Annotated in this window: 56 protein-coding genes; 40 read left to right on the top strand and 16 right to left on the bottom strand. The window is 45.2% G+C overall.

Annotated elements, in window-relative coordinates:
• Window positions 1–105 precede the first annotated feature (105 nt).
• Window positions 106–3000 (bottom strand): ribonuclease E, encoded by a 2895-nt coding sequence (rne, locus tag A596_RS09860; protein WP_039914056.1) that lies wholly within the window; start codon window positions 2998–3000, stop codon window positions 106–108.
• 805 nt (window positions 3001–3805) lie between these two features.
• Between rne and rluC the strand changes: the two genes are divergently transcribed.
• Complete coding sequence (rluC, locus tag A596_RS09855) at window positions 3806–4807, top strand: 23S rRNA pseudouridine(955/2504/2580) synthase RluC (protein ID WP_039914055.1); 1002 nt, start codon at window positions 3806–3808, stop codon at window positions 4805–4807.
• A 14-nt stretch (window positions 4808–4821) separates the two neighbouring features.
• The gene (locus A596_RS09850; protein WP_039914054.1) at window positions 4822–5469 is read left to right on the top strand and encodes an HAD-IA family hydrolase; all 648 of its coding nucleotides are present in this window, start codon (window positions 4822–4824) and stop codon (window positions 5467–5469) included.
• Here the strand turns inward: A596_RS09850 and A596_RS09845 are convergent.
• The gene (locus A596_RS09845; protein ID WP_039914052.1) at window positions 5463–6065 is read right to left on the bottom strand and encodes a Maf family protein; all 603 of its coding nucleotides are present in this window, start codon (window positions 6063–6065) and stop codon (window positions 5463–5465) included. The two genes, A596_RS09850 and A596_RS09845, sit on opposite strands and share 7 nt — an antisense overlap.
• A gap of 200 nt (window positions 6066–6265) precedes the next feature.
• On the opposite strand from A596_RS09845, the gene A596_RS09840 reads away from it, so the two are divergent.
• From A596_RS09840 to A596_RS09780, 12 genes are all read left to right on the top strand, one after another.
• Entirely contained in the window at window positions 6266–6730 is a 465-nt protein-coding gene (locus A596_RS09840; RefSeq protein ID WP_235425682.1) for a YceD family protein, read from the top strand.
• 40 nt (window positions 6731–6770) lie between these two features.
• Complete coding sequence (gene rpmF, locus A596_RS09835) at window positions 6771–6953, top strand: 50S ribosomal protein L32 (RefSeq protein WP_039914047.1); 183 nt, start codon at window positions 6771–6773, stop codon at window positions 6951–6953.
• On the top strand, window positions 6931–7986 hold the full coding sequence (gene plsX / locus A596_RS09830) for a phosphate acyltransferase PlsX (protein WP_326979685.1): 1056 nt from the start codon (window positions 6931–6933) through the stop codon (window positions 7984–7986). The genes rpmF and plsX overlap by 23 nt, the downstream gene beginning before the upstream one ends.
• Before the next feature lie 29 nt (window positions 7987–8015).
• Window positions 8016–8954 carry an ACP S-malonyltransferase gene (fabD, locus tag A596_RS09825; RefSeq protein WP_039914044.1) on the top strand — a complete coding sequence of 313 codons (939 nt, stop codon included), beginning with the start codon at window positions 8016–8018 and terminating at the stop codon, window positions 8952–8954.
• Window positions 8955–8971: 17 nt separating this feature from the next.
• Window positions 8972–9715 carry a 3-oxoacyl-ACP reductase FabG gene (gene fabG / locus A596_RS09820; RefSeq protein WP_039914043.1) on the top strand — a complete coding sequence of 248 codons (744 nt, stop codon included), beginning with the start codon at window positions 8972–8974 and terminating at the stop codon, window positions 9713–9715.
• A gap of 191 nt (window positions 9716–9906) precedes the next feature.
• Window positions 9907–10143 carry an acyl carrier protein gene (gene acpP / locus A596_RS09815; protein WP_012487300.1) on the top strand — a complete coding sequence of 79 codons (237 nt, stop codon included), beginning with the start codon at window positions 9907–9909 and terminating at the stop codon, window positions 10141–10143.
• 185 nt (window positions 10144–10328) lie between these two features.
• Window positions 10329–11567: a beta-ketoacyl-ACP synthase II gene (fabF, locus tag A596_RS09810; protein WP_052417372.1), complete on the top strand. Its 1239-nt coding sequence runs from the start codon at window positions 10329–10331 to the stop codon at window positions 11565–11567.
• A gap of 71 nt (window positions 11568–11638) precedes the next feature.
• On the top strand, window positions 11639–12484 hold the full coding sequence (gene pabC / locus A596_RS09805; RefSeq protein ID WP_084128184.1) for an aminodeoxychorismate lyase: 846 nt from the start codon (window positions 11639–11641) through the stop codon (window positions 12482–12484).
• 40 nt (window positions 12485–12524) lie between these two features.
• The gene (mltG, locus tag A596_RS09800; protein ID WP_039914034.1) at window positions 12525–13586 is read left to right on the top strand and encodes an endolytic transglycosylase MltG; all 1062 of its coding nucleotides are present in this window, start codon (window positions 12525–12527) and stop codon (window positions 13584–13586) included.
• A gap of 164 nt (window positions 13587–13750) precedes the next feature.
• Window positions 13751–15463: a glutamine--tRNA ligase/YqeY domain fusion protein gene (locus tag A596_RS09795; RefSeq protein WP_052417371.1), complete on the top strand. Its 1713-nt coding sequence runs from the start codon at window positions 13751–13753 to the stop codon at window positions 15461–15463.
• A 1-nt stretch (window position 15464) separates the two neighbouring features.
• Window positions 15465–16862, top strand: a complete 1398-nt coding sequence (cysS, locus tag A596_RS09790) for a cysteine--tRNA ligase (protein ID WP_039914033.1) — start codon at window positions 15465–15467, stop codon at window positions 16860–16862.
• 223 nt (window positions 16863–17085) lie between these two features.
• The gene (locus A596_RS09780; RefSeq protein ID WP_160280121.1) at window positions 17086–17925 is read left to right on the top strand and encodes an HAD-IIB family hydrolase; all 840 of its coding nucleotides are present in this window, start codon (window positions 17086–17088) and stop codon (window positions 17923–17925) included.
• Window positions 17926–18161: 236 nt separating this feature from the next.
• On the opposite strand, the gene A596_RS09770 is transcribed toward A596_RS09780, so the two are convergent.
• Entirely contained in the window at window positions 18162–18962 is an 801-nt protein-coding gene (locus tag A596_RS09770) for a cytochrome C assembly family protein (protein ID WP_039914027.1), read from the bottom strand.
• 264 nt (window positions 18963–19226) lie between these two features.
• Between A596_RS09770 and ffh the strand changes: the two genes are divergently transcribed.
• The gene (gene ffh / locus A596_RS09765) at window positions 19227–20618 is read left to right on the top strand and encodes a signal recognition particle protein (protein WP_039914025.1); all 1392 of its coding nucleotides are present in this window, start codon (window positions 19227–19229) and stop codon (window positions 20616–20618) included.
• Between the two features lie 138 nt (window positions 20619–20756).
• Here the strand turns inward: ffh and A596_RS09760 are convergent, their stop codons facing one another.
• Window positions 20757–21182, bottom strand: a complete 426-nt coding sequence (locus tag A596_RS09760) for a secondary thiamine-phosphate synthase enzyme YjbQ (RefSeq protein WP_039914023.1) — start codon at window positions 21180–21182, stop codon at window positions 20757–20759.
• A gap of 15 nt (window positions 21183–21197) precedes the next feature.
• Complete coding sequence (locus A596_RS09755) at window positions 21198–21545, bottom strand: HopJ type III effector protein (RefSeq protein WP_039914021.1); 348 nt, start codon at window positions 21543–21545, stop codon at window positions 21198–21200.
• Window positions 21546–21706: 161 nt separating this feature from the next.
• Between A596_RS09755 and A596_RS09750 the strand changes: the two genes are divergently transcribed.
• From A596_RS09750 to A596_RS09720, 7 genes are all read left to right on the top strand, one after another.
• A complete protein-coding gene (locus A596_RS09750) occupies window positions 21707–23404 on the top strand; it encodes an NAD-dependent malic enzyme (RefSeq protein WP_039914020.1) in 1698 nt (565 codons plus the stop codon).
• Between the two features lie 548 nt (window positions 23405–23952).
• Window positions 23953–24315, top strand: coding sequence for an MmcQ/YjbR family DNA-binding protein (locus tag A596_RS09745; RefSeq protein WP_039914018.1), 363 nt, complete (start codon window positions 23953–23955; stop codon window positions 24313–24315).
• A gap of 70 nt (window positions 24316–24385) precedes the next feature.
• Window positions 24386–24958: a helix-turn-helix domain-containing protein gene (locus A596_RS22060; protein ID WP_052417370.1), complete on the top strand. Its 573-nt coding sequence runs from the start codon at window positions 24386–24388 to the stop codon at window positions 24956–24958.
• Between the two features lie 116 nt (window positions 24959–25074).
• The gene (fadB, locus tag A596_RS09735) at window positions 25075–27225 is read left to right on the top strand and encodes a fatty acid oxidation complex subunit alpha FadB (protein ID WP_039914594.1); all 2151 of its coding nucleotides are present in this window, start codon (window positions 25075–25077) and stop codon (window positions 27223–27225) included.
• A gap of 12 nt (window positions 27226–27237) precedes the next feature.
• Window positions 27238–28416, top strand: a complete 1179-nt coding sequence (gene fadA, locus A596_RS09730) for an acetyl-CoA C-acyltransferase FadA (RefSeq protein ID WP_039914017.1) — start codon at window positions 27238–27240, stop codon at window positions 28414–28416.
• A 156-nt stretch (window positions 28417–28572) separates the two neighbouring features.
• On the top strand, window positions 28573–29991 hold the full coding sequence (locus A596_RS09725) for a cupin domain-containing protein (protein ID WP_152600135.1): 1419 nt from the start codon (window positions 28573–28575) through the stop codon (window positions 29989–29991).
• 61 nt (window positions 29992–30052) lie between these two features.
• Window positions 30053–30319, top strand: a complete 267-nt coding sequence (locus A596_RS09720; RefSeq protein WP_039914014.1) for a hypothetical protein — start codon at window positions 30053–30055, stop codon at window positions 30317–30319.
• A gap of 28 nt (window positions 30320–30347) precedes the next feature.
• Here A596_RS09720 and A596_RS09715 read toward each other — a convergent pair whose 3' ends face one another.
• The 4 genes from A596_RS09715 to A596_RS09700 form a co-directional block, all read right to left on the bottom strand.
• Complete coding sequence (locus tag A596_RS09715; protein ID WP_039914012.1) at window positions 30348–30755, bottom strand: cell division inhibitor SulA; 408 nt, start codon at window positions 30753–30755, stop codon at window positions 30348–30350.
• Window positions 30748–31350, bottom strand: a complete 603-nt coding sequence (gene lexA, locus A596_RS09710) for a transcriptional repressor LexA (protein ID WP_039914011.1) — start codon at window positions 31348–31350, stop codon at window positions 30748–30750. Before lexA ends, A596_RS09715 begins: the two co-directional genes overlap by 8 nt.
• Window positions 31351–31435: 85 nt before the next feature.
• Complete coding sequence (locus A596_RS09705; protein ID WP_039914010.1) at window positions 31436–31798, bottom strand: DUF2845 domain-containing protein; 363 nt, start codon at window positions 31796–31798, stop codon at window positions 31436–31438.
• Window positions 31799–31857: 59 nt separating this feature from the next.
• Window positions 31858–32688 (bottom strand): SDR family oxidoreductase, encoded by an 831-nt coding sequence (locus tag A596_RS09700; protein ID WP_039914007.1) that lies wholly within the window; start codon window positions 32686–32688, stop codon window positions 31858–31860.
• A 117-nt stretch (window positions 32689–32805) separates the two neighbouring features.
• Between A596_RS09700 and fliS (A596_RS09695) the strand changes: the two genes are divergently transcribed.
• The 5 genes from fliS (A596_RS09695) to A596_RS09675 all read left to right on the top strand — a co-directional run bounded on the left by fliS (A596_RS09695) (window position 32806) and on the right by A596_RS09675 (window position 36173).
• Window positions 32806–33192, top strand: coding sequence for a flagellar export chaperone FliS (gene fliS / locus A596_RS09695; protein WP_039914006.1), 387 nt, complete (start codon window positions 32806–32808; stop codon window positions 33190–33192).
• Window positions 33193–33203: 11 nt separating this feature from the next.
• On the top strand, window positions 33204–33482 hold the full coding sequence (locus A596_RS09690; RefSeq protein ID WP_052417369.1) for a hypothetical protein: 279 nt from the start codon (window positions 33204–33206) through the stop codon (window positions 33480–33482).
• 124 nt (window positions 33483–33606) lie between these two features.
• Entirely contained in the window at window positions 33607–34014 is a 408-nt protein-coding gene (gene fliS, locus A596_RS09685) for a flagellar export chaperone FliS (protein ID WP_084128182.1), read from the top strand.
• A gap of 270 nt (window positions 34015–34284) precedes the next feature.
• Window positions 34285–35745 carry a sigma-54-dependent transcriptional regulator gene (locus A596_RS09680; RefSeq protein WP_039914005.1) on the top strand — a complete coding sequence of 487 codons (1461 nt, stop codon included), beginning with the start codon at window positions 34285–34287 and terminating at the stop codon, window positions 35743–35745.
• A 32-nt stretch (window positions 35746–35777) separates the two neighbouring features.
• Window positions 35778–36173, top strand: a complete 396-nt coding sequence (locus A596_RS09675) for an OsmC family protein (RefSeq protein WP_039914004.1) — start codon at window positions 35778–35780, stop codon at window positions 36171–36173.
• Between the two features lie 53 nt (window positions 36174–36226).
• Here the strand turns inward: A596_RS09675 and A596_RS09670 are convergent, their stop codons facing one another.
• Together A596_RS09670 and A596_RS09665 are read right to left on the bottom strand one after the other, a co-directional pair.
• On the bottom strand, window positions 36227–37345 hold the full coding sequence (locus tag A596_RS09670) for an alkene reductase (RefSeq protein ID WP_052417368.1): 1119 nt from the start codon (window positions 37343–37345) through the stop codon (window positions 36227–36229).
• A 27-nt stretch (window positions 37346–37372) separates the two neighbouring features.
• On the bottom strand, window positions 37373–38392 hold the full coding sequence (locus A596_RS09665) for a zinc-binding alcohol dehydrogenase family protein (protein ID WP_039914002.1): 1020 nt from the start codon (window positions 38390–38392) through the stop codon (window positions 37373–37375).
• Between the two features lie 112 nt (window positions 38393–38504).
• Between A596_RS09665 and A596_RS09660 the strand changes: the two genes are divergently transcribed.
• Entirely contained in the window at window positions 38505–39413 is a 909-nt protein-coding gene (locus tag A596_RS09660) for a LysR family transcriptional regulator (RefSeq protein ID WP_039914001.1), read from the top strand.
• A 51-nt stretch (window positions 39414–39464) separates the two neighbouring features.
• On the top strand, window positions 39465–40319 hold the full coding sequence (locus tag A596_RS09655) for a pirin family protein (RefSeq protein WP_039913999.1): 855 nt from the start codon (window positions 39465–39467) through the stop codon (window positions 40317–40319).
• A 71-nt stretch (window positions 40320–40390) separates the two neighbouring features.
• On the opposite strand, the gene pgm is transcribed toward A596_RS09655, so the two are convergent.
• The 3 genes from pgm to gloB form a co-directional block, all read right to left on the bottom strand.
• A complete protein-coding gene (gene pgm / locus A596_RS09650) occupies window positions 40391–42031 on the bottom strand; it encodes a phosphoglucomutase (alpha-D-glucose-1,6-bisphosphate-dependent) (RefSeq protein ID WP_039913996.1) in 1641 nt (546 codons plus the stop codon).
• Window positions 42032–42232: 201 nt separating this feature from the next.
• The gene (locus tag A596_RS09645; RefSeq protein WP_052417367.1) at window positions 42233–43786 is read right to left on the bottom strand and encodes a LysM peptidoglycan-binding domain-containing protein; all 1554 of its coding nucleotides are present in this window, start codon (window positions 43784–43786) and stop codon (window positions 42233–42235) included.
• A gap of 363 nt (window positions 43787–44149) precedes the next feature.
• On the bottom strand, window positions 44150–44929 hold the full coding sequence (gloB, locus tag A596_RS09640; RefSeq protein ID WP_039913995.1) for a hydroxyacylglutathione hydrolase: 780 nt from the start codon (window positions 44927–44929) through the stop codon (window positions 44150–44152).
• 102 nt (window positions 44930–45031) lie between these two features.
• Between gloB and A596_RS09635 the strand changes: the two genes are divergently transcribed.
• The 8 genes from A596_RS09635 to msrA all read left to right on the top strand — a co-directional run bounded on the left by A596_RS09635 (window position 45032) and on the right by msrA (window position 52339).
• Complete coding sequence (locus A596_RS09635; RefSeq protein WP_052417366.1) at window positions 45032–45895, top strand: methyltransferase domain-containing protein; 864 nt, start codon at window positions 45032–45034, stop codon at window positions 45893–45895.
• Window positions 45892–46338, top strand: a complete 447-nt coding sequence (gene rnhA, locus A596_RS09630) for a ribonuclease HI (protein WP_039913993.1) — start codon at window positions 45892–45894, stop codon at window positions 46336–46338. The genes A596_RS09635 and rnhA overlap by 4 nt, the downstream gene beginning before the upstream one ends.
• 13 nt (window positions 46339–46351) lie before the next feature.
• Complete coding sequence (gene dnaQ / locus A596_RS09625; RefSeq protein ID WP_039913992.1) at window positions 46352–47065, top strand: DNA polymerase III subunit epsilon; 714 nt, start codon at window positions 46352–46354, stop codon at window positions 47063–47065.
• 168 nt (window positions 47066–47233) lie between these two features.
• On the top strand, window positions 47234–48940 hold the full coding sequence (locus A596_RS09620; protein ID WP_039913991.1) for a FimL-related protein: 1707 nt from the start codon (window positions 47234–47236) through the stop codon (window positions 48938–48940).
• A 2-nt stretch (window positions 48941–48942) separates the two neighbouring features.
• Complete coding sequence (gene nudC / locus A596_RS09615) at window positions 48943–49818, top strand: NAD(+) diphosphatase (RefSeq protein WP_052417365.1); 876 nt, start codon at window positions 48943–48945, stop codon at window positions 49816–49818.
• A gap of 27 nt (window positions 49819–49845) precedes the next feature.
• Window positions 49846–50499: a hypothetical protein gene (locus A596_RS09610; RefSeq protein WP_052417364.1), complete on the top strand. Its 654-nt coding sequence runs from the start codon at window positions 49846–49848 to the stop codon at window positions 50497–50499.
• Between the two features lie 39 nt (window positions 50500–50538).
• A complete protein-coding gene (gene sohB, locus A596_RS09605) occupies window positions 50539–51618 on the top strand; it encodes a protease SohB (RefSeq protein WP_039913989.1) in 1080 nt (359 codons plus the stop codon).
• An 88-nt stretch (window positions 51619–51706) separates the two neighbouring features.
• Window positions 51707–52339: a peptide-methionine (S)-S-oxide reductase MsrA gene (gene msrA / locus A596_RS09600; RefSeq protein ID WP_039913987.1), complete on the top strand. Its 633-nt coding sequence runs from the start codon at window positions 51707–51709 to the stop codon at window positions 52337–52339.
• Between the two features lie 60 nt (window positions 52340–52399).
• On the opposite strand, the gene A596_RS09595 is transcribed toward msrA, so the two are convergent.
• Both A596_RS09595 and A596_RS09590 read right to left on the bottom strand, forming a co-directional pair.
• Entirely contained in the window at window positions 52400–54052 is a 1653-nt protein-coding gene (locus tag A596_RS09595) for an electron transfer flavoprotein-ubiquinone oxidoreductase (RefSeq protein ID WP_039913985.1), read from the bottom strand.
• A gap of 68 nt (window positions 54053–54120) precedes the next feature.
• A complete protein-coding gene (locus A596_RS09590) occupies window positions 54121–55047 on the bottom strand; it encodes a LysR family transcriptional regulator (protein WP_039914582.1) in 927 nt (308 codons plus the stop codon).
• Window positions 55048–55155: 108 nt separating this feature from the next.
• Between A596_RS09590 and A596_RS09585 the strand changes: the two genes are divergently transcribed.
• Genes A596_RS09585 through A596_RS09575 form a run of 3 tightly spaced genes read left to right on the top strand, consistent with a single transcriptional unit; the run spans window position 55156 to window position 57629 of the window.
• The gene (locus A596_RS09585; RefSeq protein ID WP_039913983.1) at window positions 55156–55905 is read left to right on the top strand and encodes an electron transfer flavoprotein subunit beta/FixA family protein; all 750 of its coding nucleotides are present in this window, start codon (window positions 55156–55158) and stop codon (window positions 55903–55905) included.
• Window positions 55902–56828, top strand: coding sequence for an electron transfer flavoprotein subunit alpha/FixB family protein (locus A596_RS09580; RefSeq protein ID WP_039913981.1), 927 nt, complete (start codon window positions 55902–55904; stop codon window positions 56826–56828). The genes A596_RS09585 and A596_RS09580 overlap by 4 nt, the downstream gene beginning before the upstream one ends.
• A 24-nt stretch (window positions 56829–56852) precedes the next feature.
• Window positions 56853–57629 carry a ferredoxin--NADP reductase gene (locus A596_RS09575; RefSeq protein WP_039913980.1) on the top strand — a complete coding sequence of 259 codons (777 nt, stop codon included), beginning with the start codon at window positions 56853–56855 and terminating at the stop codon, window positions 57627–57629.
• Window positions 57630–57671 lie beyond the last annotated feature (42 nt).

The raw sequence follows: 57671 nt of genomic DNA, 5'->3' as shown, positions 1-57671 counted from the left end.
CAATTTAATAAAGTGGATAAACTTTTTTGAGCATAAAAAAGCCGAATTGATTGCAATTCGGCTTTTCGAGTTTTAAACGCTTTATGTGCTCAAATATCGGTTTGGTTATTGCTCATTATTATTACGCTTGTTCAAGCGTGGGTCATTCAATGGCCTGGTGATTTGACGAGGATTGTGATCCACGCTGGGGGGCAGGCTGGTATCAAGGGCGCGCGATGCCTGGCTTTCAATAGTTTCAGTAATGATACTAATTTTTCCAATTGGCTTTGGTGAGTTGCGAGGATCATTGTTTGCTCTTGTTGGCGGTATGTCGACTTCAGTAACGGTTTTTCTTTCCGTTTTTTCAATCTTTACTTCGCTGTCAAAAGTTTGTACTTCTTGAGCTTCTGCATGTGGTTCGATTACTTGTGATGCAGCACTATTGATAGGTTGCGGTTCGGCAGGTTCTTCTGCTATTGCAGGTTGAATTGTTTCTGCTTCAGTTACAGCTGCGCTTGGGCTTTCATTTTCTATCGGTTGCACGCTGATTGGTATATTCCTTTCCTTTTCAATAGAAAAAGCAGAAGGTATTTCTGTTGCACCATTTTGCTTGGGTTGCTGTTCTGTTGTTTGCCCGGATGTTTCCGAAGTGTGCTCGGCAATTTCTATGTTTGCTTGTGTTTTATTGGCTTGGGCTTGCTGTGCGTGTTCTGCAATTGCAGCGGAAATCTGTTGGGCCAATTGAGCTGATTCACTTAATACAGCAGGTTCTTGATTGGTTACAACTTCATCTGAGCCTTCTGTTGCTGCATTTTCCCCTTCTTCTCTGCGATTGCGGCGACGTTGTTGTGAGCGAGTGCGACGTCCGGCCGGGCGCTTGGACGGGCGTTGGTCATCACTTTCTTCTGCCGTTTCCGCATCATTAAGAATGAGAGCGGTATCCTCTGGGGTCTCCTCTTTGTTGACGTGTTTGCGATTGTTATCCCGGTCATTGCCGCGTTGGTTACGGTTACGAGGTTGGCGTAGCTCATCGTCACTGGCTGCTTGTACATCTCGAGGCTGTTGATCGCGGTTGTTGCGTGACTTGCGTTCATTTTGCTCGCGATGTCCGCCATCTCGCTTTTCGAGGTCTCTGTGTGAGTCACGTTTTTCCTGGTCGCGAACAGGTTTTTGTTCCTGGGTGTTGCGATGGTCCAGGTTATCGATAATTTCGCGATCTTCTTTGCGCTCCTTGTCCCGATTGTCGCGGCGATTGCGATTGTCGCGGCGATTGCGGCTTTGGCCGCGGCGGCTGTCGCGTCTTGGTTCGCGTTTGTTCTTGCTCTCATCACCAGCTTTATCGCTGCTGAATATGCCTGCGATTGAGCCTAATAAGCGAGATAAAAGCCCGGCCTTTTTCACTGGTTCGGGGGCTGGCTGGCTTGGGCTGCTTGGTTGCACTAAAGGCTTGGGAGCAACAAAAGGCTTGGTGTTGATTTCCTCCTCTTCTTCCTTGGATTCATCGGTATGGGCAACGATTTTATAGCTGGTTTCCAGTGTTCCTTCATCGTCATCACGCAGACGCTGCACTTCAAAGTGTGGTGTCATGAGTTCTGCGCTAGGTACAATTACTACGCGTGTATTGTTGCGAGATTCAATGCTGGAAATGGTTTTGCGTTTTTCATTCAGTAGGTAGGTGGCAACGGATACCGGGCAAATTGCGCGAATTTCAGCGCTACGTTCTTTTTGTGCTTCATCTTCCACCAGGCGCAGAATGGACAGTGCCAGTGAACGTGTACTGCGGATGGTTCCTACACCGTCACAACGCGGGCAGATTTTTGAATGGGTTTCACCCAGTGATGGGCGCAGGCGTTGGCGTGACATTTCCATCAGGCCAAAGCGGGAGATGCGGCCAATTTGTACGCGCGCACGATCCATCATCAATGCATCCCGGACCCGGTTTTCTACTTCGCGCTGATTGCGTACCGGTTGCATATCAATAAAATCGATAACTATCAGGCCGCCCATATCGCGCAAGCGTAATTGCCTTGCGATTTCATCGGCTGCTTCCAGGTTTGTTTGCAGGGCGGTTTCTTCAATGTCGCCGCCTTTGGTGGCGCGAGACGAGTTGATATCAATAGCAACCAGTGCTTCGGTGACATCAATAACAATAGAGCCGCCAGATGGAAGTTTTACTTCGCGTTGAAATGCGGTTTCGATCTGGGATTCAATTTGGTAGCGATTGAATAGGGGGATGTCGTCCTGGTAAAGCTTTACCTTGCTGCGGTAATTGGGCATGACTTGCTGGATGAAGCCTGCAGCAAGATCAAAAGCTTCTTTGTTATCCACTATAACTTCGCCTACATCCTGGCGAAGGTAGTCGCGAATTGCACGGATAATTACGTTACTTTCTTGAAATAAAAACGCAGGGGCGGTTGCATTTTTTGCTGCATTGGCGATGGAATCCCAGAGTTGCAGGAGATAGTTTAAATCCCACTGCAGCTCTTCGGAGCTTCTACCCACGCCAGCAGTGCGGATAATTACACCCATGCCTGAGGGAACTTCTACTTCTCCGAGGGCATCTTTCAATTCGGCACGGTCTTCGCCTTCGATGCGGCGAGAAATCCCGCCAGCTCGAGGATTGTTGGGCATAAGAACCAGATAGCGTCCGGCTAAACTGATAAAGGTAGTGAGGGCAGCACCTTTGTTGCCACGCTCTTCCTTATCAATTTGAACAATAACCTCTGTGCCTTCTTTAAGGACATCTTTGATTTTTATACGGCCATCAATGTCGCCGGGGTTGCGAGTGAAATATTCGCGGGAGATTTCTTTAAGGGGAAGGAAGCCGTGTCGTTCGGCACCATAATCAACAAAAGCAGCTTCCAGGCTGGGCTCTACGCGAGTGATTCGACCTTTGTAGATGTTGGATTTTTTCTGTTCACGATTGCGGTTTTCGATATCGAGGTCATAAAGCCATTGGCCGTCTACCAGTGCTACGCGCAACTCTTCAGGTTGAGTTGCATTAATGAGCATTCTTTTCATGTGTTACCTAATTGTCTGTGAGGCGCTAGCCATGGCGACAATCAGCGTTAAATCAGAAGAGTGTTTTGCGCAACCTTGTAGACTATTGCGCTACCCATCTATTTTGATGGGCTCGCATTAGCGGTTGGTGGGACTGCTCCTTTATATAGTGTCAGGGCGCTACACAGCGACTAACACCAATAAGCTTTCCCATTTGGCTCTTTCATTTACCGGTTTGCTCCGGTTTCTATTTGTAGTTGGCAGATAAATAATTAACCTGCTCTTAATTGGGTTGTTTGTGTCGTCGATCATTTTGGATCGAGCCGGCAATTTTGTGAGTGAGTAACTCTCTTATTGACCGGCTTCCATTGATGGTTGTATCGGTTGATAGGGCCATGCAATGAAGTGGGGCAACCTGTTTACTGTGGATATTTTCTCTTGGCGAAAACCGACATATCCAGAATTTACAAATAGATTCTAATGAGTTCAGCAAAACAAAAATCGTATTAACAAAGAGTGCAACCAGGGTTGACGCAATTGTTAAAGTAGTTGGCTTGAATGTTATGCCGTCTACCATTGTCAGTACTTTCAAGGATTTGTTATTGCTGTCAAATGAATGACTCAAATCGCTAAATCCTTGCTGTCAGCGGTATTTCCTAGTGATGCGCCTATCATTTGCGCTATCCGGAAACCAGCCTGTATCAGTCTCTGGACTATAGCAGTAAACCCATATTGCGGCAATTAAATCAGTGATTTAGCGGTTTTATTGCGGTCGAGATGTCGGTTTTCGTGGGGTTATCGGGACGCTTCGGGTATCATTCGCGACATGAAAACTTATACTGAAAAGCAACATGAACAGGATAATGAGGCTGCAGGGGTTGGGGTAAGCTTCATTGTAATTGATGGCGATCTCGCGGGGCAGCGATTGGATAACTTTTTAATTGCGCGCCTGAAAGGGGTCCCAAGATCTAAAATTTATAATGTAATTCGCAAAGGAGAAGTGCGGGTTAACAAGGGTAGAATTAAGCCGGAATATAAATTGATGGCCGGTGATTCGGTCAGGGTGCCCCCTATTCGCACGGCAGAGGCAGGCACGGAAGCGAAGGCTAGTCATCAAATGATGAATTTGCTCAATGCTTCGATTTTGTATGAAGATGAGGGGCTTTTGGTGATTAACAAACCGCCAGGTTTGGCTGTGCATGGTGGCAGTGGCGTGACTTTGGGGTTAATTGAAACGCTTCGCCAAATGCGGCCGGAAGCTCGTCATCTTGAGTTGGTTCATCGTCTTGATCGAGATACTTCCGGTTGCATTATGGTCGCAAAGAAGCGTAGCTACCTGCGTCATTTGCAGGAGGCTCTGCGTGAAAAATCGGCAGGTGCTGGTGGTGTATTGAAGGTATATCAAGCGCTGGTATTGGGAGATTGGTCCAAACGCTGCCACCAAATTAATGCGCCCCTGATGAAATTTGAGGTTGCTGGAGGGGAGCGTATTGTCAAGGTTCATCATGATGGTAAGCCTAGCCTTACTGAGTTTGATATTTTGAATCGCTATCAGGGGTTTACCTTGATTGAGGCTCGGCCGATTACCGGTCGTACCCATCAAATTCGCGTTCATGCCCAATATGCGGGGCATAGTTTGGCGGGAGATGCAAAGTATGGGGATGATGCTATTAACGAATCCTTGCGGGATATCGGATTGCGACGTTTGTTTCTACATGCATCATCCTTGTCTTTCTATCTGCCTGAAGCTAAGGAGTTGACGCGGGTTGATGCTCCTTTGCCGCCTGATTTGGCAGAGCCCCTATCGAAATTAGTGATAAAAATCTGATTGCGGAGTTTGTAGTGTTATTTATTTTTGATTGGGATGGAACCTTGAGTGACTCGAAAGCCAAAATCACCAGGGCAATGCAGCTCGCGGCAGAGGATTTGGGGTGGGCGCCGTTGGGGGATCATGTTATTCATAATATTATTGGTCTCGGTCTGCCTGAAGCTATTTACCGTTTGTACCCTAATGTTTCAATTGAGGAAAGGCAGCGTTTGCGCGAAGCATATGCGATGCGTTTTTTAATGCTGGATGAGGCTCGTCCATCGGATTTTTTCCCGGGTGTTACTGATACTCTGCAATATTTGAAAGCGCAAGGGCATGTATTAACTATTGCGACTGGCAAGAGTCGGAAGGGGCTGGATAGGATATTTGGTGTTTTGGGGCTGGGAGATTTTTTTCATGCTACCCGCTGTGCTGATGAAACCGCTTCCAAGCCTAATCCTTTGATGTTGCAGGAGTTGCTGTCAGAGTTTGGAGTTGATGCTCGGGAGGCTGTCATGATTGGTGATACCGAATATGACATGGAGATGGCAAAAAATATTTCCATGCCCAGGATTGCGGTAAGTTACGGTGCGCATCATGTCGAAAGGTTGCATCCATATGAGCCTGTGCTTTGCCTTGATCGATTTGATGAATTGTTGGCCTGGGAGCGGATTCATCAGTGATTGCGGTGAAATGATAATGGATCAATTCCTTCATTCATAAGCATGTCAGTCAGTTCAATTAACGGTAAGCCTACGAGTGTGTTTGGGTCTTTACCCTCCATTCTTTCGAATAAACAAATCCCCATGCCTTCTGATTTGAAACTACCTGCGCAATCGTAGGGTTCTTCTTGTCTTAAATAGCTATCTATTTGTCTGTCGTTAAGTTGTCGAAATTTTACAGTGTACTTGTCTGTGGCTAATTGTGATCGATGGGTTTTGCTGTTGTACAGGCATAGGCTCGTTAAAAATACGACTTCTTTGCCGCTGAAGGATGCTAGTTGGCTTGTGGCTGCTTTGTGGGTGTGAGGTTTTCCGATGATTCGGTTGTTTAGTGTGGCAATCTGGTCGGACCCAATAATCAAATGCTCCGGGAATATGTCGGCCAGTGCAGTCGCTTTTTGCTTTGCCAGGCGTAGAACTAATTGTTCGGGAGTTTCATGTTCTTTGGGGGATTCATCAATTTCGGGGGAGGCCCAGCTAAATTCCATTCTCAGTTTTTGAAGAAGTTGGCGGCGATACGGCGAACTGGATGCGAGTACCAATTTGGTAGGCGTCATGGCTTTTAAACTCAAAATGATTATGTGAAACACAAAATAAGGGGCAGATTTTACTCCCAAGTAACTAAATAGCGCTATTTGGCGAGTTTTTCTTTGACATGAAACCGCTATATCCCTATGATTGCGCGCTTATGTTTAAGCCCCTTACTCACAAGCCTCTGCCCAGGCAAGGCGATCCTCGGAAATTCGCTCAACAGAGCGTGACTTTGGAGGGTTTTATCCCGGTTGCTGATTTGCCGCGTGTTGTTGAAGCGACGGAAAATCCGGCGGGTGAAATTCAGGTTCACCTTGAATTTAAAATCAGTGAAGAAGGGAAGCGGGCTGTTACCGGTCATGCTTCAGCTAATCTGGCATTGATATGTCAGCGTTGTTTGGAGTCGGTTACTGTTCCGGTTGAAAGTGATATTTCGCTGGCGATTGTGTGGGATGAAGAGGCTGCAAAGGCTTTGCCTCAGCATTTTGATCCCTGGATTACCGGTGAGGGTATGGCAGATCTTTACGATATGATCGAAGAAGAACTGTTGTTAAGTTTGCCTGCAGTTGCTTATCACGAAGAGGCTTGTGTCGATAGCAAGCTTTATTCAAGTGGTAAACCTGTTGAGGCAAAAAAAGAGAAAAACCCATTTCAAGTGTTGGAACAACTTAAGAGCTCGCCGAAATCCTGAGGCGCCTCGGTTCCAATGAGTCAGTAAATAGGAGCTAACCATGGCAGTTCAACAAAACAAAAAATCCCGTTCAAAGCGCGACATGCGTCGTTCTCATGATGCATTGACTGGTCCAACCCTGTCTGTCGACGCTACCAGCGGCGAAAAACACCTGCGTCATCATGTAACTGCTGACGGTTTCTACCGCGGCCGTAAAGTGATTGATAAAGGTAGCGAAGAGTAATTATTACTCCTGCGACACTATCTTGTCGGCAAGAATTCGGATAGCAGTTGATGCTATGAGCGGGGACTTAGGTCCCCGTGTTGTTATTGCGGCGGCGGAAAATTTTGTTGCCCTCCATCCTGATGTTGATTTGCTTCTTGTTGGCGATCAAATCCAGCTCCAGCCACTAGTGGCCAAATCCAGTCATCTTCGGCATATTGCTCAAGTGCTCCATGCATCTGACGTTGTTGCGATGGATGACGATCCTTTGAGTGCATTGCGACAAAAAAAGAGTTCATCGATGTGGGTTGCATTGGAGTCTTTGCGTGCAGGTAATGCAGATGCTTGTGTCAGTGCAGGCAATACGGGCGCGCTTTTGGCAATGGCTAAATATTTGATTAAAACTTTTCCCGTTATTGATCGTCCGGCAATTTGTAAATCCATGCCGGTGGCCAAAGGTTTAACTTATTTGCTGGACTTAGGGGCAAATATCAATTGCACGCCTGAACATTTGCAACAATTTGCGCTCATGGGGAGTGTGTTAGCGGAGGCGGAAGGTATAAAGCGGCCGCGGGTTGCATTGCTTAATATTGGTAGTGAGTCGCAAAAAGGCACTGAAGTTCTGCAATTGGCACAGAATTTATTGCGCAATGATTCGCGCATTCATTACGTTGGTTTTGTTGAGTCGAATAATATTTTTGCCGGTGATGAGCATGTTATTGTTTGTGACGGTTTTCATGGCAATATTGCCCTAAAGGCAAGTGAAGGTGCCGCTCGCTTTATATCAAAAAAAATTTCCGATACGTTACGAAATAATTTTTTAAATAAATTTTTATCGATAATCGCTGCGCCTTTGCTCAAGCAGTTGCGCGAAGAGTTAAATCCATCTTTATATAACGGTGCCAGCTTTTTAGGGTTGCAAAAAACGGTCATAAAAAGCCACGGCGGAGCTGATCGCAAAGCTTTTATGCAGGCATTGGTTGTAGCGCGTGAGCAGGTGGTATTGCAGGTGCCTGTACGAATTGCTCAACAATTATCAGATAGAACAATTTAAAACCAATCTCAAAAGAAGCTTAAATACTTATGACTAATCCTCATCTCGCATTTGTTTTTCCTGGTCAAGGGTCGCAAAAAATTGGCATGCTGGCCGAGCTGGCTGCCGAATTTCCAATAGTTCAGCAAACGTTTGCTGAGGCATCGGCGGTTTTGGGTTACGACCTTTGGTCATTGGTACAGGATGGCACCCAGGAGGAAATTAATTTAACTGAGCGCACCCAGCCGCTGTTATTGACTGCCAGTGTCGCAGTGTTTCGTGTATGGCAAGAGCGTAATGGTGCTGTGCCTGCAATTATGGCTGGGCATAGTTTAGGTGAATGGTCTGCATTGGTTTGCGCTGGTGTGGTTGCCTTTAAGGATGCGGTTGGATTGGTGCAGCAACGCGGCAAGTTTATGCAAGAGGCTGTTCCTGCTGGCCAAGGAGCAATGGCAGCGATTATTGGTCTTGATGATGCGTTGATTGTTGAGGCTTGTAAAAAAGCTGAACAAGGTGAAGTAGTTTCGGCAGTTAATTTCAATTCGCCCGGACAAGTTGTTATTGCGGGTTCTGTTGCTGCGGTGGAGCGTGCCAGCGTTTTTTGTAAGGAAGCAGGTGCAAAACGTGCTTTGCCCTTGCCTGTTAGTGCTCCATTTCATACGGAATTAATGCGTCCTGCAGCGGAGCGATTGGCGGAACAAATTACAGCAACTGTATTTTCGGCTCCTGCCATTCCCGTGGTGCATAATGTTACAGCGACAACTGAAAGTAATCCGGAAAAAATCAAAGCGTTGATGATTGAGCAGATATACAGTCCAGTACGTTGGGTTGAGTGTGTAAATACTATGACAGGAAAAGGAATCACCCTGACATTGGAGTGTGGCCCGGGTAAGGTTTTGTCCGGTTTAAATAAACGTATTCAGGCTGAGTTGAATACTGTTTCTGTTGAAAGGCCAGAAGAGCTGCTTGCAGCGTTGGCAAGTGTTTAATTTACAGGATTAATCTTATGAGCCTGAATGATAAAGTTGCATTGGTAACCGGTGCGAGTCGTGGAATTGGAGCGTCAATTGCGGAGCAGCTTGGAAAGGCTGGTGCAATTGTTATTGGTACTGCAACCAGCGAATCTGGAGCAGAAAAAATTTCTGCTCGCTTTGCGGAGTTGGGGATTCATGGTGCAGGTAAGGTATTGAATGTTACTGACGCGGATTCTGTTGCAAATTTATTAAAAGAAGTTGGCGATGAGTTCGGGGCTCCGGCTATCTTGGTAAACAATGCCGGTATCACTAAAGATAATCTATTGATGCGCATGAGTGATGAAGAATGGTTTGATGTTATTAATACCAACCTCAGTGCTATTTATCGTTTGAGCAAAGGTGTATTGCGCGGAATGATGAAGGCGAGATGGGGAAGAATTATCAACATCAGCTCTGTTGTGGGGGCGATGGGAAACCCTGGCCAATCTAACTACGCGGCAACTAAAGCGGGTGTAGCAGGATTTGCCCGTTCTTTAGCGGCAGAAGTAGGATCACGAAATATTACTGTAAACACAGTCGCTCCCGGTTTTATTGATACTGATATGACTAAAGTGTTACCGGAAGACCAAAAGCAGCATTTGCTTGCTCGTATTCCACTCGGGCGTCTCGGTGCGCCTGAAGAGATTGCATCTGTTGTTGTTTTTCTTGCTAGTGATGCTGGTTCTTACATCAGTGGAGAGACAATTCACGTCAATGGCGGCATGTATATGTCGTGATTTTTGATTTTAACCCTTTGTTTCTTAAGGGTTATTATTCAAAAATCAAAGAATTTTGCCGTTTGGCATTACAACAATCCCAAAATCGATGTAAAATGCGCGTCGATTTTGGCCGGATCACAGGGTCATACCAATTTTGGTTTTATTGCCCAAGTGTTTCGAACTATAACCACTAGGAGTTACATAACATCATGAGTAGCATTGAAGAACGCGTAAAAAAGATCGTTGCTGAGCAACTGGGTGTGAAAGAAGAAGAAGTGAAAAACGAAGCTTCTTTCGTCGAAGATCTGGGCGCTGATTCTTTGGATACCGTAGAGTTGGTAATGGCTCTCGAAGAAGAATTCGAAACTGAAATTCCAGATGAAGAAGCTGAGAAAATCACTACTGTTCAATTGGCTATCGATTACATCAATGCCAACCTGGCGTAATCTGATTATCCGCTGATTTCAGTTCAAGAAAGGCCGTATTATTGCAAAATAGTACGGCTTTTTCTTTTTATCAGTCGCATTAGTTCATGCACACAAGCATCAATTAATTATCGAATTAATACCAATCACCATGACAAATCAGCAGGGTTTACCGCTTGATTGTCCTTCGCGGGAGAGTCTCACAGGTGTCGCGTAGAAGAGTTGTTGTTACTGGTCTGGGTATGATCAGTTCATTGGGAAATACTGTTGCTGAAACCTGGCAGGGTATAGTCAATGGTAAAAGTGGTATTGCCACTATCTCCCATTTTGATGCATCAGCATTCACCACGCAGTTTAGTGCTTCGGTAAGAAATCTGGTCGTTGATGATTATTTTCCCAGTAAAGAAGCGCGCAAAATGGACCCATTTATTCAGTACGGGATGGTTGCCGGGATTCAGGCAATTCGTGATTCCGGGCTGGAAATTACTGATGCAAACGCGGGGCGTGTTGGGGTATCTATCGGGTCTGGAATTGGTGGAATAGGGACTATTGAGGAAGGCTCTGCAACGCTTGAGCATAAAGGCCCTCGCCGGATATCGCCTTTCTTTGTGCCTAGCGCCATTATCAATATGATTTCTGGTAATTTGTCGATTATGTATGGCTTGCGTGGTCCAAACATCGCAATTACTACGGCTTGTACTACAGGTACGCATAGTATTGGTTTCGCCGCACGTATGATTCAGCATGGTGATGCAGATGTAATGGTTGCCGGTGGTGCAGAAATGGCGACAACTCCACTGGGATTGGGTGGTTTTGCAGCAGCGCGCGCATTATCCACGCGAAATGATAATCCACAAGCTGCCAGTCGCCCATGGGATAAAGACCGTGATGGTTTTGTTTTGGGTGATGGGGCTGGTGTATTGGTGTTGGAAGAATATGAACACGCTAAAAAGCGTGGTGCAAAAATTTATGCCGAGTTGATTGGTTTTGGCATGAGTGGTGATGCATATCACATGACTTCCCCTCCAGAGGATGGTTCAGGCGCAGCCGCCTCTATGCGTAATGCAATCCTGGATGCAGCGATTCCACTTGAGTTAATCAATTATATTAACGCCCATGGTACTTCTACGCAGGCGGGTGATAAAGCTGAATGCCGGGCGGTGAAATCGGTCATGGGGAGTGCAGTTGGACAAGTTGCTGTTAGCTCTACTAAATCTATGATTGGCCATTTGCTTGGTGCTGCAGGTGCGGTTGAAGCAATTTTCAGTGTGTTGGCTATTCGTGACCAGGTTGCTCCACCGACGATTAATCTGGACAACCCTGAAGACGGTTGCGATATCAACCTGGTTCCGCATACTGCGCAAGAGCGTAAAATCGAGGCTGTACTATCGAACTCGTTTGGGTTTGGGGGCACTAACGGTTCACTGATTTTCCGCAAAGTTTAAATCATATTGCGTTTCTAGCTTGCTGGCGCCGGACTGGAAACAGTCCGGCGTTTTTGCATAAAGAGGTTGTTATGTCAGTGCAATTGCCGCTTATCAGTATTAATGGTGTTCCTGATGCGTTGATATCACCGTTAGACCGTGGCTTTACTTATGGTGATGGATTATTTGAAACCTGTCGTTGTATCTCCGGTCGAATACCACTATGGGATTTTCATCGGGAGCGTTTGATAAATTCAGCCAGGCGTTTACAGATACCGCTGGATGAGCAGCGTTTGCAGGGCTATTTGAATAAACTGCTATCCAGCCTGCACTTTAATCAATATCCCGATACTGTAGTAAAAATACAAATCACGCGTGGTGTGGGTGGACGTGGTTATCGTTTGCCTGATCATGTAAATCCAACTTACTGTATTGGAATATTTCCTGGTGCGCCTCTGCAGTCGTCTTCATTTCTGGATGGTGTTGATATCCGTATTTGCGACATGCGTCTTGGGAAAAATCCAGCATTGGCGGGCATCAAGCATTTAAATCGCCTTGAGCATATCCTGGCGCGCGCCGAATGGCATAATGAATTTGCGGAGGGGTTGTTGCTGGATGCCGATAATAACGTGATTGAAGCTACTGTCAGCAATTTTTTTATCGTAAAAAACAAGCAACTCTACACGGCGGATTTAACGAATTCAGGTGTTGCAGGTATTATGCGTCGAACAATTATTGAAAAATTCGCGCCTGCATTAAATATGCAAGTTAACGTTGAACCTGTTTCTTATGAATCGTTGCTGCATGCAGATGAAATTTTTTTAACAAATAGTGTATTTGGCATTTGGCCAGTCACAAGTATCGCGGGCGTGCCGATTAATTTTAGTCATTCTATTGTCCGTCTGTTTCAACAACAACTTATCCAGTTATTAGGATAAAAAATCCAATCGTTTATTGACGTGCTTTAAAGCGCTTTTTATGAAAAAAATATCTCTGCCCGTAAAGCTCCTGATAATTGCAACAGGAATATATTTAGCTGGTTTAGCCAGTGCCACCGCTGGATGGTTCTATTTTCAAAATTGGTTAAAAACACCGTTGGATATTGATTCCCAAGGCTATCGTTATGAATTAAAACCGGGGCAATCCCTAAGCCATTTGGCGAATGATTTAGGGGCGCGACATATACTTGATCACCCACGCCTGCTGCGCTTGTACGCGCGCATCACCGATACCAATAAAGTTCATGCCGGCGAATATTTATTTATGCCGGGTACAACTCCTGAAACTTTATTGGAAAAGTTAAAAAAGGGTGATGTGGTTTTGTATCAGGTTACTTTTGTAGAGGGATGGACATTCAAGCAGGCACTTGCTGCGCTGGAAAAAAACCGATCTGTTCGTCATGAGTTGATTGGCAAAAGTGAGGCTGAGCAACTCTCGTTGTTGGGTTTACCAATCAATCACCCGGAAGGTTGGTTTTTTCCGGATACTTACAGTTTCAGCCGTAACACGAGTGATGTAGAAATCCTGCAAAAGTCCTATCGAAAAATGGAGGGTTTGCTAAATGCCGAATGGGAAAAGCGCCCTGCTAATTTGCCTTATAAAAATGCCTATGAGGCACTCATCATGGCCTCAATCATTGAGCGCGAAACTGGCCACCATAGTGAGCGCGATCAAATTGCCGGTGTTTTTGTACGGCGTTTGCAACAGGGAATGAAGCTGCAAACTGATCCGACGGTTATTTATGGCATGGGTGATAGCTACAAAGGGCGTATTACCCGAAAAAACCTCGAAGAGGCAACTCCATACAACACTTACGCGATTGAAGGACTGCCACCAACACCGATCGCATTGCCTAGTGCAGCTTCGATCAAAGCGGCGCTAAACCCGGCCGCGGGAGATGCGCTGTATTTTGTCGCCAAAGGTGATGGAACCAGTGAATTTTCAGCAACTCTGGATGCACACAATCAGGCGGTCAGGCGTTATCAATTGAATCGTCGTAGTGATTACCGTGCAGCACCGCCGTCGCTTATAAAAAATTGAGTGTTTTTTGATCTTTACTCTGTTTTTCATATTTCCTATGGTTGAGGTTATAAGGTATGAAAAGCTGTGTTGAATCAGTAGAATAACCGCAATTTCTACGATCTGATCTACAAATGATAGGATCGTATTTTGACCCACGAATTATCCAATGGATTTGTTATCCCATGAGCGACAATCATTCTCCGATTGCAAGTAACGATACAGCTGACGTTAAAGCTAAACCTTTGCATTTCATCCAACAAATCATTCGCAAGGATCTGGAGCAGGGCGTACACAGCAAAATAGCGACTCGTTTTCCACCTGAACCCAATGGTTATTTGCATATTGGCCACGCTAAATCTATTTGCCTGAATTTTGGTATGGCAGAAGAGTTTGGCGGTATTTGCAATTTGCGTTTTGATGATACGAACCCGGAAAAAGAAAACGAGGAATTCGTAAATTCCATCATGGAAGACGTAAAGTGGCTCGGTTTCCAGTGGGATGGAAAGGTTAAGTACACATCGGATTATTTTGATCAATTGTATGCGTGGGCCATTCATTTGATTAAGAATGGTTTGGCATTTGTTTGCGATTTAAATGCCGAGCAAATGCGTGAGTATCGTGGCACTTTGGTTGAGCCGGGTAAAAATAGTCCCTACCGTGAGCGCACAGTCGAAGAAAACCTGGCGCTGTTTGAGAAGATGCGTGCAGGGGAGTTTGAAGAAGGGTCCTGTTCGCTACGCGCAAAAATAGACATGTCATCCCCCAATATTAATTTGCGTGATCCGATTATTTATCGCATCAAAAAAGCTCATCATCATCAAACCGGTGACAAGTGGTGTATCTATCCTTCGTATGATTTTGCACACGGCCAAAGTGACGCAATCGAAGGAATTACCCATTCTATTTGCACGCTAGAATTTGAGGATCACAAACCGCTTTACGATTGGTTTATCCAACATTTACCTGTTCCTGCTATACCGCGTCAGTATGAATTTGCGCGCTTGAATATTAATTATGCGGTCACCAGTAAGCGCAAATTGAAACAATTGGTTGATGAAGGTTATGTGGATGGCTGGAATGATCCGCGTATGCCTACTATTTCAGGTATGCGCCGCCGTGGATTCACGCCTGCATCATTACGTAATTTCTGCGAACGCATTGGTGTGACTCGTTCTGATGGTGTGGTGGATGTAGGCATGCTGGAGTTTTGTGTGCGTGACGATTTGGATAAAAATGCGCCGCGTGCTATGTGTGTGTTGCGTCCATTGAAAGTTACGTTAACGAATTATCCGGCGGATAAAGTAGAAATATTGACGGTTCATAATCACCCAAACCGTGACGATCTAGGTGATCGCGCCATTCCGTTTACCCACACTGTTTTTATTGAGCAAGAAGATTTTCGCGAAGAAGCCAATAAAAAATACAAGCGGCTGGTATTGGGCAAGCGTGTGCGTTTGCGTGGTGCTTATGTCATTGAGGCTGATGAAGCCATTAAAGATGCAACAGGAAATATTATCGAAATTCGCGCGCGCATCATTGAAGGAACCCTGGGTAAAGATCCGGAGGATGGTGTCAAACCCAAAGGTGTTATTCACTGGGTTTCTGCCACACAACATCTGGATTGCGAAGTGCGTTTGTATGATCGCTTGTTTAATGATGAAGCGCCGGATGCCGGCGGTAAAAATTTCCTGGACGCAATGAATCCCAATAACCTTGAAATCCTGCAAGGTTGTAAAGCAGAAATCAGTTTGGGTAATTCAATTGTAGGAAATAATTTCCAATTTGAACGCCAGGGTTATTTTTGTCTGGATAGCAAATACAGCACAGTGGAGAAACCTGTGTTCAATCGCACCATCAGTTTGAAAGACAGCTTCGGCAAAGAAGAACAGGAATAATATGCTGCAGATATACAACACACTTACTCGCCAGAAGGAAGTTTTTAAGCCGTTAAAACCCGGTAAGATTTCCATGTATGTTTGCGGTATTACCGTCTATGACTATTGCCATATTGGCCATGCGCGGGTATTGGTTGCATTTGATGTAATCACCAAATTTTTACGCAGCCAGAATTGGGATGTTACCTATGTACGTAATATCACTGACATCGACGATAAAATTATCAAGCGCGCGAATGAAAATGGTGAGGAATACACCGAGCTGACAAAACGTTTTATCGATTATATGCATGAGGACGAAACCCGTTTGGGGATTGCGCGCCCTGACATAGAACCGCGCGCAACTGCTTATATCGATCAAATTCTGGATATGAATAAAGCACTGATCGATAAAGGTTATGCGTATGCAGCCAGTAACGGTGATGTTTATTATCGTGTAACCCGTTTTGCAGATTACGGCAAGCTCACCAATAAAAATGTGGATGAATTGCTGGTTGGTGCGCGTATTGAGGTGGATGAAATTAAAGAAGACCCGCGCGATTTTGTATTATGGAAAGGCGCGAAAGCGGGCGAGCCTGCATGGAAATCCCCGTGGGGAAATGGCCGCCCCGGTTGGCATATTGAATGTTCTGCAATGAGCAAACATTGCTGCGGTGATACGTTTGACATTCATGGTGGAGGCCCTGATCTTCCATTTCCCCACCATGAAAATGAAATTGCGCAAAGTGAAGCGGCCAATAGTTGTAAATATGTTAATTACTGGATGCATGCGGGTGCGGTGCGTGTCGACGGTGAAAAAATGTCGAAATCGCTCGGCAATTTTTTTACTATTCGCGATGTGCTGGAGAAATATCATCCCGAGGTTGTGCGCTTCCTGTTGGTGAGCAGTCATTATCGTAGCCCGATTAATTATGCTGAAGATAACCTCATTGAAGCGCGTACCGGTTTGGATCGCTTCTATGGCGCTTTGCGTGATTATGCGGATGTCGCGCCAACGCCTTTGGCTGATTTAACGGCAAGCGGGTATTACCAGGCATTTGTTGATGCAATGAATGATGATTTCAATACGCGTGTTGCATTGGCCGGTATGTATGATCTGGTACGTGATCTGAATAATGCCAGTAAAGCCGACCCCGCCTTGGCAATACGCTTGGCGGGTGAGTTAAAAGCGCTTGGTTTGATTTTGGGAATATTGCAGGAAAACCCGGCAATATTTTTACAAGCGGGTAGTAGCGATCAAATTTCAGCGGAAGATGTCGAGCGTTTAATTGCAGAACGCATCCAGGCGAAAAAAGATAAACACTATGCGCGTGCGGACGAAATTCGTAAAACGTTAACGGACTCAGGAATCGTGCTGGAAGATTCTCGTGATGGCACCACGCAATGGCGCCGCGAGTAGACGAGTCTAAAATGCCGGAACAATTTTTTAGTCAGTACGCGTTATATTGGGTTGCTGCATTTATAGTGATATTTGCTGCGGCAAAATTGTTGATAGCGAAACACTCGCGTTTTCAATCCTGGTCCGATGCCCAAAAAAGCGTTGCGGTAAAAGGAATTGCATTAAGCAGTTTTGTGCTGGTTTATTTCGCTGTCACTCTTTTGGTTCTACGCTAGTCATGCAGGTGCCATCTCATCTGATCAATGCCGCTAATGATATTCGACTGGCATTCTTCGATATTGATGGCACTTTGCTGGATTCACACGGCCAGCTTCGGCCAGCGCTTTTTCCTGCAATCAATTTACTGAAAACCCGTGGAATTAAAACGGCCATCGCTTCGGGGCGCCCTTATTTTGCGGCGCGTTTTCTCATGGATGAATTGGGTATTCAGGACGCCAGTATGTTTTATACAGGGGCTCATATCTATGACCCGCAAACCCGGCACACCTTATTGAATATCCTTTTAAAAAGTGATGACGCCCAAGCTGTTCTCGCTGCGGCAACTGTGATGGGGCTTTACGTAGAAGCCTACACAGATTCTGCATTTTATATCTCGCAACCAACTGAAATAAGCAAGGTTCATGCTGAGCACCTACGCATTAATCCCATTCTGGATAGTGTGGCAGCCGTTATCAATCGCTCTGATATTGCCAAATTATTGCTCGGGGTAAATCGTGCGCAACAGGGCGATTTGCTATCTGTACTTGAAGCTCAATTTCCTAATTTAATTTTTGCGCGTGCTTATTTAACTGCATATCCTGACTGGCAATTTGCGAGTGTTATTTCTTCTGCGGCTAGCAAGCAGCGTGCCTTTGAATATTTGTTGCAATATCACAAGGTTCAGGCGCATCAGGTTATCTCATTCGGTGATGCAGAATCCGATATGGATTTTTTACGAATGGCAGGAATAGGCATTGCTATGGGGAATGCAAATCCTGATGTGCAATCAGTCGCCGATTGGGTAACTCAAACAGCCGATAATGCTGGTGTTGCTTATGCGATCAATCAACTGTTCAATCCATAATTGATGCGCTGGTTACTAAGACATCGCGGCCTGGGTATTAATTTATTGGCCGGTGGCTGCTTTATAATCCTGGCGGTAGTTGGATGGGGGTTGAGCTGGGTAGAACTTATAAACTATTTATTGCTTCTATCAATTTGCCTTGCCGTTTTAATTGGCGCAGCAGCGGGGCTTGGCTGGTTGTTACGGAAGGTGATGCGACGGAGAAAGAGTTAGAAATTGTTATTCGAACCGCATGCTTAAATGCGGTTCAAAATAATTTCCAATACTAATTTACTGCCGAAATACGCCAGCATTAGGCATACAAATCCAGCGAGAGCCAATCGAATTGCTTTGGTGCCTCTCCAACCTAATTGGAATCGTCCCCAGAGTAAGATTGCGTAGATGAACCATGCGCTCAATGTGAAAACTGTTTTATGAACCAAATGTTGAGCAAAAATATCCTCTTGAAAATAAAATCCCGAGACGATTGCAAGCGTCAATAAAAGCTCTCCAACCCACAGGAATTCAAACAACAATGATTCCATTGTCTGTAGTGGAGGAAGGAGTTTGCTATTGGCAAGCAGGCTTTTATTTTTCAACGCGCGATTTTGATAAGCGAGCAACAACGCTTGTAGGCTGGCAATAGTAAGCAAGCTATATGCAAGGATGGAGGGAATCACATGTGCTGCGATAGTGTATTCCAGCCTGTGTTGCCAATCCGGGTTGTTACCCAGTATTGAACCTAGCACTGACACCGCAGAAAGAGGGAATAACAACAAAAATAAATTGTGTAATTCTTTTTTGAGACTACTGAACAGAACTATCGCATTAACAACCCAGAAAATTAGCGACGAAATCGAGAAGAGGCTAAAGGCCAATTGCCCATCCTTTAGGCTAAGGCCATGAACGCCGATTCCATGGACAACCAATGCCAATGCCGCCACCTGGCGTAATTGGCGAACCGGGAGTGATTGATGACGCCCGAACTGGCGGCCAAAATAAATGGCAGCAAAGGTATATATGAGCAGGGCGATCAAATTGGCGCTTAATGTAATCATGCTGCGAGGGGGAATCCTGAGTGCTTTTCAATGGCAAAACCGAGGTCGCAAGTGTGTCATAAGGTTATTCTAAAGAGAAGACAAATGAGAAGTAACCTTAATAAGCAAATCTTGTCTTTACGTATATTACTGTGGTTACTCCTTTTCAGGTTGCTTGGAGGTATAATCGCGCCCACTTTAGGTGGATGGTCCATCATTTGGTGACCCTGGCCGGTATTGGTCAGCAATCCCGACATCATTAACGCTGATTTTTTGAGACAGGCTATGTTTGAGAATTTAACCGATCGTTTATCCCATACCCTGCGCAGTATTACCGGCAAGGCGCGCCTCAGTGAAGACAACATCAAGGACGCGCTGCGTGATGTGCGTAAAGCGTTGTTAGAGGCTGACGTAGCCTTACCAGTTGTAAAAACCTTTATTGATCAGGTCCGTAGCCGCGCTTTAGGGCAGCAAATCAGCAAAGCGTTAAATCCGGGCCAGCAATTTATCAAAATTGTGGAAGCGGAACTTATTGCTACCATGGGACAAGCGAATGAGTCTTTAAATTTGGCCCAGCAACCACCTGCTGTGGTGTTGATGGCGGGTTTACAAGGTGCGGGTAAAACTACCTCTGTTGCCAAGCTGGCGCGTTTCCTGAAAGAACGAGAGAAGAAAAAAGTCCTGGTGGTCAGCGCGGATGTTTATCGCCCGGCGGCGATTCAACAGTTGCAAACCCTTGCAGGTGAAGTTGAGGTGGATTTTTATCCTTCCTCCGGCGATCAAAAGCCTTTGGATATTGCACGAAATGCAATTGATCACGCGAAAAAACAATTCTTTGATGTATTGATTGTCGACACCGCGGGCCGTTTGCATGTCGATGAAGAACTGATGACTGAAATTAAAGAGTTGCACGCGGCCATCAATCCTATTGAAACCCTGTTTGTGATCGATGCGATGATCGGTCAGGACGCTGTTAATACCGCAAAAGCCTTTAATGATGCGTTGCCGCTAACCGGTGTAATTCTTACCAAGGCTGATGGTGATGCGCGTGGCGGCGCCGCGCTTTCGGTGCGTCACATCACTGGCAAGCCGATTAAATTTCTGGGTGTTGGAGAAAAAGTTGATGCACTTGAGCCTTTCCATCCGGATCGTATTGCGTCACGTATTCTTGGAATGGGTGATGTTCTTTCGCTTATCGAACAAGTAGAGCGAAATGTTGATAAGGCCAAAGCAGAAAAACTAATCAAAAAAGTCACTAAAGGGCAAAAGTTTGACCTTGAGGATTTGCGTGATCAGTTGCAACAAATGCAAAACATGGGCGGCTTGACGTCCATGCTGGATAAATTACCTGGCTTGGGAAATGTTGCCCAATTGGCACAAACTGCCAATATGAATAAGCAGTTTAAAACAATGGAAGCCCTCATAAATTCGATGACTCCCGAAGAGCGCCGCAATCCGGATGATTTGAGTGGTTCGCGCAAACGTCGTATTACTGCTGGCTCTGGTACCGAAATCCAGGACTTGAATCGTTTGTTGAAACAATATAAACAAATGGCCAAAGTGATGGGCAAAATGAAAGGCGGTGGTATGCAAAAAATGATTCGCGGTATTGGCGGAATGATGCCTGGTGCCGGTATGCCTCCTGGTGGTACTTTGCCACCTGGCTTTCGCAAATAGTTAATAAAAAACCCGCAATTGCGGGTTTTTTTTCGAGCGAATTTTTATTTAATGTTTACCTGCATTAGTTAATTAACTAAAAGTTAAATACCTTGATTGAGTGCTGATTTGATTGATCGCAAATTAAAATTGATAACTCTAAAGTTTTTCACCTTGCAATGTCAGTACCAGTGACCTGGCCCCTCCATGATTGCGATGTTCGCATAAATAGATGCCTTGCCATATCCCCATATTTAAACGTCCGTTAGTCACAGGGATATTCAGGCTCGCCCCCAACAAACTGCTTTTTAAATGGGCCGGGAGGTCATCGCTGCCTTCATCATTGTGTAAATAATAAGGTTGATCTTCTGGCACTATGCGATTAAAAAAACTTTCAAAATCTTTACGTACAGTCGGATCTGCATTTTCATTGATAGTGAGGGATGCTGAAGTGTGTTTTATGAGGATATTCAATAAACCAATGTGGATTTGCTTAAGCTCGGGAATTTTATTCAATATTTCAGCCGTTACCAGATGAAAACCTCGCGCATAAGCAGATAATTGAATTTCTTTTTGTATCCACATGGTAAATGCTCACATTTATTCTTTAGGGGACAAGGCAGGGTGTTTGAAATGTATTCCCTGCCAGCCATATTTCATAAAATTCCGGATATTTTGATGGTCAGTTGCCGTTGGATGTTGAAGCACATCAATTCTGTAGTAATCACCAAAGCAGTTTAATGTTTGCTGCTGGTTGAGCTCCAAACGTTGTGCAAAGGAAAATAGCTTGCATGATCCTGAGTTTTGACCTGCTTCATTTTTTAATTCACCATTTTGAAATTCAGTGGGGGTAAAGTCATAGTGAGTTTCTATAACGGCAATAGTTTCCTTAAAATCAATATTGTCAGGTGTTGCGTTTAATTTTGCGATAAATTCTTCAACGGTCATAACTAACCCTTTTCTGTCTGATACATGATAAATAATAAATCGGGAAAACTATTTTAACGCCTCAATTACAAAAATAATAATTGTTATACGTTTATACTCTGGTTGTGTCGTGTTATTTGCGCTATGGTTGCCATATATATAGCCTTCTGTCAGTGAGTGTCATGACGAAAAAACGCCCAATTTATATTCCCTTTGCTGGACCGGCTCTGCTAGAGGCTCCGTTGTTAAATAAAGGCAGTGCGTTCACCCAGCGAGAGCGGCAGCAGTTTAATCTGGAAGGGCTTTTACCTTACAAGATAGAAACAATTGAAGAACAGGAAGCGCGTGTTTATCACCAACTTTGCTCCTTTCAAACACCTATTGATAAGCACATTTACCTGCGCAATATTCAGGATACCAATGAAACCGCCTATTTCCGCCTGGTGACTGATCATCTCACGGAAATAATGCCCCTTATTTACACTCCTACCGTCGGTTTGGCGTGCCAGCAATTTTCCAAAATATATCGACGCAAGCGCGGTCTTTTCATTTCATATCCGGACCGCGATCGTATTGACGATATGCTACAAAATGCGACGAAACAAAATGTAAAAGTCATAGTAGTTACTGATGGTGAACGCATTCTTGGACTGGGAGACCAGGGAATTGGCGGAATGGGAATTCCTATCGGTAAATTAGCCCTTTACACCGCGTGTGGAGGGATCAGCCCTGCATATACCTTGCCGGTTACGTTAGATGTGGGAACCAATAATGCGGCCTTGCTAGATGATCCAATGTATATGGGATGGCGCCATCCGCGCATATCAGGTGATGATTATTACAATTTTGTTGATGAGTTTATTCAGGCAGTAAAATTGCGCTGGCCAAATGTATTGTTGCAATTCGAAGATTTTGCTCAGGATCACGCGACTCCATTATTAAAACGTTATCGTAATCAGCTGTGTTGTTTTAATGACGATATTCAAGGAACTGCTGCTGTTGCCGTTGGTACCTTAATGTCAGCGTGCTTGGCTAAGGGCGAGCGTTTACGCGATCAACGTATTGTATTTGCAGGTGCTGGTTCAGCAGGTTGCGGGATAGCAGACCAAATTGTTAAGCATATGGTTGCGGAAGGTGCGACAGAGATTGAGGCCCGCAACCGGATATTTTTGTTAAGCAAAGATGGTTTGTTGCAGGAAAGTTCTGCCGAATTATTCGAATTTCAAATTCCTTTTTGTACGCCTGATCAAATAGTACGTAGTTGGACTCTTGCTCATTCACCTGATAAAGACGCCATCAGTTTGTTAGATGTGGTGATTAATACCAGGCCGAGCGTGTTAATTGGTGTGTCCGGGCAAGCTGGCTTGTTCACAAAAACAATAGTGGAAGCAATGCAGGCTAATTGTGAACGCCCATTGATTTTGCCTTTATCAAACCCTACTTCTCAAGTAGAAGCACAACCTGTGGATTTATTGCGTTGGACTTCGGGTAAGGCAATGGTAGCTACCGGTAGCCCTTTCGAAGCTGTTGATATGGGGGATTACTCTATTGAAATTGCGCAATGCAATAATAGTTATATTTTTCCAGGTATTGGTTTGGGTGTTATTACTGTCAAGGCATCAAGGGTAACTGATTCCATGATGATGGCGGCCAGCAAAGCACTTGCAGATGCATCACCAATTGCGCAAACGGGCGCGGGGGCTTTATTGCCGTCATTGGAAAATATTCGTGCTGTTAGCAAATTAATTGCACGTGCGGTGGTAATACAGGCTATTGCTGATGGTGTCGCCTTACCAATACCCGAAGACATCATCAACGAAAAAATAGAGAAAAATTTTTGGGAACCAGAATACAGGGAATACCGTCGTACTTCATTCTAGAAAGTTAACTGAGTAGTAATACCTGGTTGCGAAAAGTTTGTGCAATGTATTTTTTTGTAACCTATATGCTAGTCTTCGATAAGGAGAGCAAAAGATTTGGGTTCCGTGGTAATAATCCGGTAAAAAATGCAAATAACCGTATTATTGGTGTGGAATAGAGTGACAACTGGTCTGATTGACCATAAAATCAACGCCAAATCAAATATAGTTGATTTTGACGCCATTCTCTCTATCGTTTCTGTTGCGGCTGATGCAGAATAGGCGGTAATAGAGGGAGCGGGCCGATGATTTAAAGTTATGGGCGAGCGTTTTATGCCTCCATAATAACTTAAGATCATATGGCATGGCTCAATCAACAGCCTATGCGGATACGTCAGGAGTGTAACCGGTGCCAGTACAAGGGCAGTTTCAAAGCACGAATCATTAGTCTTTTAATAAAAGTTGATGTTTTGTAGCTTGGGCAATCCTGTAATCAGTGCTATTGCATTAAACCTAACCCTTTTTATAGCTTTTTAATCGACCTGAGTTGTTCGATAAAGGACTAAAACATGGATTTTCTTTCTGCACAGAAATACCTTTTAAATAAACACCAAGCCAAAGAGATGTTTCCCTCTGGCCCGGATATGGCGGTCTATAAGGTTTGCCATAAAATGTTTGCCACGTTGACGGCCGAAGGCGGTGTTCCACGTGTGAGTTTGAAGTGTGATCCTGATTTGGCTCTGCAGCTGCGTGAGCAGTATCCTGCTGTACGTCCAGGTTTCCAGATGAATAAGAAACACTGGAACACCATTATTCTGGATGGTTCAATTCCGAGTGAGCAGATCCAGCGAATGATTGATCACTCATATCAACTCATTGTTGATAATCTGCCAACTGGTGAACGTGAACAATTGCTTGCTTCTAAAAAGTAAGTATTTCTGACGTGCCGGATTTAAAAATCCGGCGTCATCATAAGATGTAATCGAGTATTGGGTGCCACGTATGTCTGTTGACGGAGTAGCTCCGGATTTCCCTGATTATCAACATGCAGTCAGTTCACAAACCACTATTGGCGATTTCGCCATTCGCCTTAAGTTAATTCGCGAAACATTTGGTTTATCCCAGCGCGAATTAGCCAAGCGGGCTGGTGTCACTAACAGTAGTATTTCAATGATTGAGTTGGGGCAGGTTAGTCCTAGCATTCAGTCCCTGGAGAGAATTCTCTCTGCAATTCCAATCAGTTTATCTGTTTTTTTTAGTTTTCAACTTGATTCAAAAGTTCGTGTCGCACGCAAGGCAAAGCAAGGCGATAGTTTTTTACATGCTGGGGATCAATTGTCTGTTCGTTATATCGAAGTTGCTGTGAATTCTTCGACTGTTCCAGCCATGCTGGATTGTGATGCCAGTGGGGTCATCGTGACTGGTAACGCTCAGTTAAAATCTATTCTCGCAGAAGAACCTTTGGGGGCAGCAGATACATTTTATGTACCCTCTCGACAACTTCATCAGTTTATTAATTCCGGGCAGGTGCCCCTAAAACTATTTATCTGTTCGCTTTTTACACATAGTTGCTAATTGTTGTATTTTTTTGTGCGTTATTCCCCATCAGTCTGCTCTCTCGTAAGGCAAGTTAACCTCAGCCTGCTAAACTCAAATTCAGATTTTCCCTCCTTATTTCAATGAGAGATTTGATTATGTTCCAAGGAAAAGCCCTTAAGGTTTCGCTGCTGCCTGAAGGTATTGCAGAGTTGACCTTTGACCTGCAAGGCGAGTCAGTGAATAAATTTAATTTGCTTGCTGTGTCTGAACTTCAGCAGGTACTTGATTTGCTGGAGAGCACTAAAGATATTAAAGGTTTACTGGTGACGAGCGCCAAGGATGTGTTTATTGTCGGGGCGGATATTATGGAATTTGGCGCTGTTTTTGCGTCAGGTCCGGAAAATATTACCAGTCATCTTGCAACTAATAACCGTAATTTTTGCCGTCTTGAAGATCTCCCATTCCCAACGGTGGTAGCGATAAATGGTTTTGCTCTTGGCGGCGGTTTGGAGTTTTGTCTTTCTTGCGATTACCGTATTGCAAGCACTGCAGCGAAAGTAGGTTTACCGGAAACCAAGCTTGGAATAATTCCAGGTTGGGGTGGTACTGTGCGCTTGCCTCGTGTTGCAGGGTTAGATACAGCAGTCGAATGGATTGCTGCTGGCAAAGAAAATGATGCTGATGCTGCACTGACGGCCAGGGTTGTAGATGCGGTGGTAGAGCCTGGAAAACTCAGGGATGCAGCATTGAATTGCCTGGCGCAATGCATCGCTGGCAAGTTCGATTATCTGGCGCGTCGCACCCAGAAAAAAGGTCCACTTAAGTTGAATTTTATTGAATCAATGATGGCCTTCGAAACCTCCAAAGCATTTGTTGGTGCGCAAGCTGGTCGTAATTACCCTGCTCCCGTCAGTGCGATCAAAGCAATGCAAAAAGCGGCAGATAAAGGTCGTGACGAAGCGTTGCAAGCTGAAGCAGAAAACTTTGCCAAAATGGCGCAAACCCCTGTTGCTCAATCGTTGGTCGGTATTTTTATCAATGAACAAATGCTCAGCAAAAAAGCAAAAGGCTGGGAGAAAAAAGCGGACAAAAAAATCGAGCGCGCTGCAGTTCTTGGTGCAGGCATCATGGGTGGTGGCATCGCATACCAATCAGCACTTAAAGGTGTGCCAATCAAGATGAAAGATATTGCCCAAAAAGGGATAGATTTGGGTTTGTCTGAGGCTAATAAACTCATTAGCAAGCGTGTAGAGCGCAAAAAGCTCTCACCGGCAGAAATGGGTAATGTGTTAAACAGGATTGAGCCTGCATTAAGTTATGATGGCTTTGATCAGGTAGATATTGTGGTTGAAGCTGTTGTTGAAAATCCAAAAGTAAAAAAAGCAGTATTGGCTGAAGTCGAAGCAAAAGTGAATGCGAATACTGTTATTGCATCAAATACATCCACGATTTCCATTTCCTTTTTGGCAGAAGCATTGGCAAGGCCAGAAAATTTCTGTGGTATGCACTTTTTTAACCCGGTGCATATGATGCCGTTAGTAGAGGTTATTCGCGGTGTGAAAACCTCCGATAACGCTGTTGCCCGTACAGTCGCTTATGCCAATGCCATGGGTAAAAAACCTATCGTTGTCAAAGATTGCCCCGGCTTTTTGGTTAACCGTGTGTTATTTCCGTATCTTGCCGGGTTTGCCATGTTAGTGCGCGATGGTGTGGATTTTCATCGCATTGATAAGCTGATGGAAACCTGGGGTTGGCCAATGGGGCCTGCTTATTTACTTGATGTTGTAGGAATTGATACTGCTGTGCATGCAGAAAAAGTAATGGCGGATGGTTTTCCTGATCGTATGAAACGCGACTTCACATCTTGCACTGATGCGCTTTTTGCCGCGGGTCGCCTTGGGCAGAAAAATGAAAAAGGATTTTACAATTACGAGCTGGATAAAAAAGGCAAGCCTGCCAAAGTGGTTGCGCCTGAAGTGGTAGAAATTCTCAAGCCAACTATGACCGGTGTAGTGGAGTTGAGCGATGAAGATATTGTTGCGCGTATGATGATCCCAATGGCCACTGAATTAACGCGTTGCCTGGATGAAGGCATAGTAGAAACAGCAGCGGAAGCCGATATGGCTTTGGTTTATGGTACCGGCTTTCCACCGTTCAGGGGTGGTGTATTCCGTTGGATTGACTCCATTGGTGCCCAGGCATTTTGTGATTTGGCGAATAAATTCAGTGATCTTGGTGCGTTGTATTCTGCGCCAGATAGTTTGAAAACCAAAGCAGCTAATAATCAGAAATTTTACGGTTAAGGAGTCAAAATAATGAGCTTACAACCACGCGACGTTGTTATTGTCGATTACGCTCGTAGCGCTATGGGGCGCTCTAAAAATGGCTGCTTCCGTCATGTGCGTGCGGACGATATTTCCGCTGCAATTATCAAGGGATTATTAGCGCGCAATCCACAATTGGATCCGAATACGATTGACGATTTGCTGTGGGGTTGCGTAATGCAGCGCGAAGAGCAGGCATTTAACATTGCCCGGAATATTTTGTTGCTTGCCGGTCTGCCGCACACAATTCCTGCGCAAACCATTAATCGCCTTTGTGGTTCATCTATGTCGGCCTTGCATACGGCTACCGTCAATATTCGTGCAGGGCAGGGGGATGTTTATTTGATTGGTGGTGTAGAGCACATGGGGCATTTGCCTATGTATGAGTCTGTTAGCATTAACCCATTATTGGGGCTCTCAGTTGCGAAAGCGGCGGGCAATATGGGAATGACAGCAGAATATCTTGCGCTCCTGCACGGAATTAACCGCCAGCAAATGGATGAATTTGGAGCGCGTTCTCATCAATTGGCAGCCAAGGCGCGTGAAACAGGAAAATTTAAACGCGAAATTATTCCGGTTGATGGGCACAATACTGAAGGTTTTTTAATTTCAGTAGATCAGGACGAAACAATCCGCCCTGAAACAACAGTGGAAGCATTATCAAAACTCCCTCCCGTATTTGATCCAAAAAATGGTCAGGTCACTGCAGGTACTTCGTCGCAGTTGAGTGATGGTGCTTCTGTCATGCTAGTAATGTCGGCGGAACGTGCCAAATCGCTTGGATTGAAACCGATTGCCAAGGTTGTGTCTCTGGGGCTTGCGGGTGTAGATCCATCCATTATGGGTTACGGTCCCGTACCTTCAACGGAAAAAGCATTGAAAGCGGCCAATTTAACTATCGATGATATAGATGTTGTGGAGCTTAACGAAGCATTCGCAGCACAGGCCTTGCCTGTACTTAAAGATCTGAAATTGCTGGACGTGATGAATGATAAAGTGAACTTGCATGGTGGTGCGATTGCACTGGGCCATCCGTTTGGCTGTTCTGGAACTCGTATCACTGGTTCCTTATTGACAGTGATGCAGGATCGCGATTTGAATCTCGGTGTCTCCACAATGTGTATTGGTTTGGGGCAGGGCATTACCACTGTTTTGGAGCGACTAAATTAACCGGTGATTTGTGGTTTTAATATTAAACAGCTGCGATAGCTACATAAAAACAGCCAATCGAAAGATTGGCTGTTTTATTTTGAGGTTACAATTTGACGCAGTTGGATTGGCGGGATTTTTGGTAATCCTCTGGTAAACTCTGCCATTATCTTTTTAGTGAGATTTGCCTTGAAGTGTTTTAGCCTCGATGAAAATGTACGGCCAGATGCCTGGGTCGCGGAGCAACTATCTAAAACCCGGGAGGTATCCGAAGTAATTGATGATCAGGCGTTTGCACTTCATTTCAAATACATCCAAACTTATTTGCCCGGTCAACCGACCATTGAATTAATTGCATTAATCCATACTGGCGAATCAGGCTGCTCGTTTATCCATCTTAGTGTTTTTCCATTCTCGGCAGAACTTGTGCCTGTTATCCAATCGTTGCTGCCAGACCTGGAGTCAATAAGGCAATTTACTGCAAAAAATCATTTTTCAATTTTTAATGTTTCTGCTCCATGGGTATTGGATCCTGTCTATATCCCCAAACCCTGGGGGCAAGAAATATGGTTCACAGGTATCGAGATACGTGGGCAAGCTGCAGTGCGAGGGGAGAATGGTAATTTGCCTTTACCCTGGGTCCTATCTTTATTTCCACAGGCAAATCAAAAGCCGTTGATTTTATTGAAAGTATTGGATCCATTACCTGACGATGTTTATGGTGACCTCTATTTTGAGTTACATGAAGAAAAACAAGAAGTGTATGTTGTTACCCATGTAAATGAACAAGCCTGGCCTGACGGTAAAGGTGTAATACAGTTAGGCTTTGCACCGAAAAAAAGGGACGAATATGAGAGTGCGGAGGAGTTTAAAAAAGCTTATCTCAATGCGGTCAGGGCATATGAACAGGTACGGCGCGTTTTAGATGGAAAATTGGACGAGTTGTGTCGATTAAATAATTTTAATCCTGATGCCCCAATCCCGGTGGAGCAATTAAAAAATTGGATTAAAGAGTTATCACAATCCATTGAAAATAAAGAATTAATCAAGGAAGAGAAACGCTTAAAAGCGCTAATGAATAGTTTTGTAAATCATTTGCCGTTAACGGTGGGCGATACATTGGCTATTCCGACACTTGTTCCCCATGCCCTCCAGCACGGTGTCAGGGTGGTTGAATTTCAAACCCCGGTTTACGAGAGAAAGATTCTGAGCTTTGCACAAAAGGTGTTAACCCAAAACCATTGGGATACCGAAAGTGCTCTATCTATTGTGAATATTGATTGCCTCCAAATACCTTTACCCGAAATTCTAGTTAGCAATGAGCAGGTCAAAGTAGAAAAAATTGTCTGTTTTGATGATTTCTTCGTGCATAGAATTAACATTAATTCAGGCTCTTATCAGCCTGATTTATCTGGCTATTCATTAGTTATGTCAATCGCAGGCGAATTAAGCCTCATGTGGGATGCTCACCATCAGGTGGTTTCTGCAGGTGAAGTGGTACTATTGCCGGGGGCATTAGCGAATTATTGCCGGTTTGTTGCGGAGGGTTCTTGTTTGTTTCTGCATGCATCACCCAGGATTGCTGATACTTTATGAAGCAATAGGTTTTGAATGGTTGCAATGCTAGAATGCGCGCCCGGTTTATGCAGAGGTTTGTATGTCATCGTTTTATGAAATTATTGAGCTTATCAATGGTGATGTGGCTTTAGCCCGAGCTGACGATGAGGGCAATGAACCTTTGGTAACTATTCGTTTCTCTCAGGAATCGCTGGCGTTTCTTGGCGAGGATAAATTCAATGTTGCTAAAGCAATGATTGAGGCTGGTATGGAAGCTGCGGGTGATATTGCGGATCAACAGGCGGAGTCCATGCTTGATGATCTCGCAGATGAGCTGAGCAATACTGAAAAATTGATGCTGCACTAACTCCTTTTCTGTAGCAATTTGCTTCCTGCTAGCGAACCCGCAATAACAAACCCTGGCATTTTCCTTTCATTGCCGCAGTTTCAAGTTGATTCAACTCTTTATCAGTTAATTTTCCCGGGCTGGAAATTACTGTATTGCTGTTCCCTGCTGCTAATGCTTCCCATGTAACCCACAATAAACTTAGTTGATCGTGGCAATGAATTACACGGATATAACGTGTATTTACTCCGTAGGACTCTAACAATTCACGACTAATATTGTGTGGTGCTATCCAGGTTATCCAACGATCCTGAGAGCTATTGCTAAGATAGGCGATCATGGGCATAAGCAATGCTAATTGTTCAGGGGTATCGCTAGTCAATACCAGCTCAGTTACTCCACCCAGTGGTTGTTGATGACCTGTATTGCTTGATTTGATGCGGGCAAGATTAGTCACGGCGAATTACTCCTACACTTAAACCCTCGATACTAAATTCCTGATCGCGCATATCCACATGGATAACATCAAAATCAGGGTTTTCGGGCCACAGTTCGACTTGCGGTTTACTACCCGTACGCTTAAAGCGTTTTACCGTAACCTCTTCACCTATTCTTGCTACAACGATTTGGCCATTATGGGCCTGGTCTGTTCGATGCACTGCTAATAAATCACCATCCATTATTCCAACATCCTTCATGCTCATACCATGTACACGTAACAAATAATCAGCACTGGGGGAAAAGAAGTTGAAGGGAATGTTGCAATAATCCTCAATGTGTTCCTGGGCAAGGATAGGGCTGCCAGCTGCTACACGACCAACAATGGGAATTCCATTATGGGTTTCGGGGAGCCGTATGCCGCGTGATGCACCCGGTATGATTTCAATGGCGCCTTTGCGAGCCAGGGCTTTGATGTGTTCTTCAGCAGCATTGGCAGACTTGAAGCCCAGAATGCGGGCAATTTCCGCGCGCGTAGGAGGATAACCCGTTTCCTCGGCATATTTACGGATAAGGTTTAATACTTCTTCCTGGCGCGGTGTTAAGTCTGACATGATGCACTCCTGAATCTGTTTATTTATACAGTTATTGTGATTATATACAGTAATTCAGTTTGCGCAATAGTTTTTCAATCTGCTGTTATTTCACTCTATCGCCATAGCGTATGACTTGTAATTGGCCATTGCTGAAGTAGAGATTGGTTATGAATTTTCCGCTACCGGGTTTATAGGTCCATATGTCTACATTCTCGCAGGTGCTAATTGCGATATTATTTTGGATATTATTATTTCCATTCTGCGTTCCCTGAATCTGGTTGGCGGCGACCAAGGGCGCACAATAAGCATCAGTCATTATTGGTTCACCGCACTTTTCAATGATTTCTGCTTTGGTATCACCGATCTGTGCAAGTTTGCTGCCGCAACGCAATGAGCCGGCGCTAACGACATTGGGTAAGAGCACAATCAATACAATACTCATAAATAAAGATAAGCGCGTTTTCATACTTATATCCTTCGGTTGTTTCCTATAACTCTAAGCGCAAATACTGAATCGGGAATGAACTATCCCCCTAGTTTTTGCAGAAGCTTATCCAATAAGAAAACAGGCAGGATGCGTTTCATAAATCCCACCAGATAAGTGGGTACAGTTACATAATAGCGGGCCTGCGGTTGCTTGCTTTCGAGGGCGTGAATTACGCGTTTGTAAACAGCATCGGGACCTAAGGTGAAAGGTGTCGTACTGGTTTCTTTGCTTAATCTATTGATGGCAATTTGATAGGTTTGTTTGTGCCTGCTGTTATCAATGTGGATATTCTTTTGCAATGCGGTGAGCGCATTTTTGCGAAACTCGCTGAATATAGGGCCGGGTTCAATCAAGCTCACGTAAACGCCGGTATCTTTAAGTTCCAGCCGCAAGGTATCACTGAGCCCTTCAATTGCATATTTGCTGGCATTGTACGCGCCGCGCAGGGGCATTGCTGCGATACCTAATACTGAAGAGTTTTGGATAATCCTGCCGGTACCTTCTTTGAGCATAACCGGCAATACCAGGTTGGTGAGTTCGCTCCAACCAAACACATTGGTTTCAAATTGTGCGCGTAATGTTTCGCGTGATAAATCCTCCACCGCACCTGGCTGGCCGTAAGCCCCATTATTAAATAGCGCGTATAACTTGCCACCGGTTATATCCATGGCCTTGATAAATCCAGTTTGGATTGATACGGAATCATTAAGATCAATAAGCACAGCGTCTAGTCCCTCAGTTTGCAGTCTTGTTACATCCTCTTGCTTACGGCAAGACGCAATAACCTGGTAGCCGGCTTTCTTTAGTTCGTGGGCAACAAAATAACCTATACCGGTAGATGCCCCGGTAATAAGGACGGATTTACGCATTTTGATCAGATTCCGGTTAAAGGTTTTGGAAATTATGCCGCTAGCTTTAAGGTCCAGTGATTATTCATTCTGCGCTGGCAATAGCAATGCAAAAATTCGAACATTCAATGGTGATTTATGAATTCCTATTCCGCCGTCCAAAATTATGCCAGCGTTAAAGTGCATTCTGGTGTTGAATCTGCCTCGCCACACCGTTTAATCCAAATGTTATTTGAAGGCGCCCTTGAGCGTATCGCCCAGGCAAAAGGGGCGATGGTACAAAATCAATATGCTCGCAAAGGGGAAATGATTGGCAAGGCAGTTGCCATAGTCGGTGGGTTGCAAGGTAGCTTGAATGATAAAGAGGGCGGTAAGCTTGCCGAGAATCTCGACAATCTTTACGACTATGTTATCCGCCGCCTTACCCAGGCTAACTACGAAAATAATCCCGAATACCTGGATGAATGTGGCCGGTTGCTTGGCGAAATAAAATCCGCTTGGGATGCGATCTCTAATCAGGTGTAATGAGGTAAACCATGAGTATTCAATTAGTGCCCGCACCAAAATATCAGGGGGACGTCGGCATAAATGCTATGCGCGGCCTGCAACAAGCATTAACTAAAGCCTTGCAGGCTGAGGATTGGGAAAGGGTTCGTCACCTGGATCGCATTTGCGTGCTGTTGATTGATCGTGTGATCTCAGCCAATCGCGATGATAAAACAACATTGGTACGCGCATTAAGTGAACTCAAAGGTGTCTATGCCGGTTTAATTGCCCAATGTCAACGTGAAGTAATACTTCTGCAAGCAACCTGATTTGCGGAAGTGTTAATTAAGGTTATTAATTCGGTTTTTAAAAGCTCGTTTTTATAGCAAAACTCGCAAAAGTTGAGCGGCCCTGCTAGCCTTAATGGACATAACTGCTAGCAGGGGTCATTCCGTGTCCAATTACAATCCGCAAGAAGCACTGAAACAATATCGCCGCTTGGGTATTGAATCAGAAGTCAGTAATGCCTCTCCCCATCGCCTGATCCAATTGTTATTTGAAGGTGCGCTAAGTCGCTTGGCAATTGCCCAGGCAGCGATCGAGCGCGGCGATCTGGCTGCGAAAGGTGAATTGATCGGTAAGGCAATCAGTATTGTGGGTGGATTGCGTGCGTCGCTGGACATGAGTGCCGGTGAAATTTCAGAGCGCCTTGATCAGTTGTACGAATATGTCAACTTTAAACTGCTTGAAGCCTCGTCACAAAATGATGTGGAAAAAATCAATGAAGTGATTCAGCTACTCAAAACTGTGAAGTCCGGTTGGGATGAAATCGCGCCACAAGCAACGAGTGGTTCTTCGTAAAAGAAGTTCGTCATAAAAATAACGTGGATAATTTCCAATCAATTATCAATGTGAATAAAAATTTTATATGCACGCAATAAAAGGCATATTTTTGGCGAATATTTGCTCGTGTTGTTTTAGAAATGTTAAAACGCCAAAAACTTTTCGTCATAAATTTGACTAGAATCCCAGCCTCGTCTATTACTTACTCCGATAAGTCATCTCGCCGCCCTGATCGTTATTGTTAGCGATTAATCAGTGGTCTGGCATGAAATGAAAAGGTCTTGGGGTATGTGGCGCAACAACAAAGTTCTCGTTATTGACGATAATCCGTCACGTCGGCACGATCTAAAAATCCTCCTGGATTTTCTCAGTGAAACAACTCTTGTCACTACCAGTGATGGCTGGAAAACTGCTATTGCAGAAGAAAACGGTGGTGAAGATTATGTAGCCATTTTTATTGGCGACCATCGCGATAGCAATCAATCCCTGGCGCAACTGTTAAAAGAAATTCGTTCCTGGAATGACGAATTGGCAGTCGTTTTGGTGGGTGATGAAAATCAATATGTCGCCGATAGCCTGGAAGACATTCATCGCTTTATGGTGATTGCTACCATGTCTGTACCACCCACTTACAATAAATTGGTGGATACATTACATCGTGCCCAGTTGTATCGTGAGGCCCAATCAAACAGCAAGCGCCAGCCCCAGCGTCGACCGGTCCATTTATTTCGCAGCCTTGTTGGTACGAGCCGTGAAATCCAGAATGTACGTGAGATGATGGCGCAGGTGGCTGACAAAGATGTTTCTGTTTTAATTACTGGTGAGTCCGGTACGGGAAAAGAAGTTGTTGCGCGTAACCTGCATTACAACTCTCCACGCCGTGACAAACCTTTTGTACCCGTTAATTGCGGCGCAATTCCCGCAGAGCTTTTGGAAAGTGAATTATTTGGCCACGAAAAGGGAGCATTTACCGGAGCGATAAATAGCCGTGCCGGGCGCTTTGAAATGGCGGAAGGCGGCACTTTATTCCTGGACGAAATCGGCGATATGCCATTGAACATGCAAGTCAAGATTTTGCGTGTGTTGCAAGAGCGTTGTTTCGAACGTGTTGGCAGTAATAAAACCCAGCCCGTCGATGTACGTATCATTGCTGCAACGCATCGCAACCTCGAACAAATGATTGACGGTAATACATTTCGCGAAGATTTATTTTATCGCCTGAACGTATTTCCTATTGAGCTGCCTTCATTAAAAGAGCGTTCTGAAGATATTCCATTGCTTATCAATGAGTTGGTATCGCGTATGGAAAGTGAACAGCGCGGTTCAATTCGTTTCAATTCTGCAGCAATTATGTCACTGTGCCAGCACGAATGGAGCGGTAATGTGCGTGAACTGGCGAACCTCGTTGAGCGTATGGCGATAATGCATCCGTTTGGTGTTATTGGGGTGCAGGATTTGCCTGGTAAATATCGTCATGTGGATGTTACCGATGAAGACTTTGTTCATGCGTCTGCAAAAACCAATGGTTCTGCTGCAGGGGCAAGTGCAAGTTATGTCAGTATGAATGACACACCTTTATTGCCAGAACAGGGGATCGATTTACGTGAATACATTACCAACCTTGAAATGAGTTTAATCCAGCAGGCATTAAACGATTGCGGTGGTGTTGTTGCACGTGCGGCTGATAGACTCTGTGTGCGTCGTACTACATTGGTTGAAAAAATGCGCAAGTACGATATGCAACGATAATCCCTCTTGAATTTGGAACGGCGGCACGTTTAATGATCCAGTTAGAAAAAACGAGCGATGGCATTTATCGCCAGCGCATACAAATCGATGGCCACGAAATATTTGCCGATGTGAAAGCGGGTGTGGGTGGCGAAGATACCGCACCAGATCCTCATGGTTTGCTGGATTCTTCACTGGCGGCTTGTACTGCAATCACTTTAACCATGTTTGCAAAACGTCGCGGCATACCAGTTGAATCAATCAATATTGATATAGAGCGTGATGATTCAAAAGAAAAGGCAGGTGAATATAATTTGGCGATGAACATCGAATTTGTTGGAAACTTGACGGAAGAGCAACGACAACAGCTAGCCGGGATTGTCGAGAAATGCCCGATTCATAAATTGTTGTCTCATGGAACATTCAATATCACCACAACAATTTCATAGTGCAATAAAAATTTTTAAAAAGGGGCCTGATGTAAATCAGGCCCCTTTTATTTTCAGGCAGTTTCCTTTTCGCTTTCCCGGTAAACAGGATAATCGGTATAACCTATGTGGTTTCCACCAAACAATGCGCCGGGATTTAACTCCGCTAATGGCCAGCTATTGGCAAGGCGCAACGGTAAATCCGGGTTGGAAATAAACGCTCTGCCAAAACCGACCATATCGGCGTAGCCCTGGTCCAAAATCGTTTCAGCGCGTGCCTTGGTGTACTTTCCAGTCACTATGATTCTCCCGGAAAAGTTTCCGCGTAATTCCTGGCGAAATTCTTCGTTGATTTGCGGCGCATCATCCCAATCGGCTTCAGCGAGATGAATGTACGCCAGATTTTTTTGTTGGATAAATTGGGCAGCTTTCTGAATCGTATCCAGAATTTCCGGGCAGTTCATTCCGCGTGCGGTAATGAATGGAGCCAACCGAATGCCTACACGCGACTCACCAATTTCATCAACAATTGCATTTACCACTTCTTTTAAAAAGCGCAAACGATTTTCTTGTGAACCGCCATATTCATCAGTGCGCTGGTTGGATGTAGTGCGAAGGAATTGATCGATCAAATAGCCATTAGCACCATGGATTTCCACTCCATCAAAACCGGCTGCAATGGCGTTTGCGGCGGCGTTTCTATAATCCTCAATAATTTGCTGGATTTCTTCACGAGTCAGTGCTCGTGGCGTTGGGCAATCCAGTTTTTCGCCACTTTGTGTACTTTCGTTATACACCCACACCTGGCCCTGGAACGGAACAGCTGATGGAGCGACGGGCAGTTCACCATTATGAAAAATGGGATGTGACATGCGGCCCACATGCCAAAGCTGTACAAATATTTTCCCGCCTTGTGCATGCACTGCCGAGGTCACTTTTTTCCAGCCGCTTACTTGTTCGGTAGAATGAATTCCCGGTGTGAATGAATAGCCTTGGCCTTGTTGGGAAATTTGTGTGGCTTCCGTAATAATTAATCCGGCGCCTGCGCGCTGTGAATAATAGGTTGCCATTAAATCGGTAGGAATATTTCCCGGTTGTGCCGAACGGCAACGGGTAAGGGGCGGCATAAGCACACGATTGTTGAGGTGCAGATCACCCAGTGTTAACGGTGAAAATAATTTTGAGTGACTCATCATTTTTCTCCTGGGTACTGCGTTGATTTAGGCCCAATTTTCCAGAACTATTTTGCCGATAGTCTTTCCTGTTTCAATTTTTTCGTGTGCTTTACGCAAGTTGGCAGCATTGATAGGTGTGAATACTTCGGTAACTGTGGTGGTTAATTTTCCTGCATCGATTAATTCGGCCACACGATTTAATAGCTTGTGTTGCTCAATGATATCGTCAGTGGTGAACAATGAACGAGTGAACATTAACTCCCAGCTAAAACTGACGGATTTATTTTTCAGTAAATTCAAATCCACTGCGCCACTTAATTCTACGATTGAACAAATATGGCCTTGGGGTTTAATTGCATCGGCAATGGATGCCCAATGCTGGTCGGTGTTGTTCAAACAAAAAATATAATCGACACCATTGATGCCATGGGCTTTTAGTTGATCAGTAAATGATTTGCTGTGATCGATCACAAGATCTGCACCGAGAGATTTACACCATTCGACTGATTCAGGACGCGACGCGGTGGCAATAATTTTTACGTTGGTCAATGTCTTTGCAAGCTGGATTGCAATTGAGCCTACGCCACCGGCACCGCCGATAATTAATAACGTTTTGGCTGTGGCATTTTTATTTTGCGGAATGCGCAACCGATCAAATAATCCTTCCCATGCAGTAATGGCAGTGAGTGGTATAGCGGCTGCTTGGGCATTGCTGAGGCTTTTAGGTTTATGTCCCACAATACGCTCATCCACTAATTGGAATTCACTGTTGCTACCTGCGCGTGAAATATCACCGGCGTAATAAACCTGATCACCGGTTTTAAATAAAGTAACATCTGAACCTGTTGCAACTACACGCCCAACGGCATCCCACCCTAATACCCGATAATTTTCCTCTACCTTGTCTTTAGGTTTGCGAACTTTAGTATCCACCGGATTTACCGATATGGCGTCTATAGCAATCAATAAATCGTGCCCGGTTGGTGTTGGTTTATCCAGGCTGACATCGAGTAGAGATTCCGGATTGGAAATGGGCAAATAGGCTTTCAGGGCAACGGCTTTCATAATAACTCCTTGGGTTAATGGCGAATGAGGGCAGTCTAGGGGCTAGATGTTTTTTTGATAATCGCTATATTGCTTAAATGACTATCAACTATTTTTTGATAATTGGTGCGCTGTGACCAAATCTTACTCCTTGCAAGACCTTGAGCTGTTTTTGCGTGTTGCCGAAAGCGGCAACATGAGTGAGGTCGCACGACAATTGAACGTTACCAACGCTGCTGTTTCGGCGGCGATCAAACGTTTAGAGCTGGCATTGGATGTGAACTTGCTGGAGCGTACCACACGCAGTTTGCATTTGAGTGCAGCAGGGCAGAGTTTGATTCCCTATTTACAACAGGCGCTGGGCGCATTGGAAGATGCAGAGTCGGAGTTGCGCAATTTACAGACGGCGGTTGCCGGTGAAATCAGTATCGGGTTGCCTTCGGACCTCGGGCGGCATTTACTGCTGGGTGTCCTCGATGATTTCCAGCAGCAATATCCACGCATTATTTTGCGCCTGGATTTTTCTGATTTTATGCAGGACTTGTATCGCGATAATCTGGATCTGGTGATTCGTTATGGTGAGTTAAGTGATTCATCGCTGGTTGCGCGCAAACTGTGTGATAACCAGCGAATATTGGCTGCGTCACCAGGTTATGTCGCGCGTATGCCGGCATTAGATTCCCTGGAGGATTTGGAGCATCACAATTGCCTGTATTTTTATCGCAATGATCGTCCTTACAACCACTGGATTTTTTATCGTGACAACAAGCTTGTTGAAATTCACATTAATGGTAATCGCCATACTAACGATGGTGATGTTGTGCGGCGCTGGGGGTTGGCTGGCCATGGCATTATCTACAAATCAGCATTGGACCTAACCGAAGAACTTGCACAGGGCCGGCTGATGAAATTGTTGGATGGAAAATACCAGGGGCAATCTACACCGATTTATGCGGTCTACAAACAACGGAAATATCAGCCCTATCGTTTAACCGCGTTACTCAATCATTTAGAGAATCGATTTAAAGACCAATCGATTTAAAGACCAATTGATTTTTAAGTACACATTAGCTTTTTCAAAACGGGAACTATCATGACGCTATTGATTCCACCTCGCACCCAGGACATAGGTTTTACCGTTAAGCGTTTGCTGCCTTCACGCTTAAAGCAGCGTGTAGGCCCGTTTATTTTTGTGGATCATATGGGGCCTGCACATTTTGAAGCGGGCACTACGGCGGGCGATGTACGCCAACATCCACATATTGGTTTGGCGACAGTCACTTATTTATTCTCCGGTGCAATGATGCATCGCGATAGCTTGGGTATTGTGCAGCGCATTGAGCCGGGCGCCATTAATTTGATGACGGCGGGTAGCGGTATCGTCCATTCAGAACGCCTGCCTGATGATGTAAGAGAAAGTAAAACTACTGTTGAAGGTATTCAAACCTGGCTGGCATTGCCTACGGACCAGGAGGATTGTGATCCATCATTTGCGCACTATGCATCCGAGCGTATTCCAGCAATTAACCTTACTGGTATTAAAGGGCGCGTGTTAATTGGTGAGGCGTTTGGTATTTCATCACCCGTAAAAACTGCCAGTAAAACAATCTATCTGGATTTGGAGTTGGGTGCCGGTGCTGACTATCGACCGGATTTCCCGCAGCAAGAATTAGCGGTGTATGTAGTGCAGGGTGAGATTAGTATTGGTGACGACATTATTCCTGAATTCCATGTTGGTGTATTGGATCAATCTGCTGTTATAAAAACAAACGCGGGTGCGCGAATAATGTTGTTTGGTGGAGAGCCATTGGCGGGGGACCGATTTATATTATGGAATTTTGTGGCTTCATCGCGCGAAAAAGTGCGCGGGGCAGGTGAGCGTTGGACGAATGGCGGGTTTACCATGGTGCCTGGCGAAACAGATTGGATTCCCCTACCGAAAGTATGAGGTAATTGTGATTGAAATATAAAAGCCGCTTTGGGAGCGGCTTTTATATTTACGTTTATTGCAATTGCTGGTCAAGAGATAGCTTTGTCGACAATGGTTTGCGCTTCAGCAATCAACTCTTGCAGATGCTCTTTGCCTTTAAAGCTTTCGGCATAAATTTTATAAATTTCTTCAGTGCCTGATGGCCGCGCCGCAAACCAGCCGCTTTTGCTGATAACTTTAATTCCACCGATAGCCGCATTATTGCCCGGTGCATGGGTCAGGATGCTGTCAATTTTATCGCCCGCCAATTCAGTGGATGTAATTTGTTCCGGTGATAATTTTGAAAGGGCTTTTTTCTGTGCTGTATTTGCCGGGGCTTCAACGCGTGCTTCTGCTGCATGCCCAAACTCATCGGCTAATGCTTGATAGCGCTCTCCCGGGTCGCGTCCGGTACGTGCTTTGATTTCTGCAGCGAGCAGTGATGGAATAATACCGTCTTTATCGGTTGCCCATACACTGCCATCAATGCGCAAGAAAGACGCGCCGGCGCTTTCTTCGCCACCAAAACCGAGTGATCCGTCAAATAAGCCTGGTGCAAACCATTTAAAACCAACCGGTACTTCATATAAGCGACGGCCCAATTTTTTTGCAACGTTATCGATCATCGCGCTACTCACTACGGTTTTACCGATAGCGGTTTCTGCTTTCCATTGCGGGCGATTCTGAAACAAATATTCAATGGCGACGGCGAGGTAATGATTGGGCGGCAACAATCCACAGCTGGGTGCAACTATGCCATGGCGGTCATGATCCGCATCACACGCAAAAGCCACATCAAATAAATTGCGACGCTCAACCATGCCTTGCATGGTGTATGCGGAGGATGGGTCCATACGAATTTTTCCATCCCAGTCAGCGGTCATGAATGAGAAGGTTTTATCAACAGCGGTATTAAGGACTTTCAGGTTTAATTGGTAGCGATCCGCAATTGCGCTCCAGTAATTTACGCCGGCGCCGCCCAGTGGATCTGCACCCATATGGACGTTAGCTCCGCGAATAGCCTCCACATCAATAACGTTAACCAAATCGTTAACGTAATGATTAATGAAATCAAAATTGTGGGTCGTCGCTAATTTTATGGCTTGCTGGTAATCAATGCGTTTAACACCTTGCAGTTTGTTTTCCAGCAACTCATTGGCACGCGCTTGCATCCAGTTGGTGATATCACTATCAGCCGGGCCACCATTGGGTGGATTGTATTTAAAGCCACCGTTATCCGGGGGGTTGTGCGATGGGGTAATAACAATGCCATCGGCAAGGCCGGAACTGCGGCCGCGATTATAATTAAGAATTGCATGGGAGATTGCAGGGGTCGGTGTATATTCGCCGCCTTTGGCGAGCATAATTTCCACACCATTTGCCGCTAGCACTTCTACGGCGCTGATTTGTGCCGGCTCTGAAAGTGCATGTGTATCGATCCCTAAAAACAGTGGGCCGGTTATACCTTCTTTTGCTCGGTAATCACAAATTGCCTGGCTAATCGCGAGCACATGATTCTCATTGAAACTGGTGTTAAAGGAGGAGCCGCGATGACCTGAAGTGCCAAAAGTAACACGTTGCTCGGGAATACCGGCATCGGGTTTGTTTGCGTAATAAGCATCAATTAATTTGGGAAGATCTACCAATAAATCCAATGGTAATAGGTGACCGGCCAATGGGCTCGTAGACATAAAAACTCCTTGGTTATCTTTGTCAGGCAAAGTTGATTTTTTTGGTTGCGTATTGATCAGGGATGACCCTGGCCGGATGCGCTTACAGGAAGAAGGTAGGCAGATTCTAGACGGATAAAGTTCCGCTGTTAATCGCTTCCGGATAATAAAAAGGCCAGTGTGTGACTGGCCTTGTGGTTTGGGTAACGATGAGTCGTTTAATTAATTGGTTGCGCTCAAAAAAATCGTCAATTCCTGGCCCGGGTGGATGTAACTTTCATCTTTGACTTTATTCCAGCTCAGGATGTCTTTTTTGGATACCGAAAACTTATCGGCGATTTTGTGCAGTGTATCGCCCGACTTGATTTGATACGTAATTTTGTTGTCCTGTGGCTGCGCTGGTGTTTTATTAACCACCAATAATTTTTGACCGGGTTTGAGATTGGCATTGCTCGCCAGGTCATTCCATTTCAATAAATTATTCACGCTGGTGCCATGCTTTTTAGCGATGGTCCAAAAACTGTCACCGGATTGGATGGTGTAGTAAGTGCCGGTATTTTTTTGGTTGCGTTGGGCGATTTCCTGTTCGGCTTGAATGGCATAGGGAGAACTTAATGGTGATTGTCCGGGAATCGTCAGGCTTTGCCCTACACGCAGTTGGGTTGATTTGAGGTTGTTTGCACTTTGCAGGGCAGCAGCACTGGTGCCAAAACGTTTGGCAATTGAACCCAGGGTATCGCCCGATTTTACTTTGTAATCACCGCTGGATTGCACTGGGGCAATTTTAGGGAGCTTATCCAGCGTCAAGGTAAATTCAGCGGCGTCGGCAATGGGGATAAGTAATTGATGGGGGCCGGTGGGGTCGGTAATCCATTTGTTATAACCCGCGTTCAGGTTGCGTAACTCTTTAGGGTCAATATCCGCCATACGTGCAGCTTGGGCTAAATCAATTTGGGAATTCACGTTCACTGTAGTGAAGTAGGGGTTATTGGGGATTTCGTCTAATTCGAGATCGTATTTTTCCGGATCAGCGACGATTTTTGATAATGCTAGTAGTTGCGGTACATAAGACTGGGTTTGTTGTGATAAAGGAAGTGACCAGAAGTCGGTTCCTTTTCCTTGTTTGCGATTGCGTTCAATGGCACGGCGGACAGTTCCTTCTCCTGCGTTGTAGGCTGCGATTGTTAGCAACCAGTCACCATTAAACATAGTATTCAAACGCTTGAGATAACGAACAGCAGCATCAGTTGAGGCGACTACATCGCGGCGACCGTCATACCATTGGTTTTGTTTCAATCCAAAATTGCGCCCGGTTTGGGGAACAAACTGCCAGATTCCCAAGGCTTTGCTCGGCGAAGTAGCGAAAGGATCGTAAGCACTTTCAACAATAGGGAGTAGCGCTAATTCCAGTGGCAAACCATTTTCGCGCAATTCGTTGGCGACATAGTGAAGATAAGGCTTGCTTTGTGCGGTAACCCGATCCAGGTACTTCTGATTATTAGAGTACCAACGCAAATGCTTGGACACTTTCTCATCACCTACTGACGGTAAACCATAACCTTCAGTGATTTCATTCCACAGATTGCCGTAGTCGCCCGTGCTTTCACGGAGCTTGGCGCCTAATTGTTTTTCATCTGATGGGATTGAGGGAATTACTTGAGGCACCTCGACAACTGCATTGTCGGGTTTTTTCAGGGAGTTACATCCCGCTAATGACAGGATGCAGAATGAGGCCAAGCCTAGCGCTAGCAGATGGGAACGGTTTGTCGGGTTCATAGGGTCACTTATTAGTTTACTTTTTAGCGTAACTCGTAAGAACAACGGAGTTACGGCAGCTTAACAACGCTTTTCATATGACTTTTCGATTAGCGAGTCAGCCGATTAGAAAGTCGGTTTGGGTACGGCCATGCGCAGAGAACATCTGCAGATTCTTGCTTGGAACTTAGGATTTTTATCCTATTATTCTGTCAAAAATGGCTATTTAGTGATTACCTTCTGCCATCCGTGGGGCTGTGGATTTCGAATTCTAGGTGCTGGTTAAAGGCGGGTCAATGCTTAATATGGAATAAGCGCCACCTGTCACATTGCGGATGAGATGTATTTTCCAGTATATAAATGCACTTTATAGCGGATCTTCACTCACACAGGCCAAGAGTCCTTAATCAATCGTAAGGCACCGAAGGTTTCTGCAGCAGAATCCGGTTTATGTCCGGTCTGCGACTCTATGAAGACTTTGATGCCATCTTCTTGACAGCGTAAAAATGGATTTGTTCGTTTTTCCAGCAAAATTGTGGAGGGCAGTGTTATTTGATTATGAGCCCGCAATTGTTCGACCTGATCTAATCGTTCTTTCAGGGCCTCATTGCCCGGTTCAGCGGCAACTGCAAAGCGGAGGTTTGAGAGGGTGTATTCGTGTGCGCAGTAGATCAATGTGTCGTCTGGCAATGCGGCAAGCTTTTGCAATGAATCCCACATGATTTCGGGAGTGCCATCAAAACGTCGCCCGCAACCGCCAGCAAATAAAGCGTCGCCGCAAAAAAGTATTTTTTGTTGTGGAAGGTAAAAGGCAATGTGTTCCCAGGTGTGGCCAGGTACTGCAATGATTTGGAAATGCAGGTCACCAAGACTAAATACATCCTGATCCTGTAAATGAATTGAAACCTGGGGAATTGCCGCTGATACCGGGCCATAAACATTCACAGGTGAACGGTTGAGCAGCTCATTGATACCACCGATGTGGTCGTTGTGACGGTGGGTAACCAGGATTGCTGCAAGTGTTAATTGATGGGCGTGTAAATATTCCAGCACCGGTTGAGCGGCTCCCGGATCCACTACATACACAGCGTTTTTAGCCGGGTCAGGTTGGATGATCCAGAAATAATTATTCTCAAAGGCTGGAATGGGGGTAATCTTTAACACTGGATAATCTCTTCGAATATGGCCGGTTCTATTTCGTCACACCAAACATGGCATATATGCTCACTCAATGGCTTGAATATAACCCGGTTCTGAGGCTAATTAATGCATCGCAAGATTATAAAAGCACCGCATCGATTATTGATTCGTTTTTCCGCGCTTTGGAAGCGACGCTTTGGTGTGTTGCCGTTGCGGGAATCAATTGCCGATGTAACAGCATGGTTTGATTCACCGCTTGGGCAATCGTTACTCGCCGAAGAGCAGGAAGCTATTAATGATGGCCTCCAATATGTGTTTGGTTACCATCTGCTCCAGCTTGGCATTAGCGGGCGTGTGGATTTAAGTAGCCAGAGCTTGATCTCCCATCGTTTTTTATTGCATCCGCATACTGAGTTAAATCCGCGCCTGAGCGGTGTAGTGGATTTCAACCATTTACCCTTACCTGCCGAGTCAATTGATGCAGTAGTGCTTCACCATACGCTCGATTACAGTCAAAGTCCCCATCATTTACTGCGCGAAGCAACGCGTGTGCTAATTCCACGTGGACATCTGATTATCATCGGCTTTAACCCCTGGAGCCTGTGGGGGTTTTGTGCCCGTATTGCCCGTTTGATAACGTCTGTGCCGCGCTGGCGGTTTCAATATTTGCGCCTGGGGCGTTTGTTGGATTGGTTGGCATTGGTTGATATGGAGCCAATTGCGATTTACAAAGGTTTTTTTCGTCCGCCTTTGCCACAGGAAAATGCGATTAAACATTTGCAATGGGTCGAGCGCTGGGGTAAAAGGCTGCGCTTGCCTTGGGGAGGGTTCTATATGATTGTCGCCCGCAAGGACCACATACCTCTCACGCCGATAAAACCGGCGTGGCAGAAATACCGCCCGTTACGCGGTTTGGCTGTTACCCGTATCCTTGGCCCAACCAGCGGGGCATCAATACGCAGTTTATTGTTTGTGGATGGACAAGTTTGAAACAGGTCGAAATTTATACCGATGGTGCCTGCAAAGGTAACCCTGGCCCTGGCGGTTGGGGGGTGCTCTTACGCTACAGTGGGGTAGAAAAATCATTGTATGGTGGTGAGGCAAACACAACCAACAATCGAATGGAGTTGATGGCCGCTATTGAGGGCTTGAGTGCACTGCGTGAGCCTTGTGATGTAACTATCACCACTGATTCGCAGTATGTGCGTAAAGGCATTACCGAATGGCTCGCTAACTGGAAGCGAAATGGTTGGCGCACAGCAGCTAAGGAGCCGGTTAAAAATGCGGATTTGTGGCAGCGCCTGGATGAACAAAACCAGCGCCACCAAGTGCGTTGGCATTGGGTGAAAGGGCACAGCGGACATCGCGAAAATGAAATTGCCGATGGTTTGGCGAATCGTGGTATCGAAGAGTTGCCGCGCGGATCTAGATAAAGAGGTTACATAAATGCGTCAGATAGTTCTGGATACCGAAACTACCGGTCTGGAAACCTCGCAAGGTCACAGGATTATTGAAATCGGTTGTGTTGAGCTGGTGAATCGTCGTTTGACCGGGCGCCATTATCACCAGTACATCAAACCCGAGCGTGAAATAGACGCCGGCGCCCAGGCCGTCCACGGTATCAGCAACGCGATGCTTGAGGATAAGCCGGTATTTGCGCGTATTGCCGATGAGTTTTTGCAATTTGTGGGTGACGCTGAGTTGATCATCCATAACGCTGCGTTTGATATCGGCTTTATCAATTATGAATTGAACATGTTGCGCCCGGGATTTGGCAGTATTACTGATCGCTGCCATGTCATTGATACCTTGTTAATGGCGCGCGCCAAGCATCCCGGCCAAAAGAATAATCTGGATGCACTTTGTAAACGCTACGGGGTAGATAACTCCCAGCGTGAACTTCACGGAGCACTTCTCGACGCCGAGATTCTGGCTGATGTTTATTTATTGATGACCGGCGGTCAAACCGCTTTGTCGCTGGGTGGTAATCAATCCAAGAGCGATGATGGTGCCCAGGTGGAAGAAATCCGCCGTATCGCACCTGGCCGCAAACCCTTGCCGGTTATCATCGCGAATGAAGATGAGTTGGTTGCCCATCAACAAAAGCTTGTTGCTATCGCCAAAGCCAGCGGCGATAACTGTGTATGGTTGCGGGAATAAAATTCGTTTCACTCGAAAAATGCACAAATGAGATTTGTTTGGCAATGTGCCTGCTTCACCGGGCTTATTTAAGGCGCCGCGATGAAATAACGCCAAACATGGTATAGAGTCATTGTACCTAAATTGTTGTTTTAACTTTTTCCATAAGACAAAAGCCAGGATGTAATTGTGAGTACAACAGAAACTTTGAATCTCGCTTCATTAAAAATGGTTCAGGACGAGCTGGTTGCAACGATTGAGCAATCTGCAGTTCGCCTTGAACAGTTTGCGCAGGATCGCAATAACGGCGAGTTATTACAGAATTGTATTGATGGCATCAAGCAGATTCGCGGTATTTTAAGCCTTATTCAGTTGCGAGGGGTTGATTTGCTGGCCGATGAACTCGCTACTCATATTACTGATATCACCTTGGGTGAAGACGAAAAAACCGATGCAAAACTGGAACTCCTGACAGCCAGTTTTTTTATCCTTCCTCGCTACCTTGAATACTGCACGCAAACTGCGCGCAGTATGGCGATGTTGCTGATCCCGCATATCAATGAATTACGCCTTGCGCGAAAGGCCGTGCCATTACCGGAAAGTTATTTTTATCCGCTCAATGTAATAAAGCCTAATCCTCGTGCTTTGCCTTCACGCCAGGCTTTACCTGAGGATCTCAGCACATTGGTACGTCGCTTGCGCCATATGTATCAAACCGCGCTATTAAATGTATTGAAAGGTGTGCAGGTAAAAGCGTCATTGGGGATGATGACTCGCGCATTGCAGCGTTTGGAAGCTGCATCTACCGGAGCGGCATTAAGCAACTTTTGGTGGTTGGCGCGCGCAACGCTAACGGCATTGGCAGAAAAGAATATGCAGTTAGGCAAAGGGCGCAAAATGTTGCTCAGTGCCATTGAACGTGAAATAAAACGTTTCCAGTTTGAAGGCAGTGCGGTTCTGGAGCGTGAAGTTGATCCGGCTTTGCAAAAAGAGTTGTTGTACCTGTTGGCGCTTTCTAATTCAGATAGCGAGACAACGCAAGCCGTGTTGTCTGCATACGGTATTGGCAGGCTGGCATATACCGAAGCTGAGCTGGCTCGCGAAATGGAGTTTCTTAATGGGCCTAGTGCTAACACTATCAGCTCAATGGTGGCAGTGCTGACTGATGAGTTGCACAGCACCAAGAATATTCTGGAGCGCGCAGCCCAGGGGGGAGCGGAATTGTTGAGTGAGTCTCCCGAATTGTTAGATACGTTGAAAAAAGTAGCCGATATTCTCGCTATTGTTGGTCTGGTTGCGCCGAGCAATAGTTTGAAACATGAAATTATAAAAATTACCGAATGGCAAGCTAATCGCAGCCCGGTATCTGCTGATGAGTTATTGGTCGTTGCTGATACATTACTGTATGTAGAAAGCACTATTGCCGGTTTAAGTAATGCCAATCTTTCCGATGAAAAAGTTGCGCAAATTAACGCGTTATCGCGCGATGCAGCGATGGCGAACAATCAAATCGCTGAAGCAGAAAAAATTGTAATCGATGAAGCTGAAGCGGGTTTGTTGTTAGTGAAACGTGCGTTAAGCGCATTTGCAGAATCCAACTACGATAAGGGTCACATCCGTAATATTGTCGGGACGCTGGATTCAGTGCGTGGTGGAATGTTCTTGTTAGGTTTGCCGCGTGCAGCGAAAGTGCTCGCAGGCTGCATGCGTTTTGTAGATGAAGACTTGCTCGCTAATGACCAGCACCCTGCAGTGCAGCACTTATTGGAAACATTTGCCGACGCGGTGATTAGCCTTGAATATTATCTTGATGCAATCAAACTGGATAAAAATGCAGATACCAGTGTGTTGCAAATTGCTGAGGAAAGTTTGCAGGCGTTGGGTTACAGCGTTTAATCATGTCGTTTCGTTTTGACCTCGCTTCATTTGAGTTTCATGCCTCTGCTGTAACGCCGGTTGCTTCAAGTAACCGGCGTTTTATTATTTTGGCGGTAACTGAAAGTGATTCGTGTGATCAATTGCTCTGTGACGCCTCCGGTGTGCTTCTGGTGCTGGATAATGATCAAGCAAATAGGTTGTCGTTACCGGTTGGTACTGAGCAATATCTTGGCAAGCTTGACGGCGATGATTTATGGATCCGTACGCTGCGAGTAACTGCAGGGGAATTGCCGGCGCCTTATCAATGGCAGGGGCTGCGGTCTCAATTGGAGCGGTTGACCCCTGGGGCATTTCAACTTGCCGGAAGGGCTTTACAGATTGCACGTTGGTTTTATGATCACCGTTTTTGTGGCCGTTGCGGTCAACCCACTGCGCAGGATTCATTGGATTTTGCACGTGTGTGCCAGCGTTGTTCCCTGCGCTTTTACCCACGGATTTCCCCCTGTATGATTGTGTTGGTCACCCGGGGTGATGAAATATTATTGGCCCACCATCATCGTGCTTCCCGTGTTATGTACACCACACTTGCCGGTTTCGTGGAGGCGGGAGAGGGTGTTGAGGAGTGTATCCGGAGGGAAGTAATGGAAGAAGTAGGGGTTAGGGTGCGCAAGCTGGAGTATTTCCATAGTCAACCATGGCCGTTTCCGGGGCAGTTGATGCTGGGTTTTTTTGCAGAGTATGAGGCGGGTGAAATTTCAATCGATCCAATAGAAATTATCGATGCGAAATGGTTCCGTTATGATGAGTTGCCTCAGGTGCCAGCAACCGCTACTGTAGCGGGGCAATTGATTGCTCATTATGTCGGTCAACGAATAGCCATCAACCATAAACAATAACAATTCGCTCAAACAGGTAGCTGATTTATGATTTTTACCCTGATTGCGCTGTTTATCAGCTTGCTTGCTCTTTATGTCGCTTATAGAGCAGCGCGGCTTTTGTGGCAAAACTCCTGGTTTGTTGGTTTTTGCCGTGGTCTTTTTGGCCTTGGATTGTTAGCAATTGCCGCACTTATTGCGCTCACAGCGTTTGATGTGTACAGCTATAAACAAGTACTGCAAGAACAAGTAGTGGCGACGATTAATTTTGATCGTATAGAGGATCAGTATTTTTTTGCAGTATTAGCTGATAAGGAAGGCAATGAGCAACGTGTTGAATTGCGTGGTGACCAATGGCAATTGGATGCGCGTATAGTGAAGTGGGACGGTTACCTGGCTACGTTGGGAATCAAACCGGCATATCGCCTTGAGCGCTTGAGTGGCCGTTATTACGACATCGAAAAAGAAACCTCCGCCAAGCGTACTGCATACACAGTCCATCATAGTTTGTATGGTGTTGATGTATGGAAAATTCTGAATACTTATCCGGATTGGATTCCGGTAGTTGACGCAGTTTATGGTTCAGCTACTTATTTGCCGATGAAAGACGGGGCGCTTTTTGAGATAACCCTGTCTAATACGGGGTTGGTTGCTCGGCCCATGAATGCTGCGGCACGTGATGCTGTAGCCGAATTTGAATAGTATTGTATTGATCATTAGACGTGGTATGGAGTTATCCCATTGGAATTTTTAACTGATTATGGTTTGTTTCTCGCTAAGACACTGACTTTTCTTGCTGCTATTTTTGTAGTTGTCAGCATTATTTTTTCTGCTGGTGGGCGCAATAAAAAAGCAGATAAAGGGCAGATAGAGGTTACCCGGCTCAACGAAAAATTTGAGCATCTGCGCGACTCTTTGCGTGATGCCATGCTTGATGATGATGCTTATAAAGAATTTGAAAAATCCGAAAAAAAACGTTTAAAAGAAGAAAAGGCACAAAAGAAAAAGGCAGCAAAAGAGAGTGGCAAACATAAAGACGAAGCCGGTGGGCCGGTGGAGGCAGAGCGCAAGCGTATATTTGTGCTGGATTTTCATGGGGATATTAAAGCGTCTGATGTGGATAATTTGCGCGAAGAAATTACCACTGTATTGACTCTGGCCAAGCCTACCGATGAAGTGGTCGTGAAAGTTGAGAGCGGTGGTGGTATGGTTCATAGCTATGGTCTCGCATCCAGCCAGCTTGCACGCATCACTGCCAGGAGTATTCCATTGACCGTATGCGTAGACAAAGTTGCTGCCAGCGGTGGCTATATGATGGCATGTGTAGCAAATAAAATAGTTGCTGCACCTTTTGCTATCCTTGGTTCAATAGGTGTGGTAGCGCAATTACCCAATTTTCATAAACTGCTCAAGAAAAATGACATCGATTATGAAATGTTTACAGCAGGTGAATACAAGCGCACAGTCACTATGTTTGGTGAAAACACCGATAAGGGGCGCACTAAGTTTGTAGAGGAGCTTGAAGATACTCATGTACTTTTTAAGGAATTTGTCAGTGAGCACCGCCCCCAGGTGGATGTTGAAAAAGTAGCGACGGGTGAAGTCTGGTTTGGTTTGCGTGCAAAGGCAGTGAATTTAATTGATGAACTGCAAACCAGTGATGAATATTTATTTAATCAGGTGGAAAATGCTGATATTTATGAGGTTGAGTTTGCCCTCAAAAAAACATTACCGGAAAAGTTAGGTATCGCCGCGCAGGGTGCTGCTGACCGGTTGCTAATGACCTGGTGGGAAAGGCTTAATATTAGTCGTTTATTTTAAGAAAGCGGTGCCTGATGGCACCGTTTTTATTTGTGCAAAATTAAATATATTCACAGTTTTGTGTGTTGGTTTGAGAGGAGGACTCACAATGATTTTTTCAACAACTAAATTGCAAATGCCGACGCAAGAGCAGGCTCTGCGTGGGCGCAGTAAAAGTGTGCCTATTGAAAACAATCATGCAGTCAAATCTGTTCCTATTCTGCCTCCATTTCCTGAAAGTTATGAAAAAATAATGTTTGGGCTTGGTTGTTTTTGGGGAGCAGAGCGAAAATTTTGGCAGCAACCGGGCGTTTATACCACCGCAGTGGGTTATTCTGCTGGTTACACACCTAATCCTACTTATGAAGAGGTTTGCACAGGTTTAACCGGTCATAATGAAGCGGTTTTGGTAGTGTTTGACCCGCAGCAAGTTTCGTTGGAGCAATTGCTAAAAGTATTTTGGGAATCACACAATCCAACCCAGGGAATGCGCCAGGGAAATGATCGCGGTACGCAATATAGATCGGGAATTTATTTTTTTAGTGAGCAGCAACGTGAGTTGGCAGAAAAAACGCGCGCTGCTTATCAGGCAGCGCTCACTAAAAATGATAACGATGAAATTACAACAGAAATTTTGCCCGCCAGCGAATTTTATTATGCTGAAACTTACCATCAGCAATATCTCCACAAAAATCCCGGTGGTTATTGCGGGTTGGGTGGTACCGGCGTTTGTTTCTCCTAATCATCATAGTTCTTGCATGTAATTCATGGTTAGTAAAAATTTAATACAAATGCATGGTTACTACATGGCTTCGTAATAAGGACCGCTACCACCTTCAGGTGGCACCCAGGTGATATTCTGAGTTGGATCTTTAATGTCACAGGCTTTGCAATGGATGCAGTTGGCTGCATTTATTTGCAGGCTGTTTTTGTTGTCTTTATTAATAATTTCATACACTCCTGCGGGGCAGTAGCGTTGTTCCGGTGCACCGTAAATTGCCAGGTTATATGTGATCGGTGTTTCTTCATTTGTTAAGCGAAGATGTACAGGTTGATTTTCTTCATGCTGTATTTTGGATAAATAAATGGAAGATAATCGGTCAAAAGTAACCTTTCTATCCGGTGCGGGATAGTTGATTGGCTTTGCCTGATTTAAAGGGATTAAGGTTTCATGGTCAGCTTTCTTGTGTTTAAGTGTCCATGGCACATTAATACCCAATGAATGCAGCCACATGTCGATGCCTGCATAAGCCATACCTGCGATGTTGCCCCAGGCGGAAAGCGCTGGTTTAACATTCCTTACAGCATTAAGGTCTTTCCAAATCCAGGACTTTTTAAGCTTTTCCGGATATTTAGCTAATGATGTTTGGGTTTGCTCTTTTGCTAATGACTCGATAATTGTTTCCGCTGCTAACATGCCTGATTTCATTGCATTATGAGAGCCTTTAATCCTTGGAACATTTACGAAGCCTGCTGCACAACCGATCAAGGCACCACCTGGAAATACTAATTCAGGCAATGATTGAATTCCGCCTTCATTAATCGTTCGCGCACCATATTCGAGGCGTTGTGCATTTTCTAATAATGGTTTAATTGCGGGGTGCGTTTTAAATCGTTGGAATTCTTCGAACGGACTCAAATAAGGGTTTTGATAATTCAGGTGTACAACAAAACCCAGCGCAATTTTATTGTCTTCCAGATGGTAGATAAAACCGCCACCACCAGTGTCGTTAGTGAGTGGCCAGCCAAGCGTGTGTAAAACTTTACCTTGTTGATGAACTTTTGGATCAACTTGCCAGATTTCTTTAAAGCCCAAACCGTATTTTTGCGGCTCAGTGTTTGCGCGCAAATTAAAACGGGATTCAAGGTTGCGTGTTAGTGAGCCGCGTGTCCCTTCTGCAAAAAGTGTGTATTTGGCAATTAGCTCGATGCCTGGCGAAAAAGTATTTTTTTGACTGCCGTCGCGAGCGATCCCCATATCACCAGTGATCACACCTTTTACACTACCATCGTCAGCGTAAAGTATTTCACTGGCATTGAAGCCGGGAAATAAATCTACGCCTAATGTCTCTGCTTCTGTTGCTAACCAGCGGCATAATTTACCCAGGCTAATAATGTAATTGCCATGGTTGTTCATTAACGGCGGTAGCAATAAGTTGGGGATTTTGTAGTTTCCAGTTTCTGTGAGCCATAAAAACTGGTCTTCAACAACAGCATTGGATACGGGGGCTTTTTTTTGCTGCCAATCGGGAATTAATTCGTTGAGAGCGATGGGATCAATGACCGCCCCTGATAAAATTTGGGCACCAATCTCTGCCCCTTTTTCCAGCAGACATACACTGATTTCTTTACTTTGTTCGGCGGCTAATTGTTTTAAACGAATGGCAGCTGAAAGCCCGGCCGGGCCACCACCCACTACTACTACGTCATATTCCATTTGGTCGCGTTGGGTCATAACATTTCTCGGTTAAAAATGGGTTGCTTCAATATTTGATTTGATGCGAATCGTATGTGCAGATTGTATTAGGCAATTGTCGGTAAAAAAATATCTTCGCTATGTTTAAGGTTCACGGTAAGTGAGCGGCAATAATCAAGGAAGCTGGTCAGGGCAGGGGTTTGGTAGCGATTTTTATGCCAGACGATCATGAATTGGCGCTTCAGATCCAGCATCGGAGTTTTAATTTCTACCAGGCTTCCGCGGCGAAATGCATCGCGTAATGCCAGCCGCGAAATGCAACCAATCCCCAAACCTGACTCTACGGCCCGCTTGATTGCTTCTGTATGCTCCAGCTCCAGGCGAACTTTTAAACTCGATGCGTGGTGGCGCATGGCATGGTCAAATGTTTCACGGGTACCGGAACCTTGCTCGCGCAAAATCCAGGTCGCTGAGGTTAAATCTTCCATGGAGATTTTCTTTGCTTTGGCGAGCGGATGACCAGGTTGGCAGAACACGGCCAGTTCATCATCCATCCAAGGTTCGGCGATTAATTCAGGGTGATTGCAACTACCCTCAATTAGACCTAAATCAAGTTCGTAGTTAGCCAATTGTTCCAGAATATGTTGGGTATTTTTAACCTGAAGGTTAATATGGCACTCTGAGTGACGCTGCATAAATTCGCTAATGATCAGAATGGCAAGGTAATTGCCTATGGTCAGTGTGGCACCGACCTTTAAATCCCCGAGTGCGGTTTTTCCCTCTAATAGCTGTTCAATTTCTTTTGCTTGGGTGAGCAGACTGCTAGCAGCAGGCAACAGGCTTTTTCCTAATGCATTAAGGATCAGGAGCTTGCCGTGCCGATCAAACAACTGGCAGTCGAATTGCCGCTCAAGTTCGGCAAGTGCGGTACTGGCAGCGGATTGGGAAAGTGCTACCTCTTCGGCAGCCTTGGAGACATTCCCGGCACGGGCGATAGCAGCAAATATCTCTAATTGGCGTAGTGTGTATCTCATATCTGCCCAGTCAATATGCAAAATATAAATTATCGATTTTACAAATATGCTAGCGCTAAATAGAATAGCGTACAAGTTGAATATTTAAGGCTTATCCTTGGAGGCCGTATGAAAGTTCTTGTTGCTGTGAAGCACGCGGTTGATCACAACCTGAAACCTTTCGTGGATGCTACGACAGGGCAGGTTGATTTGTCGCAAGCCAGGCGGGTAATTAACCCTTTTGACGAAATTTCTATTGAGGAGGCGGTACGCCTGAAAGAGCGTGGCCTTGTGACTGAAATCGTCGCGGTCAGCATTGGTGGTGCTGATGCCAAAGACAGTTTGCGCCATGCCTATGCAATGGGCGCGGACCGAGCATTATTGGTTGAAACTGATGTTCGTTTGCAGCCGCTTTCAGTAGCCAAATTGTTAAAAGTTATTGTTGAGCGTGAACAACCTGGCCTTATTTTCCTGGGTAAACAAGCTGTCGGTGAAGATTATGGACAAACTGGCCAGATGCTGGCTGCATTGCTTGGTGTAGGTTTGGGTACATTTGCTTCAGCTCTTCAGCTAAAAGATGGTTCTGTTGAAGTAACTCGCGAAGTCGATAAGGGAACGCAAACCATTTCATTGCAATTGCCAGCTGTATTGACTTCGGATTTACGGTTGAATGAGCCGCGTTTTATTAAATTGCCGAACTTGATGATGGCCAAGAAAAAAGCTATCGAAACTTTAGCGGCTGGCGAGCTGGGTATTGATCTTGCAAACCGCTTTACGGTTATCAAGTCCAATGAACCGCCACAAAAACCAGGTGCAGTTCAGTTGGCAAGTGTAAGTGAATTAATTAGCACCTTGCGTAAGGCGGAGGTATTGCAATGAGTATTCTTGTCCTGGCTGAATTGGATGGTAATAAACTGAAAGGTCTTGCCGCTCATGTTGTAAGCGCAGCGACAGCTTGGCAAAAACCTATAGACCTTCTTGTCTATGGTAGTCAGGTGGAGGAAGCGGCAAAAGAAGCTGCAACTTTGTCTGGTGTTGCGCGAGTTCTGGTCGCACAAGCTGATCATTTTGCGCATCCATTAGTGGAGGATGTGCAGGATTTAGTACTGTCGATTGCCAAAGAATACGATGTAATTGTGAGTGCACATAGTGTATTGGGTAAAAGTGTGATACCTGCTATTGCTGCGCGTTTGGATGTTGCTCCAATTACTGATGTTGTGGAAATTCATGCGCCTTCATCATATGTGCGCCCGGAGTATGCTGGAAATATCTTTTCCCATGTTGAAAATCATCAGGCGTTGCAGATTGTAACTGTTCGAAATACAGCATTTCGCCCTGTGGCTACTGATGGAAATGCAGAAGTGGTGTCTATTTCTGCGCCCTTATCGAGAGCAATTAGCAACTGGATAAAAGAAGATTTGAACCATTCAGACCGTCCTGAGTTGGGATCTGCGCGTGTAGTAATTGCTGGTGGGCGCAGTTTGGGTGAAAGCTTTGAGGCTCTTTTATCACCGATTGCTGAAAAACTGGATGCGGCAATAGGTGCAACTCGTGCGTGCGTTGATGCAGGGTTCGCGCCTAATGATTTGCAAGTTGGGCAGACGGGGACGTTGATTGCACCTGATCTTTATATCGCGGTAGGTATTTCTGGTGCTATGCAGCATATTGCTGGCATTAAGGATAGTAAGGTTGTTGTTGCGATCAACCATGATCCTGATGCGCCAATTTTTAAATATGCCGATTATGGTGTGATTGCAGATTTATTTACTGCCTTACCTGAGCTGGACAAAGCATTGCAATAAAACAGGAATTAATGAGAAGAATATATGAGCGCATTTAATACACAGAAAGTTTTATCAGTTAAGCATTGGAATGAGAGTTTGTTCAGTTTTACTACGACTCGTGATGAGTCATTTCGTTTTGAAAATGGCCAGTTTGTAATGATTGGTTTGCAGCAAGAAACCAAGCCTTTGTTACGTGCTTATAGTATCGCGAGCCCAAATTATGAAGAGCATTTGGAGTTTTTTAGTATTAAGGTTCCAAATGGCCCGCTTACCTCATTGCTTCAGCATATTAAGGTTGGTGACGATATCCTTGTTGGTAAAAAACCTACGGGAACCATATTGCTCTCTGACTTGAAGCCCGGGAAAAATTTGTATTTGTTGTCTACTGGAACTGGTCTGGCTCCGTTTATCAGTCTCATCCAGGATCCAGACACCTACGAAAAGTTTGAAAAGGTTATTTTGGTTCATGGCGTGCGTAAGGTGGATGATTTGGCATATCGTGATTTCATTACCAAGGATCTTCCCAATCATGAGTTCTTGGGGGAGGAGGTTCGTAATAAGCTCATTTATTATCCAACGGTAACCCGCGAAGCTTTTACCAATCAGGGGCGTTTAACTGATTTGCTGGAGAGTGGAAAGTTATTAAGTGATATCGGTTTGCCACCATTGAACCCGGAAACTGACCGGGCAATGTTGTGCGGCAGCCCGACCATGCTGGACGATACTTGTGCAATTCTTGATAAGGCTGGATTGGTCGTTTCCCCTCGAATTGGTATCGCCGGGGATTACGTGATTGAACGAGCTTTTGTTGAAAAATAATTTTTGCCTCTCGGAGCAAATTATCCAATTAGGGTAATTTGC

The sequence above is a fragment of the Cellvibrio mixtus subsp. mixtus J3-8 genome, assembly GCF_000766945.1.
In the GTDB taxonomy this organism is placed as follows: Bacteria; Pseudomonadota; Gammaproteobacteria; order Pseudomonadales; family Cellvibrionaceae; genus Cellvibrio; species Cellvibrio mixtus_A.
This window is presented reverse-complemented; position numbering and strand designations above follow the sequence as displayed.

Bases quoted from the DNA above. Each gene is read 5' to 3' on its own strand.
- A596_RS09635 (WP_052417366.1), top strand. From the start codon at position 45,032: ATGCATCGCAAGATTATAAAAGCACCGCATCGATTATTGATTCGTTTT.
- fliS (WP_039914006.1), top strand. From the start codon at position 32,806: ATGAATTCCTATTCCGCCGTCCAAAATTATGCCAGCGTTAAAGTGCAT.
- A596_RS09700 (WP_039914007.1), bottom strand. From the start codon at position 32,688: ATGCGTAAATCCGTCCTTATTACCGGGGCATCTACCGGTATAGGTTAT.
- A596_RS09645 (WP_052417367.1), bottom strand. From the start codon at position 43,786: ATGAACCCGACAAACCGTTCCCATCTGCTAGCGCTAGGCTTGGCCTCA.
- A596_RS09665 (WP_039914002.1), bottom strand. From the start codon at position 38,392: ATGAAAGCCGTTGCCCTGAAAGCCTATTTGCCCATTTCCAATCCGGAA.
- A596_RS09580 (WP_039913981.1), top strand. From the start codon at position 55,902: ATGAGTATTCTTGTCCTGGCTGAATTGGATGGTAATAAACTGAAAGGT.
- A596_RS09770 (WP_039914027.1), bottom strand. From the start codon at position 18,962: ATGATTACATTAAGCGCCAATTTGATCGCCCTGCTCATATATACCTTT.
- fabG (WP_039914043.1), top strand. From the start codon at position 8,972: ATGAGCCTGAATGATAAAGTTGCATTGGTAACCGGTGCGAGTCGTGGA.
- A596_RS09845 (WP_039914052.1), bottom strand. From the start codon at position 6,065: ATGACGCCTACCAAATTGGTACTCGCATCCAGTTCGCCGTATCGCCGC.
- msrA (WP_039913987.1), top strand. From the start codon at position 51,707: ATGATTTTTTCAACAACTAAATTGCAAATGCCGACGCAAGAGCAGGCT.
- A596_RS09670 (WP_052417368.1), bottom strand. From the start codon at position 37,345: ATGAGTCACTCAAAATTATTTTCACCGTTAACACTGGGTGATCTGCAC.
- nudC (WP_052417365.1), top strand. From the start codon at position 48,943: ATGTCGTTTCGTTTTGACCTCGCTTCATTTGAGTTTCATGCCTCTGCT.
- A596_RS09585 (WP_039913983.1), top strand. From the start codon at position 55,156: ATGAAAGTTCTTGTTGCTGTGAAGCACGCGGTTGATCACAACCTGAAA.
- rpmF (WP_039914047.1), top strand. From the start codon at position 6,771: ATGGCAGTTCAACAAAACAAAAAATCCCGTTCAAAGCGCGACATGCGT.
- A596_RS09705 (WP_039914010.1), bottom strand. From the start codon at position 31,798: ATGAAAACGCGCTTATCTTTATTTATGAGTATTGTATTGATTGTGCTC.
- A596_RS09755 (WP_039914021.1), bottom strand. From the start codon at position 21,545: ATGACCGTTGAAGAATTTATCGCAAAATTAAACGCAACACCTGACAAT.
- lexA (WP_039914011.1), bottom strand. From the start codon at position 31,350: ATGTCAGACTTAACACCGCGCCAGGAAGAAGTATTAAACCTTATCCGT.
- A596_RS09690 (WP_052417369.1), top strand. From the start codon at position 33,204: ATGAGTATTCAATTAGTGCCCGCACCAAAATATCAGGGGGACGTCGGC.
- acpP (WP_012487300.1), top strand. From the start codon at position 9,907: ATGAGTAGCATTGAAGAACGCGTAAAAAAGATCGTTGCTGAGCAACTG.
- A596_RS09680 (WP_039914005.1), top strand. From the start codon at position 34,285: ATGTGGCGCAACAACAAAGTTCTCGTTATTGACGATAATCCGTCACGT.
- cysS (WP_039914033.1), top strand. From the start codon at position 15,465: ATGCTGCAGATATACAACACACTTACTCGCCAGAAGGAAGTTTTTAAG.
- A596_RS09720 (WP_039914014.1), top strand. From the start codon at position 30,053: ATGTCATCGTTTTATGAAATTATTGAGCTTATCAATGGTGATGTGGCT.
- A596_RS09575 (WP_039913980.1), top strand. From the start codon at position 56,853: ATGAGCGCATTTAATACACAGAAAGTTTTATCAGTTAAGCATTGGAAT.
- mltG (WP_039914034.1), top strand. From the start codon at position 12,525: ATGAAAAAAATATCTCTGCCCGTAAAGCTCCTGATAATTGCAACAGGA.
- ffh (WP_039914025.1), top strand. From the start codon at position 19,227: ATGTTTGAGAATTTAACCGATCGTTTATCCCATACCCTGCGCAGTATT.
- dnaQ (WP_039913992.1), top strand. From the start codon at position 46,352: ATGCGTCAGATAGTTCTGGATACCGAAACTACCGGTCTGGAAACCTCG.
- A596_RS09610 (WP_052417364.1), top strand. From the start codon at position 49,846: ATGATTTTTACCCTGATTGCGCTGTTTATCAGCTTGCTTGCTCTTTAT.
- A596_RS09760 (WP_039914023.1), bottom strand. From the start codon at position 21,182: ATGTGGATACAAAAAGAAATTCAATTATCTGCTTATGCGCGAGGTTTT.
- A596_RS09595 (WP_039913985.1), bottom strand. From the start codon at position 54,052: ATGACCCAACGCGACCAAATGGAATATGACGTAGTAGTAGTGGGTGGT.
- rne (WP_039914056.1), bottom strand. From the start codon at position 3,000: ATGAAAAGAATGCTCATTAATGCAACTCAACCTGAAGAGTTGCGCGTA.
- A596_RS09795 (WP_052417371.1), top strand. From the start codon at position 13,751: ATGAGCGACAATCATTCTCCGATTGCAAGTAACGATACAGCTGACGTT.
- pgm (WP_039913996.1), bottom strand. From the start codon at position 42,031: ATGTCTACGAGCCCATTGGCCGGTCACCTATTACCATTGGATTTATTG.
- A596_RS22060 (WP_052417370.1), top strand. From the start codon at position 24,386: ATGTCTGTTGACGGAGTAGCTCCGGATTTCCCTGATTATCAACATGCA.
- rluC (WP_039914055.1), top strand. From the start codon at position 3,806: ATGAAAACTTATACTGAAAAGCAACATGAACAGGATAATGAGGCTGCA.
- A596_RS09590 (WP_039914582.1), bottom strand. From the start codon at position 55,047: ATGAGATACACACTACGCCAATTAGAGATATTTGCTGCTATCGCCCGT.
- A596_RS09750 (WP_039914020.1), top strand. From the start codon at position 21,707: ATGACGAAAAAACGCCCAATTTATATTCCCTTTGCTGGACCGGCTCTG.
- fadA (WP_039914017.1), top strand. From the start codon at position 27,238: ATGAGCTTACAACCACGCGACGTTGTTATTGTCGATTACGCTCGTAGC.
- A596_RS09745 (WP_039914018.1), top strand. From the start codon at position 23,953: ATGGATTTTCTTTCTGCACAGAAATACCTTTTAAATAAACACCAAGCC.
- fabD (WP_039914044.1), top strand. From the start codon at position 8,016: ATGACTAATCCTCATCTCGCATTTGTTTTTCCTGGTCAAGGGTCGCAA.
- A596_RS09675 (WP_039914004.1), top strand. From the start codon at position 35,778: ATGATCCAGTTAGAAAAAACGAGCGATGGCATTTATCGCCAGCGCATA.
- pabC (WP_084128184.1), top strand. From the start codon at position 11,639: ATGTCAGTGCAATTGCCGCTTATCAGTATTAATGGTGTTCCTGATGCG.
- A596_RS09655 (WP_039913999.1), top strand. From the start codon at position 39,465: ATGACGCTATTGATTCCACCTCGCACCCAGGACATAGGTTTTACCGTT.